Origin of the sequence: Oceanobacillus damuensis, assembly GCF_001618145.1 — a bacterium.
In the GTDB taxonomy this organism is placed as follows: Bacteria; Bacillota; Bacilli; order Bacillales; family Amphibacillaceae; genus Oceanobacillus; species Oceanobacillus damuensis.
Genome location: NZ_LQNF01000013.1, coordinates 1 through 57,671 on the forward strand (window position 1 = coordinate 1; position 57,671 = coordinate 57,671).

Here is a 57,671-nt window from a genome sequence, read left to right on the forward strand (position 1 = left end):
TCTACTGGATCTTCTTCTACAGGTTCTTCAGCTGGTTCTTCCTCTACCGGCTCTTCTTCTACTGGCGCTTCTGGAACTTCTACCTCAGGTACTTCAGGTACTATGTTCGTTGTATTGAGCAATACTTGCGCTACAATTATATTGTTAACTGTTACTTCAATATCACTTTCCACTTCCGCTACTTCTGGTGCACTATCGTCTACTTTTTTCGTAACAGCGTTTAGTTGATTGACAGAAGCGTTTAAGCGATTATTTAAAGAATCAAGCTCCCCTTGTAAATATTCATATTGATTCTGCGTTAATTCCTGGGTGTTCATAAGTACGTCGGTTACCATTTGAAGTTCCGAATTTACTGAAGAAACTCGATTATCAACCGGATTTAAGCGTTCCACACTTGCCGCTCCATTTACCTTGACTTTCCCGTTTGCAACCCCATTGACCTGACTGTTGATTTGTCCGTTTAATGAAGCATTTGGACTTGCTGCACTCACTGTAGACTGTGCCGATAAAGCGATTCCGAGTGCGACTGCTGGTGCCGTAACCTTAATCAGTTTTTTGTTCATGTTGCAAATTCCTCCTTTTGTTTTTTAAAAGTTGGTACATACATCTAGTACCACTTATTGGAAAAGATAATCCTCATTTCAGGTATATTTACAAAAGGGAAAGACTAATGTAATATTCACTTGTTTCTGTAATCTTACCGAAATCTATTTGATAATTTACAGGTTATGAAGCTTTTGTTAAGTATCTGTCCTGTTCAACGGTATAACTCAAATGCAGAACCTCCGAGATTTTTACGTTCTACTGGATTGTTTTTCCAGACGCGCACAAAAGGAACAAAGCTTAAATAGCTTTGTTCCTTTTCTCAAGTTTACTTGGTCCTTCTAGGGGGAATAGATTCACTGTACTAATCCAAAAAATGGACCAAGGAACCTGTCCCCGTGGGTCACCTGGCAGTTGCTGGGAAATAGCGGTTTTTTAGGCGGGTTGATATTAGTTCTAATACAATCGCAATGATTAAAATTGCATAGGTGATAAAACCTACTTCACGTAAATCGAAATAGAATCCCGATGCCATAAACAGTTCGAAACCGATACCGCCAGCTCCAGCTGCAGCACCCATTGCAACGGCAACACCGAAGTTAATTTCAAATCGTAAAAAGGTCCACGATAATAGGTAAGTAAATGTTGATGGCAGTACACCATGGGTTACAATATGCCACCAGTTAGAGCCAGTTGCACGCATAGCCTCAATTATCCCTTGGTCCACTTCCTCAAAGGACTCGGAGAAAGCTTTCACCAAATAGGCAACCGAATGAAACAGCATCCCAAGCACTGCAGCTTCACTGCCCAGACCAGATGCAATAGCAAATATAAGGACCCATAATACGGTTGGGACAGCGCGTATAAAAGCAACAATAATTCTCACTGTTTTGGATATGGATGGTTTTGACAGATTTTCTGCAGCCATAAAGGACAAAAACAGTGCAATCACCGCTCCAAATATTGTCGCCAAAAATCCAAGGCCGATCGTAACCCCTACCTGATAGAATGCTTCTCCCCATCCAAAATGACTTAAAGCCGGTTCCAGAAACATGACTTTCAGATTATGTGCGGTTTCTGTAATCGCACGGCCCAGCTGCAAACCCGTATAATCAAAAAAGAAAAATGCCATAACTGTCAATAACGTTAGAATCAGTATCGTCAACTTGATGACAAGATCGACTTTATTGCCGGATTTTATATTAATCCGACCTTTTTTCGTCCTTTTTATGTACATAGCTTTATTTGTATTTATTACTTCCATTATAATATCACCTTCCGTATACGGTTTGATATCATCTCAATAATGATTACAGCGATGATAATGGTAAGTGTGACAAGTGCTACGGCATTATAGTTTAGCGTTTTATAATACAGATCAAATGTAAATCCGATACCTGTACCAGTTAAAATACCTACTAATGTTGCACTTCTGATATTTGTTTCAATCATGAAGAGTATCCAGCTCAGCATTTGCGGCAAGGTCTGAGGAATTACGGCTTTATTTACAATATGGAAATAGGTTGCTCCTGTAGCTCTCAGTGCTTCCACAGCGCTTTGGCTTGCCTCATCAATTGATTCGATAAACGCTCTGGTTAAAAATCCAAGTGTACCTACAAATAAGGCTAAAAAACCGGTAACAGAATTTTGCCCGAAGGAAATGAGCAAAATCAATGACCATGCTACGACTGGAATATTTCTGGAAAAAGATGCAACACCGCGGGAAATTACGCTTAATACGCCATTTACCTTCGTCGTTTTTGAACCCATTAAGCCCAGAAAGATGGAAACAACAGCAGCAAGGGTTGTTGCGGCAATGGACATGAAGATGGTTTCAAATAATTTATCCAGAATCGAAGGCAATCTTTCCCATGTTTCCGGCGTAATAATAAGATTTGCACCTATCCAGCCTAGCGCTTTTGGTATTGTTGCCAGACCCTCAGCAAGATTAAAATTTGTTATCACCGCTGACAGGTAGGTCATCATGATAATGACAATGAGAAATATGGTCGCTATTCCCCTGCTTTTTCGTATCGTTTTTTCATTCACTGTAATTGCTCCTTATACCGTTATTAATTCTCTAATTTCGGAACCGTAAATATTGTTAATTTGATCTTCATACAGCGATTTGCTTGGTCCATCAAATACAATCTCACCTTTTTTCAAGCCAATGATCCGATCTGAGTAATCCTGCGCAACCTCAACTTGATGGAGATTTACTAAACATGTTATTCCAAGTTCATTTGTAATTGATTTTAAATGGTCCATGATGACTTTAGATGAATTCGGGTCTAGTGAGGCAATAGGCTCGTCACAGAGAACTAATTTAGGCTCCTGAATAAGAGACCTGCAAATTCCGACACGTTGCTGCTGCCCGCCACTTAGCTGATCACAGCGCTTATATGCGTGTTCTTCTATACCCAGTTTTTCAAGGAGAAAAAATGCATGTTCTTTCTCTTCTTCTGTAAACCTTCCTAAAATTCCTTGCAGCGTTGTTTTATAGCCGAACCTTCCATGCAGGACATTTTCAATAACTGTTAAACGTGGAACAAGATTATAATGTTGAAAAATCATTCCGATATTTGTACGCAATTTACGTAATTCCTTTTTCTTCAAAGACCTAACATCCATGCCATCAAAAATAACATTTCCCTCGTTAATTTCTACCATTCGATTAATGCAGCGTAATAAAGTAGATTTCCCTGCACCAGATGGACCGATAATGGATACAAATTCTCCAGCGCCAACTTCAAAGTTAACGTTCTTTAATACCTTCGTTTCCAGGTTATATGATTTACCGAGACCTTCAACTTGTAATAATGACATGGTAATAGGCTCCTTTTAGAGGTTGTTCAAAAAGTTAGATAGAAAAGGATCATCGAATTTTTTCATTGCAACAGATCCTTTCGGTGGGGAAAGTGCACCAGTCCAGGACGTTGCGAGTCTAGCGGAATTCGGTCCTTTTGATTCACTTTTTTGAACACACCTTTTTAATAACTTATTTAATAGATTAGAGTATGCACTGGACGTACATGCATACTCTAATTCTTGGCACTTTTGCAATCATCCGCTAAGCTTTATTAATTTGACAGTTCACGGATCGGATCAAACCATGCATCTTCCACTTCAACAAATCTTTCTTTATCTGTTTTGAAAAACAAACCAGGCTCACCAGAATCTTCCGGCACGAATATTTTTTCGTTATTTGCAATTTCATCTGATGTGAATAATTCCTTTAACGTATCATAATCCTCTTGACCTAAAACATCCATATTTGCCGCAAATGGTGCATTTAATACCGGTGTAACACTCATCAATGTAAATTCACTGCCAGTAACCGTGTTGAATGGTTCTGCTGCATCGTCTTTAACCTTATAAACAGCACCCACCGTATTTTCTTCACCTTCCGCAACCTCTACATAGTTATCAACGCATGTATCACAAAATGCTGCAACATCTGCACTGCCATTTAATAAATTAACAGCTGAACCTTGATGGGATCCTCCAAATAGTACTTGAGAGAACAAAGGTCCGCCCTCCATTAAATCTTCTTCCGTCAGATCAGCATAGTCATCCTGTTGTGTGAAATAATCCAGAATACTTGATGATGGAACTTTAAATCCTGATGTGGAACTGTTTGATACAAATGAAAATTTCTTATCGGCAATCGTATCAAGTGAAAATTCACCATCCACTTTATAATTTTCCTGCTCGTCAACATTTACTGCCAGCCAACTATGATATACCGCATCATCCAATGTACCTGATGCACCAGAACGCACTGCTAAAGGTACGATTGCATCATTGCCGTTTTTCGCTTCAATATATCCTTGTGCACCCATGAATGCCAAATCAGCATTATTGTTGACCAACGTTTCAATTGCAATGGAATAATCAGTTGTCAAGTGATGCTCAACTTCTTTTCCTGTAGCTTCTGCAATCACATTCCCAATTTCATCCCTTGATGATTTCATATCTGATCCGGATTCATTTGGATACCAGACAATATCTATAACCTCGTCCACTTCCGTTTCTCCAGCTCCAGCACTTCCCTCTGAACATGCTGCCAATACCAAACTAAATAAAAGCATCATTGTAAATAAAGACCATTTTTTACTCATCATTGACTCTCCTTTTTGAATACTTATTTGTAAGTGATTTTTCAAATTACTAATCTTATTGAAGCATATAATCTGTTTACAAAAAGCATAATTACAGTCTTTTAACGATTTTTTAAAGTGATTTACATTACCTACACAAATGATTTAAAGGACTTTCAATTTCTCCGATATCTGCTGGTGGCCCAAATTCTCCATGGTAATCCGTACCACCTGTCATGATGAGATTATACCGCCGAGCTAGAGCTTCCACCCTATGGTGATCTTCTGCTGTATGATCCATGTGATTTCGCTCAATCCCCCCTAAACCAGCCTCGACTAGCTCTGGAATAAGATCATAGGAATCGAGTTGACCTGGATGGGCAACTACAGCAACTCCACCATCCTTGACAATTGCCTGTACAGCATCAAAGGCATTCAAGTATTCTATATCACCGGATGCAACACCACCCCCCTTGAACAGCTTTCTGTAAAGCTGCTTGTATTCGATTGATGAAAAGGGTTCATCAGTCAAATGGGCCATAATATGTTGCTTATACACTGTTTGACCAGGTTTTGCCGTTTCTAGAACAGCTTCCATATTGAGTGAATATCCCGCTGATTCAATCTGTTTCATTTGCCAGAGGGAATGCAAGTGACGTCTTTCAAGTAAGGGCTGGCAAATTGACTTAATGTGCACGGGGTTTGAATTATAGTTATATCCAAGCACATGGACTTTGAGCTTTCTTTTGAAGTCATACGCTGAAATCTCAATTCCGGGAATAACCTTTATTCCGAATTCCTCTCCCAATTGGAGCATTTCCGGTAATCCTTCCACCGTGTCATGATCGACAATGCTCAGATATTTCACCCCATTGTTACGAGCTGATTGCATAATCTCATTGACTGAGCTTGAGCCATCTGAATAATTGCTGTGAACATGGAAATCAGCTTTCACTGACAACACCTGCTTGCATGACTAACTGTCTCGTTTTCATATCGTAAACCTTGTCGCACAGTCCTTCCATAAACTCGATATCATGGAAAACCCCCACTAAGGTCGTTCCATTTGCCTTCAATTTCTCAATAATCTCACGTACCTTTATTTTTGACTGGTGATCCAGACTTGCTGTCGGTTCATCCAGCAATAGTAATCGGGGTTTTTTAACTGTTGCGATTGCAATATTCAAACGCAGCTTTTCTCCACCGGAAAATGTATTCGGATAGGTATCCCATAACTTAGGATCAAGCTCAAAATGGATTAATGCTTTTTCAGCTTCTGCTTTTGCAACCTCTTCCGATTCACCCATTTCCAATAATGCCTGTTCAACAAGTTGTCTTGATGTCGTTCTCGGCATCACATTCAGAAACTGAGATACATAGCCAATTTCATATTTACGCAAATAGATGATTTGTCTTTCGGCAGCTGTGGACAAATCAATATCCCCAAAGCGCTCCGAATTATAAATGATTTTACCTTCATCAGGTAAGTATGTGCGATAGATGCTTTTTAATATGGTAGATTTTCCGCTACCGCTTTTACCTACAATGCCAATGAATTCCCCTTTATCCAGTGAGAAATCGATATGTTCCACTGCATGCATTGTTTGACCTAGATGGTGAATCGTAAATCGCTTGCCGAAGTCACCTATTTCCAACATCCTCATTGGGTTACCTCCTTTTTTACCTCATTCGGTAATTCGTCCTCGTAATGACGGCGCCATTTACCATGGTTGTTGTCAGCATGGGATACCCATCATCCATTCTTTCTATCACGATGATGTCTGCTTTTTTACCTGGTTTTATGGAACCTATTTCTTCATCCATTCTTACTGCTTTGGCTGGATTGAGGGTGACCATCATAAACATTTGGTGCAAGTCATTGCCGTATTTTTCATTTAACTCAAATATTGCGTGTAACAATGCTGCCGGATAATAATCACTGCAAAGAATGTCAATGGAATTCTGCTCAATCGCTTCAGCTGCGGACAAATTTCCAGAGTGGGAACCGCCTAAAAGGACATTTGGAGCCCCGGCAATCGTGAGCAATCCCATTTCCTTGGCTTTCTTGGCAACTTCCAATGTGATTGGAAACTCGCTAATCGTTGTTCCGTAAGCTTTTACTAAATCTAACTTTTTAATATCATCATCATCATGGGACGCTATCGCGATTCCTTTTGACAAGGCGATGTCTGCTACTTCTTTAATTTTCTCTATTGTCATGGATGTGCTGCTTTGGCGCTCCGCTATGATTGTTTGGACATCCGATTCCGTCAAATCACGATAACCCTGTAACGTTTGACGATATACTTCAAGATCACGGTACTGGCCTTGACCCGGTGTGTGATCCATAAAGGATAACAAATGCACTTTGTGGCTTTGGATATTATCAACGAGACGATCGATTTCATCGATGTTGTCAATTTCAAACCTTGCGTGTAAACGGTGACGGATAAGATGCAGTTCATGATGCGTCTGATCAATCGCATCCACCAATCTCTGAACGTTTTTGGGATAGCGCATAGGCTTATGTGTGAAAACATCTTCACGATAAAAAGAAAGTGAATGGAACATTGTTGTAATTCCATGACTGATTAATATTTTCTCGGCTTCTCTTAAGCTTATATGGACATCCATCATACTTGTCGGTCTGGGTGACACGATTCCTTCTATATAATCAGAATGAATATCTATAAATCCCGGCGAAATATAGCCACCTCTTGCATCAATTTTCTGTGCATCAGGATAGTCTGAAATCGCATCCTCCTGTATGATTTCCTGGATCACTTCCCCTTCTACGATCACTGCGCTTCCTTCCAGAATCTTTTCTTCTGTTATAATTTTTCCATTATGAATGATATACACCGCGTGAGTTCCTCCTATAACAATGAATAAACCAATTGTTGCGTGTACGCATGTTGCGGGTCTTCCAATATTTGATCTGTCAACCCTTCTTCAATTATCCTGCCATTCAGCATGACGATTGTTCGATCGGCAAGCATTCGGATAACTGCTAGGTCATGTGAAACGACAATCATACTGATCCCCAATTCCCGTTGAATCTTCTTAATCAGGTCCAGAACATTTGCCTGTACGGACAAATCAAGACCTGTTGTCACTTCGTCAAGAAACAGAATTGGCGGGTTATTCGATAATGCTTTAGCAATTTGAACCCGCTGCTGCATTCCCCCGGAAAAATTCTTTGGTGCCTCTTTCATACGAAATAACGGGATATGCACGCTTTCCAGCAATGTTTTGCTAGTTGATTCCATGTCAGCAACATTCCGGTTACCAGCTGCTATCAGCTTCTCGGCGATATTACCGACTGAGGAAAAATTCATCTTCAGTCCATGGACTGGATTTTGATACACCATTCCATATTTATGATTGCGAATAAAGCGTTGCTGTTGGGAGGATAATTCAAAAACATTCTCGTATGCTGTTTCATGGCCGTCAGCGATATATGCTTCACCAGAGGTTACCTCGGCGTCAAAGTATAAGCATTGCATCATGGTTGATTTCCCACTGCCGCTTTCCCCTACGATTCCGAGGATTTCTCCAGGATATAAATCAAATGATAGATTCTGACAGGCGTAGACAGTGCCACAATTTGGGCAATAGTTTTTTTCTAAATGCCTGTCTGAACTGCTGCTGCATTGTACGCATCCCGGTCCAAATTGCTTATGTAAATTTCTCACCTGTAATATTGGTTCCTCATACATAGTTGCCTTTCACCTCAGCTTCCTCATTCTCGTTTAATCGATCCATGCAATAACTTGTATCATTACATTGGTAAATTGTTTCACTTGTTTCCGTATCGATCAATTCGTCCATAAAGACTTCCGTTGCTCCGCATAAATGACAATGCTTACCTGCAAACGATTCGACCGAAAATGGATAGTCATCAAATGCCAATGACTTCACATCTGTATATGGTGGTACCGCATATATTTTCTTTTCTCTTCCGGCTCCAAGCAATATCAACGCATCCGATTGGTGCATTTTGGGATTGTCGAATCTTGGAATTGGACTTGGTGCCATAACATAGCGATTATTCACATATACAGGGTGATCCGCACCAGTAGATGTTTTGCCATATTTCATAATCTGTTCAAACAGCATCAGCCATGCACCACTATAATCATCCTCAGAATGAAGTATCTTCGTTATATATTCCCTGGCCTCCACCTTTCGAAGAGGTTCCGGCTGAGGCACCTGTAATACCAGAATTTGATCTTCCGTCAATGGAACTTCCGGAATACGGTGTCTTGACTGGATAATCGACGCATCCTGGGTACGCTCGACAAGCTTTACACCTGTAGTAGAGTTCACTAATTTTTTGATGCTTACTGCGTTTACTGATTCATCCGCTCCCTGGTCAATCACCTTCAATACATCGGTCTTCCCGATAATGGAGAGTGTAATTTGCAGTCCGCCTGTTCCCCAGCCGCGTGCTATCGGCATTTCCCTCGAAGCGAATGGCACTTGGTAACCTGGGATAGCCACAGCCTTCAAGATTGCACGGCGAATTTCCTTTTTGGAGCCTTCGTCAAAAAATGCAAAGTGGGATTCAGTTTTCATCTTGCTGGACCTCCTTCTTTACTTGGCGAATACTGTCCAAGATCGATTGAAATGTCACATAATGCGGTAATTTCAAATGAGAGATGAATCCAGTTGATTCAACCGAGTCAACATGTAGTAAAACGAACTCCTCATCATGTGTCGGGAAATTCGAATCGGGATGCTCTAGACATTGATCCAAAATGCTCATGGCAATTGCCTTCGTCTCATTTTGGCCATAGCAAACACCATAACCGATCTCAAATTCCAGTTCGTCTTCATTGCTTTCATTCTTTACTGTGACAGGAACAAAAGATTCAACTTCAGTTATTTTTATTTCACCAATATAAAAATTGTCTGCTTCATCTTTTTCCACTTCATTCGGATGCTCTACATAAATTGGAATAGATCCCACGCGCAATTCTCCGACTGTTGGGTGTACTTGTCCATAACCCCTTAAGGAAGCATATCCCAGCGATGTGACGGTGCCTGTCTGACCCCGTGTCAACACTTGCAATCTGGCACTGCGGGAAGACGGGAACTGCAAACTCTTCTTTGTTACATCTGCCGGTGGTGTGTTATCCGGCTCGTATTTTTTGAATAGCCCTTCGTCACGCAAATAATCCACTACCTTTGGAAAATAAGCCAGATCATCTGCCGTTTCGATACGTTCGAAATCTTTTTTATATTCCTCTATCCACCGCTGATTCTCTACTACACTTTCAAAAAGCAAATCAAAATCAAGCAGCCGATGTGTATAATCACGTGAAGCACCTAATAGCTGTCCACCAGGAATATCTTTAAAACTTGCCGAAATACGTCGTTCGACAAGCATCGATTCCGATTCTGCTATTTGACTGTAATAAAGACGGGGCAATGTGGAGCGATGCGCACGCATTAGGAATACTGCTTCTTCCATATTCCCTTCTGCTTGCTTAATGGCAAGGGCCGCCAAAAAAGGGGAATATAGGCTGCTTTCTGACATTACTCGGTCGACCATCCCCCTCATACTGGAAAGGATGGTACGGACTTCCAGCATCTCGTTATCCTTTAAACGTTCATATTTCAAACGTTTGATGGAAGCATCAATAGCCTTCGTCCCGCCCTTAACTGCAACATAACCCATTATTTCACCTCCGTAATTTCTACTGTAGTTGTACGAGGCACACAAACTAATTGTCCATCATTATCCGTAAAAATCAGATCTATCCCCAATGGATATTCCTTCGTACGCTCATTTCTTGAATACCAGAGCACTGACGGAAAGCCAGTTTCCAGATGTGCATGACTTTTAATACCGGGACCTGTTAATTTAAGTACCCCGTCATTTGATAACCGTGTATTCTCTATAATCCATGTCGAGGATTGCTGAGGATTAATCAGGTTGCCAATCTTACATTGATCCATGGCATTTAAAATGTCTGATTCCTTATCATCCTGCAAAACAATAACGAAGTCCGCCTCCTGGATTGGGGCATATTTTGCCAATGTATATTCTGCTATTTTTCCAATCAGATTTTGATTATCCTTTGAAAGAATGTGAAATGTAACCTCTGCATCCAGTAATGCCATTGCACAGAGTAAGGTTGTATCCGAACAAGAAAGGTCAAAATCTACTCGATCTGCCATTTCTGGAAAGGATGAAATTGACCCTGGATGTGACATACTGTGCAGTAACTTACGAAATACCAGTTGCAGATCATGTACTTGATCAATAGCCATAATACCTCTCCTTAAAAATCTGTTTATGTATCCATCGTTTCGAAGTTTACCTTCGTTTCAAACAGTTCCCCTTGTTCTTTTGCTTTAGCTTTCCTAATCTGTTGTTCGGCTTCTATTAACCGGGGATACCATTCCGATGTTTCCGGCAGATTGGCTTTATAGGCTGCGTCAATGATTGCTAAATATTTGGCTAGCTGTTCCTGCATTCCAGTTACAATACCAATACCGACACAACCATTTATTTCGACTTTTGCTTCTGTTATCAGGACTTCTCCTAGATAGAATAGTGAATTTTTAGCGGACTCACGCATTTTAATCATTGTCAGTCCATATTGAGGTGCAATAATTTCCTTACATTCATATCTGTCTATTATCATTTCCGCAAAATGTTTGGCTAACTCTGGGTCTCCTTGAACAAGGATTTCTGTTCTTCTACGTCTTTTCATTTTCGATGCCCCCTTTCTCACAAACCCATCGTAACTTGTCGCCAAGTTTACGTGTTTTAAGTTATGGTAAATTATTTGTAAATTTAAATAACAAAAGAAGAAGCGACGGGGGCGGTTGGGGAACGCGTGCTCCAGAAAGGGACTGGAAAGCATGGGGGTTTCACATGTGGATGGTTCAATGCTTACATTGGGAGTTCCAAGGCACCAGAGCTGGACGCAGCCTATTATCTGGAGTGAATGAGTTGTCGGGAGAGGTTTATGCTCGGTTCCCATAAAGCTTTTCGGTGACAGCCTAAGTTACACCTATAATGGTAGTCTTTATAGTTTCCTTCCAGCAAAAAAAGATAAGAAACCTTGGTTCGGTTCCTTACCTTTTTTAGTCAGTCCATCGTGATATCATACTTAAACTTATCACTCCGATATAGTATTTTTGTGTGTTCCAATACATTTTTTGTTTTCAGATCCATACAATCGCTCTCTACAACAATAAGGGGTACCATACTTTTACACGAAAGTAGATTCTGCTCAGCTGCCGTGGGAAAAGAGATGCTTAATAATGTTTTATTGCTGGAAAATTCCTGAAATCCGTGCTTACGGTAATAGGCAAACATCGATTTGATTGATGGACCATCTTCTTTGATCCTTGGAAAGCTTGCTTCTTTTATAAAAGAATTATGAATTGCGATCGGCTCTTCATTTATGTAGCGCATCCTCCCAATTTTATAGACTGCATCACTTGGTTCCGCTTCTAATATCCGATATACTTTTTTATCATAGCTAATCTTTTCACAACAGATATTCCGTGTTTCCAAATTATAGCCCAGCTGTTCCATCTTTTCTGTAAAGCTGACTTTTCCCGTCAGATGCAATTGAATTGGAATGGATTCCTCTTTTAAATAACGACCTTTACCCTGCTTAGAGTAGATATATCCTCGTTCATCCAATTTATTCAGCGCATTCCTGACTGTCATTCTGGGTACTTGATACCGTTCAGCAAGTTCATTTTCTGAAGGAAGCTTCGTACCAGATTTTAACGTCCCTTCAACAAAACTACGCATGAGATCATCAATGATAATAGTTTCTTTTTCTGCCAAAATAAGAATCAACTCCCATACTTAATCTTACCAACTTCTCCATCATGTTTATTATACCACCTCATCTTATTACCTTTTGTTTTAATTACGTGAACAAACTAAATTTACCCCCAATACATTTTACCTAGCCAGATAGATCAAACTACTTGTTTTATCTCTACATTACATTTAAATTAGTTCCTTAGTATCACGAATAATTAGATTCTTTTCAATATTGTAACATTAAATTTATATTAACTTAAAAAAACTATTTTATAATGAGGGAGTACCAAATTTGTTAGAAGAGGTGATTATGTTGAACATGAAAAAATTAACATTATCCATGATGATCGCTATCCTTTCTGCTGGATTATTGGTCGGATGTGGAGCTGAGGGAGAAGAAAGCCCAGAGGAACCAACAACTGGAGATTCAACAGAACAACCTGCAGAGCCAGATTTAGAGGAAGAGGAAGAAGAAGAGCAAGAATAAACATAGTGAGTGGACCAAGGGGACAGGTTTACTGGACCAAACCAGGGGTTACACAGCTCCTTTCCCTGGTCCCCTCTCCACTAAGCACCCTGCATGACACTAGTTGATATTCCCGATATTCTTGATCACTGTCTTTGTGATACATCGTTTGACTTTTAAAGATTTCGGCAGCGAGAATTCACCACAAAAACCCTCTGCTAACCAACAGTGGCACCTCTACGTTTTTAAAAACCTATTTGCCATCAAAAACAGAAAATTGCTCTATAATAAAGAAAATCCACCAAGTATCCGTATAAACTACTTATACGCTAACTTGGTATTTTTTTATTTGATAACATGTTCACTCCACTGATCCCTTTCATTAACCTCTAATCCCCTTAATACACTCATCTGATAAGGCGGAGAAACGATAGCATATTCGGAATTAATCAGGGAACAGTTAATAAAAGTGGACCAAGGAACCTGTCCCCGTGGGCCGGGGCTGCGTGTACCCCACTTGGGTCGTTAAAATTGACAAAGGGGATAATCTATATAATAATAAGTGTTGGATTAGAATTATTATAGTTAACCGACAAAATAAATAATCGTCGCTATATATGGTTACTATATAGTTCTAAAGAATAAATTATAACAGCAGGAGGAAGATTATATGTCTTTGATCGGAAAAGAAATACAACCATTTACAGCATCAGCTTACAACAGCGGAAACGGTGATTTCATCGATATTACCGATGAGAATCTAAAAGGTCAGTGGAGTGTTGTTTGCTTCTATCCAGCAGACTTTACATTCGTTTGCCCAACAGAGCTGGAAGACCTTCAAAACCATTACGCAGAATTAAAAAAATTAGGTGTTGAAGTATATTCTGTATCAACAGACACACATTTCACACATAAAGCATGGCACGATCATTCAGATGCGATCAGCAAACTTGAATACATTATGATCGGTGATCCTTCTCAAAAAATCTCTCGCAGTTTTGATGTATTAGATGAAGAAGCAGGTCTCGCACAACGTGGTACGTTTATCATCGATCCAGATGGCATTGTACAAGCAGCTGAAATTAACGCAGACGGTATTGGCCGTGACGCAAGCACGCTTGTTGGCAAAATCAAAGCAGCACAATACGTTCGTAACAACCCTGGTGAAGTTTGCCCAGCTAAATGGGAAGAAGGCTCTGAAACACTTAAACCAAGCCTTGATCTTGTAGGGAAAATATAAGGAGTAGAGCCAATGTTATTAGATGCCGATATTAAAGCACAATTAGCACAATATCTCCAAATGATGGAGGGCGACGTACTGCTTAAGGTCAGCACAGGTTCCGATGATATCTCTCGTGACATGCTGGCATTGGCAGAAGAGTTAGCCGCGATGTCATCAAAAATTAAAATCGAGCACACGGTGTTAGAAAGAACGCCGAGCTTTAGTATCAACCGTATTGATGAAGATACGGGTATCACATTTGCTGGCATTCCGCTCGGACATGAGTTCACTTCCCTAGTTTTGGCATTACTTCAAGTAAGTGGAAGAGCTCCAAAAATCGACGAAAAAGCAATTGAACAAATCAAAAACATCAAAGAAGAATATCACTTTGAATCATACATCAGCCTTAGCTGTCAAAACTGTCCAGATGTCGTCCAAGCCTTGAACGTGATGAGCGTTCTCAACCCCGGTATATCGCACACAATGATTGATGGTGCAGCATATAAAGAGGAAGCAGAAGCGAAAAACATCATGGCAGTACCGACTGTTTTCCTAAATGGTGAATCCTTTGGAAACGGCCGTATGACATTAGAAGAAATTCTTGCAAAATTAGGCAATACTCCAGATGCATCTGAGTTTGCTGATAAAGACCCATATGATGTACTTGTTGTCGGTGGCGGACCAGGTGGCGCAAGTGCGGCTATTTATGCAGCACGTAAAGGAATTCGCACAGGTATTGTTGCAGAACGCTTCGGTGGACAAATTTTGGACACGGCAAGCATCGAAAACTTTATCAGTGTGAACCATACAGAAGGTCCAAAGCTTGCAGCAAATCTGGAAGAGCATGTTAAAGATTATAATATTGATATTATGAACTTGCAGCGTGCGACTCGTTTAGAAAAGAAAGACATGATTGAAATCGAGCTGGAAAACGGTGCTGTTCTAAAGAGTAAATCCGTTATCCTCGCAACAGGAGCCCGCTGGCGTAATATTGGCGTTCCTGGCGAAGCTGAATTCAAGAACAAAGGGGTAGCATACTGCCCGCATTGTGATGGTCCATTATTTGAAGGAAAAGATGTAGCTGTTATCGGTGGCGGTAACTCCGGTGTGGAAGCAGCCATTGACCTTGCCGGGATTGTTAATCACGTAACAGTACTTGAATATGCGTCAGAACTGAAGGCTGATTCTGTGCTGCAGGATCGTCTCAACAGCCTGCCGAATGTCACTGTGATTAAAAACGCTCAAACAAAAGAAATTACCGGAACAGATAACGTAAACGGTATTTCCTATGTTGAACGTGAGACAGGTGAAGAAAAGCATATAAAACTATCCGGTGTATTCATTCAAATCGGTCTTGTACCAAACACAGACTGGCTAGGCGATACCATTGAACGTAATAAGTTCGGTGAAATCATCATCGACGATCGAGGTTCTACAAACGTCCCAGGTGTATTTGCTGCCGGAGACTGTACAACAGAACCATTTAAGCAAATCATCATTTCAATGGGATCAGCTGCAACAGCTTCTTTAAGTGCTTTTGATTATCTTGTGAGAAACTAATCTGGGTGGACCGTGGGGACAGGTTTACTGGACCAAACCAGGGGGACACAGCTTCTTTCCCTGGTTCCCTCTCCACTTAGCACACTCTAATAATAATGAAAACCCACCAAATATCCGTATAGATACTTATACGATAACCTGGTGGGTTTTCTCTATTAATAGGGTAACCTGTTCATCTCTACTAATCCCTTTCACTAGCTCCAATCCCCTTTAACACACCACTCAATCAGACGCAGAAACTTAAATCAGGATCCCAAGGGAAAGTTAATAAATCTAAGGGAATGGACCAGGGAACCTGTCCCTCTGGGTCTGGTTAAAATTTACCATTCATTCCCAAATAAATGTTATGATTTAATTGAAACGAAATAGAAAGGTGGGTAGTGAATATTTAGCTTTACAGAAGATATTGAAGAAGCATTTATACACATATTCATATTTAAGGGAGGAAACGTGCATGTTTAAAGAATTTGTCAGCTTTGATAAAATGTTAACACCGACACTCATTAAAGTCTTATTTTGGATAGGTGTTGCATTTTCTGTTTTAACAGGATTAATTATGATGTTTGACGGTGGATTTGCGGTAATATTAGGACTCATTACGATTATTGTTGGACCGATCATTGCACGTGTTTATTGTGAATTATTAATTATCTTCTTTAAAATTCATGAATCATTGACCGATTTAAATAAAAAAGTGGATCACTTGAAACAAGATTAAACAATAGGACCAGCGTAAAATGTGCCCGCTGGTCCTATTGTTCTCTGGAGGAGCTGCCTTTTGACAACTCCTTGTTGTGCTCTATGTTCGCTTTGAGTCAGGATGATATGGCATCGCTTTATTGCTTGTCCAAAGAAGGATCAGACTCAGGCTAATTTCAATACATTCTGATCTTCATCGACTTGTTGAAAATCATTTCTATAGCTTTTCCTGCTCGTTTTGATCTTCATAACCTTAATGAAGTTCATTTCTACAGTTTTCCCTGCTCTCTTTGATCTTCATCGCCTTGATGAAGTTCATTTCTATAGATTTTCCAGCTCGTTTTGATCTTCATAACCTTGATGAAATTCATTTCTACAGTTTTCCCTGCTCTCTTTGATCTTCATCACCTTGATGAAGTTCATTTCTACAGTTTTTCCTGCCCACTTTGATCTTCATCACCTTGATGAAGTTCATTTCTACAGATTTTCCTGCCCACTTTGATCTTCATCGACTTGATGAAGTTCATTTCTACAGCTTTTCCTTCTCACTTTGATCTTCATCGCCTTGATGAAGTTCATTTCTATAGCTTTTCCAGCTCGTTTTGATCTTCATAACCTTGATGAAATTCATTTCTACTGCTTTTCCTTCTCACTTTGATCTTCATAACCTTAATGAAGATCACTTCTACAGTTTTTCCTTCACACTTTGAATTTCATCACCTTGATAAACGTCTTTTCTATTGTAACCGGGTGCCTTTCCTTCTGCCTCACCTCTTTTTCAATTCTCTCCTCAATATCTTCCCGCTTATTTTCGTTTTCGGCAGTTCATCGAGTATTTCAATTTCCCTTGGTGCTACATGGGCTGCCAGGTTATTTTTTACGAATACACGAAGCTCTTCCAATAATTCTTCAGACTCCACATACCCGCTGCGGAGAGTAATATATGCTTTTACAATTTCTCCCCGAATAGGGTCTGGTTTGCCGATGACACCCGCCTCACCAACAGCCGGATGTTCAATTAACTTACTCTCCACTTCAAATGGGCTGATTCTTTCTCCAGAGGAATTAATGATATCATCACTCCTGCTTTGAAAAAATACATAATCATCCTCATCTTGTATCGCTAAATCACCTGATAGATACCAGCCTTCATATTTAAAATAATCGGCAAACTTTTCTTTGTTGCCCCATATCTCCTTCATCAATCCCGGCCATGGGGTTCGAACAGCAAGCTGACCGACGGAGCCGCGTGGTAATTCGTTTCCTTCCTCATCTAAAATACCGACCTGGATTCCCGGAAATGGTCTGCCCATCGAACCAGGCTTGATGTCCTCGGATGGAAAATTCACAACTAAATGTCCTCCGGTCTCTGTCATCCACCACGTATCATGAATCCGAACACCTAATTTTTCCCATGCCCAATAAATAACTTCAGGATTCAATGGTTCCCCGACACTTAATACATGCCTGACAGAAGATAAATCATATTTTTCCACTAAATGCTTTTGAGATAAAAGCATACGAAAAGCAGTTGGAGCACTGTACCATATCGTTATTTTCAAATCCTCTATTAATTGATACCAACTTTCTGCGTTAAAACGTCCTCCTTGGATCACAATGGTAGCTCTATTTAACCATGGTGCAAATAATCCATAGATGCTGCCGGTTATCCATCCTGGATGAGAGGTACACCAATACACATCATTATCCTTTATATCCAGCACCCATTTCCCTGAAATATAATGATGAACGACAGCCCGATGTGCATGTAACACTCCTTTTGGTGTACCTGTAGAACCGCTTGTATAATGAATAATCAGACCATCTTCTGGATCGACCCATTCCACGACATTCTCAGTCTTAGTGTCAACTGACAGATTTTCAATTTCTTCCACGAATAATATCGTTTTCAGAGAGGGAATTTCGTCTTGCGGCACTCTTTTCACCATCTCTTTATCTGTAATAAGTACCGTGCCCCCACAGTCGTTGATCCGATCTTTCACCGCTTCACGCATAAATGCCTCAAACAATGGACCGGCAATTGCCCCGATTTTAATGATGGCTAATATGGAAATATAGCACTCCGGCGTTTTTGGCAAGAAGACAAACACTCTATCTCCTTTTTTGACACCAGATTTCTTTAGCAGCCTTGCATAATGATCCGTTTTTTCTTTTACCTCTTTAAATGTACAGGTTTGCTTTTCATCCCCATTTACATAGTGAAGCGCTATTTTATCGCCATATCCTTCCTCAACATGGCGGTCAATCGTTTCGTATGCGGCATTGACTTTTCCGTTTTCCCTGATAAAATTCCTCCCGATTTCCTCCCACGAAAATTCACCTTTTATCTGATTATAGTCCGGTAAATTGTATATATGATTTTTTAAGGGGGAAATCCGTTTAGTTGCTTGTAGAATTTCTGACATTCGTATCTCTCCTTAAGAAGTTTTTAAATTCAAATCAAGACTTTCTAAAATCTCTGCTTTATGAGCTGCCAGCTGCTTGCTCGCCCGGTCACGCGGACGGGGTTCCTCAATCTTAATTTCTTTATGCAATTCCCCGGGCTGCCCGCGTAAAATAATGATCCTATCACATAAATACAATGCTTCATCAATGTCATGCGTCACTAAAATTATTGTTGATTGATAAGCTCTCCAAACATCTAACAGCAAGTCCTGTAGCTGCATTTTCGTAAAGGCATCCAGGGCACTGAATGGTTCATCCAATAAGAGGATTTCCGGAGAAGTAACCAATGCTCTTGCAATCGCTACACGCTGAGCCATCCCACCGGATAATTGCCTTGGATAAAGCCCCCCGCTTTCTTCTAGGCCAACATTCTTTAAATACGCTTTGGCACTGGTGATTTTGTCGTCTTTATCCCCCTTCAACCCAAAGGTGACATTATCCAGTACTGTTAACCACGGAAATAGTCGAGGTTCTTGAAATATAAATCCGGTTGTATCCTGTATTTCTTTTTCCACATTTCCGTTAATGGCGATGTCGCCGTCATAGCCACTATCTAGCCCGGAAATCGCTCGCAATATGGTACTTTTCCCACAACCGCTCGTTCCAAGGATTCCAATAATTTCACCAGGCTCTGCAAAAAAAGAGATGTTGTTCACTGCTTTCTTGCCATCGAATGACCGACTGACATTTCTTACTTCCAAACTCATCTAATCTGCCTCCTATCCCTATGATTGAACAAGATTGTCCTGCCATCTCAATGCTCGTTTTTCAATTAATTTCAAAATCCAATCCGATAGCTTTCCGATAATCGCAAACAAAATAATACTCGCAATGATGGTTTCAGGTGAAAGTGTATTTTGACCAAGCACAAGCAAGTAGCCTAATCCTTTACTCGCACCCATCAGTTCAGCTGCAACAACAAACATCCATCCTAAGCCAAGTCCGCTGCGCAAACCAACGAGAAAAGAAGGTAAAGCAGCTGGAAGGATAACTCTTTTAATTAACTGAAATGTATTTAAGCCATACATTTTACCAACTTCAATTAATTTACGATCCACCCCAGTAATCCCGCTCACCAGATTCAAATAAACCGGGAAAAATACACCGACTGCAATCATCGTTACTTTTGACGGCTCACCAATCCCCATCCACAGAATAAATAATGGTACCCAGGCAAGAGACGGGATCGACCGGAACGCCTGGATCATCGGGTCAAATAGCTGTTCGGCCTTTTTGTAAAATCCAACAAGGGAACCTAAAATAACTGCAGCTATGGTACCAAACACAAACCCTACAAACACCCGATATGTCGTTATCCCAATATGATTCCACAAGCTTCCGTCCTGTGCCATTTGCCGGATCGTTTCCAAAATCGTCGACGGTGCCGGGAGCTGGTAGGCAGGAAACACTCCAATCCTGCTTAAAATCTCCCATACCAGGACAAGTGCAATCGGAATGATACTTCCTAAAAGCAGCGCCTCTCCCCCTCTAAAATTCCGGTTTGTTCGACCACCCTTCTTTTCACTGATTCGGTTGGAAACCACAACAGTTGATGTCAGTTCTCCTTTATGTTTCATGAATTTCTCTCCTCCAACATGTATTATTCACTCCCAATTACCTCTTCTGCAAAGGACGGCTCAATGAGTTCACCAGTAAGTGTTTCAATATCCAGCGCCCCATCAATCACGTCCGTTTCCTGCAGAATCCGGCCCGCTTCCACTAATGCTTCATGATGAATGTCACCAGGTACAGGTTCAGAAAAATCATTCCGTTCCAATTGTTTCTTGGCTACATCAATCTCAATACTTGCCTCTTCCGCCAAAATTTCTGCCGCTTCCTCAGGGTTTTCCACTATCCATTTTCTGGCACGCTCGTAAACTCCAATTACCCGATTGACATAGTCGGGATATTGCTTTGAAAAATCCTCTCTTACATTCAAAAACCCGTATGTATTAAAATCCGGATTACGGTAAAATAATCGAGAATCAGATTCTAGTTCCAGCCTTGCCATATGCGGATCAAGCCCTGCCCATGCATCAACAGATCCAGTTGTTAATGCAGATGCCCCGTCTCCATGCTGAAGGTTCACAATCTCTACTTCATCGGCTGATATCCCTTCTTCATTTAAGGAACGAAGCAAAAAGATATAAGGATCTGTTCCTAGCGTGGCAGCCACCTGTTTACCTTTCAAGTCCTGAACGGAATTTACGTCAGAATCCGGGTTCGTTACCAATGCAGTCCATTCCGGCTTTGAAAAAATATACACATTTTTGATTGGCGCACCATTTCCTTTTGACATTAATGAAGCAGCACCAGCAGCTGACCCAAAGTCAACACTATTGCTATTTAAAAATTCCAAAGCCTTATTACTTCCCTGGCTTAAAACCCACTCAATCCCGATACCTTCCTCACTAAACTCCTCTTCCAGCCAACCGAATTCCTTTAAAACTAAACTCGTTGGAGAATAATACGCATAATCCAGCCTAATTGTCTCCGGCTTCCCTCCCGAGCTCGCCTCCGTACATCCTGTAAGCAGTACAAATGCTATAATTCCAGTAACCAAATACATAAAGTTTTTCACTTTCCATAACCTCCTTTAGTTTTTAAACAGGGAACAGATCGTTCCCATCCCAATACAATAACACTTTAGATATGCGGACGAACCCTGGTAAATCAAGGATTCCAACTCTTCCCACACACCAGATCTTCGCTTTTTTATACCAATAAAAAACCCCCTTCCAATAAGAAGAGGGTTACCATCTATGTATCACTCCTCTTATCTGCCAGGATCTTCTCCTGCAGGAATTAGCACCTTACTTGGCATATAAGCCTAGTAGGTTGCCGGGCATCGTCGGGCCAGTCCCTCCGCCACTCTTGATAAGAAACAACTAAATAATCTATTAATTTTTAATCTTGAGATACACAATAACATGAAGATTTTCCAATGTCAAGAGTGGACCGAGGGGATGGACCGAGGGGACAGGTTTACTGGTCCAAATCAGCAGGGAAACAGTGCCTTTCCTCGTCCTCTATCCACTTTAGTATGCTAAATGAGACCGACAGCTCGCTAGTGCCCGAGCTTTTCCCCATTTTCCTCAATTTATTACATATTGAACAATTTATCCAATTATTATTCTTTATCTTTCATACCATAGTAATGAATAATCACTTTTAAAAAAAAGGATGGTATTCAAATGAAATTATATTTAGATCCAGGTCATGGTGGTTCAGATCCAGGTGGAACAGGCAATGGGATATATGAAAAGGATATCGTTTTAGATATTGCTCTAAGGATTCGGAACATTTTATTAAATGATTATGAAAACGTTGAAGTGCAAATGAGCCGTACAAGTGATAGCAGCAAAAGCCTGGATCAGCGAACAGATGAGGCGAATTCTTGGGGAGCGGATTATTACTTGTCCATTCATTGTAATGCCTTTAATGGTTCTGCTCAGGGATATGAGGATTATATTCACAGTAGCTTATCCGACTCTTCACAGACTGCAGCATATCGGGATATTTTGCATGCTGAGATAAGTAGAGTAAACGAACTGACGAATCGTGGAAAGAAAAAAGCAAATTTCCATGTTCTCCGCGAAACATCAATGCCAGCACTTTTAACTGAAAACGGTTTTATCGATAACACACACGATGCAAATCTAATAAAACAATCTTCATGGCGTGAAAAAGTTGCACAAGGTCATGTAAATGGTTTAGAAAAAGCATTTGATCTCGATAGAAAGGAACACGATTCTGAAACGATTTATAAGGTAATAGCTGGTTCCTTCCAATCACAGGAAAATGCAGATGAAAGAGTAGCTTACTTGGATTCACAAGGTATCGATTCATTTGTTACCACGATTACAATTTCTGGTGAGCAATGGTACCGTGTTCAAGCTGGTGCTTTTTTAAACCGGGAAAACGCGGAGAGACGGTTAAACGAGGTCAAAAATATAGGAATTGAAGATGCTTTCATTGTTACTGAAAACGGAAACCAAGAAGATACTGCTGGGTATTCCATTTTAGGTCAGACTTTTCTATCACCAGAACTGATGAATCAGTATGTTAAAGGGATAAATCCGGATGCTATCGAAATAGGAAACTATTATTTAACCTTTGGAAACTATTATGGAATTAGGGGAGATATCGCATTTGCACAGGCAATGCATGAAACAGACTTTTTACGATTTACTGGTGTTGTACAGCCTGAACAAAACAATTTTTGCGGCTTAGGTGCTACCGGACCAGATAATCCTGGTGCAAGTTTCGATACACCTGAAGAAGGAGTGCTCGCTCATATGCAGCATTTATTTGCTTACGCATCTACGGATTCATTACCTGATAAATATCCACTCGTTGACCCCCGCTTTGACATGGTAACCAGAGGATCCGCGGAGAGCTGGGTTGCGTTAAACGGAAAATGGGCGGTGCCCGGGGATAATTATGGTCAAAACATTTTAAATATATATGAAAGAATGATTCAATCTACAATTCAAAAATTAGAAGAAATACTGCAAGCTATACAAGAATAACATAGTTATCTACCTCTTTTTATATTTACTATACTATTTAACTACTCTCCTTTCCGACAATTTACGTACTATAACGTAAATCTAAGAAAGGTGGAGTTTTATGTTAAATTTTTCAATGATTGGATTGGTCCGACGTAACGGAAAGAAAATGGACAAAAAAATAAGGCAAGAAATGATTCACTTTTATCGGCCATTTCGTAATATCCCTTGTTTTCTGCAAAGTCCAATCGAGCGAGTCAGGAAGAAGACGAAGAAGCTTCCTGTCGTAATAAAGTTTGAGCCAGGTTCCTTTGTATCTGGTTTAAATGATGTAAAGAAAACAAAATGCAAATCCCTTCACGAATATCCTTCCATTTCATGTTGTTCAGCCAAACTATCCGTAGAAAATATTGAGCATCTAGTCAAAAACTGCAGCCACATCAAAAAGGTCTACTATGACAGAAAGATGACAACCCTACTTGATACTGCATCTCCAGCAATAAACTCAGGTCTATTAAAAGATAATGGATTAACAGGAGAAGGTGTCACGATCGCTGTTATCGATACAGGAATACACCCACACGAGGATCTAAAAGGTCGTATCATTGGGTTTGCAGATTTCATTAACGGGAGAAATAATCCATATGATGATAATGGACATGGTACCCATTGTGCCGGGGATGCAGCTGGTAATGGCTCATTATCTGACGGAAAATACCAAGGACCGGCACCAGATGCCAACTTAGTTGGAGTTAAGGTTCTGGATAAGATGGGGACCGGTTCATTATCAACTGTTATTGAAGGTATCGATTGGTGTATCCAAAATCAGGCCGAATATAATATTAATATCCTTTCCCTCTCACTTGGTTCCGATGCTATGGAGTCTGCAGAAGATGATCCTGTAGTAAATGCTGTTGAAACAGCGTGGGATAACGGGATGGTTGTTTGTGTAGCTGCCGGTAACTCAGGCCCCGCCGAACAAACCATTGCAAGTCCAGGCATAAGTCCAAAAGTGATTACAGTTGGTGCAGCTGACGATACCAATACTGTCGAGCGTTCTGATGATTCAGTTGCTGATTTTTCAAGCAGGGGACCGACCATTGATGGCCTGACCAAGCCAGATCTGTTAACGCCAGGTGTCGAGATTATTTCCTTACGCGCACCCAACTCTTTCCTCGACAAAACAAACAAAAAGGCACGCGTAGATGGAAACTATATGTCCTTATCCGGAACTTCAATGGCTACACCGATATGTGCAGGAGTAGTTGCACAGCTACTTCAAAGCGCTTCTGATTTTACTCCGGATCAAGTAAAAGAACAGCTTATGAACGCGTGCGAAGATTTGGGACAATCCCCCAATGTACAGGGAGCAGGCTATTTAAATGCCGCTATTTTGATTAGAGATGAAGCAACAAAAGTATAAAGCTAGTTTAAGAGCATGTATTAGGCTGATTTATAGAGTTTCATCACTATGTCAAAATCCACTTAGAATTTCACCTTTATTGGTGATAAGCCATGTTTAGCTAGAGGGGAAAGATAGGAAGTTTGGAGAGTGCTTAATTTTTAAACACAAAGATGTATCAGCCTGCCCACTTGCCTTGGGGTTTGGCGGATGGGCTGATTATAATACTTTGGCCATACTTTAGAACAGACCGTTTTGAATCTGCATTGCAAATTGTCGTGAAGTTTAAGACTAAGGCCGCAAATAGCGGAGGACAACCACCCTTTTAACGGCATCTGCCCTCTCACCCTTATTTAAATATACCAAATGGTTTTCCCACTTGCATGCTGAATCCAACATTTTGATATTCCTGTTATGCTCGGTAACTGTCTTTATGATGCTCCGTGTGTCGCTTTGATCCTAGCAAATATAGCGTCCCTTTTTTGTATGTCCGGTAAAAGCTTTTTCTCCGGATTTCCCTTCGCTTTTAAAGTTTATCCCATGATGAAGGTCTTTTCTGGATTTCTCTGCTCGTTTTGTTCATCACCTTAATGAAGGTCTTTTCTGCTGATTCTCCTGCTCACTCTGATCTTCATCACCTTGATGAAGATCATTTCTTCTGCTTTTCTTACTCATTTTGATCTTCATTACCTTGATGAATGTCATTTCTTCTGCTTTTCCTGCTCATTTTGATCTTCATCGCCTTGATGAAGATCATTTCTTCCGCTTTTCCTGCTCATTTTGATCTTCATAGCCTTGATGAAGATCATTTCTTCCGCTTTTCCTGCTCATTTTGAGCTTCATCGCCTTGATGATGATCATTTCTTCCGCTTTTCCTGCTCATTTTGAGCTTCATCGCCTTGATGATGATCATTTCTTCCGCTTTTCCTGCTCATTTTGAGCTTCATCGCCTTGATGAAGATCATTTCTTCTGCTTTTCTTGCTCTCTTTGAGCTTCATCACCTTGATGAAGATCATTTCTTCCGCTTTTCCTGCTCATTTTGAGCTTCATCTACTTGATGAGAGTCATTTTAACCTTAAGGTATTAATACCATAAATCTTTTAAACTACCAATAAACATTATAAATAAAAACGAAGCCTACCATTACTAGATAATAGTATACTCCGCTATATCTTATAAGAATATTACACCCACTTCGTCGTAATAACCTTCTTACGCGTATAGAAGTGCAATCCATCTTTTCCATTTGCATGAAGGTCACCATAGAAGGAATCTTTCCATCCAGAAAATGGGAAGAATGCCATTGGTGCAGGTACTCCGATATTGACACCAAGCATCCCTGCATCAATGGTTTCCCGGAATCGGCGAACACTACCACCATCCTTGGTGAAAATACAAGCTCCATTAGCAAAGCGAGATTGGTTGGATAAATCAATGGCGTCATCCAAATTCTTTACACGTGCAATCGATAGCACTGGCGCAAAGATTTCATCTTGCCAGATTTTCATTTCGGATGTGACGTTATCGAAAATCGTCGGTCCAACAAAATATCCCTTTTGTTTAACTGCTTCATCTGTTCTGCCATCACGAACGAGTTTTGCCCCTTCTGCTTCTCCAGTTGCAATATAGTTCAGTGTTTTCTCTTTATGCTGATCGCGAATAACTGGTCCCAGGAAAATTCCTTCATCCAAGCCATTTCCGATTTGTATTTCATTGGCTTTTTCGGTTAGCAAGGAAATAAACTCATCAGCAACCGATTCCTCCACCGCTACGACCGATGCTGCCATACAGCGTTCCCCTGCGGAACCGAATGCAGCATTCATGATTTGGGTAGTCGCATTATCCAGATTTGCATCACTTAATACAATCGAATGGTTTTTGGCACCTGCTAGTGCTTGCACACGTTTCAAGTTGTCTGTTCCACGTTTATATACATATTCCGCAACTGGCTGTGAACCGACAAACGAAATCGCAGCGACTTTTTTATGATCCAATAAGCCGTTTACGACGTCATGTGCCCCATGGACGATATTAAACACACCTTCTGGTAAGCCTGCTTCCTCCAGCAATTCTGCTAAACGATTTGCTAGAAGTGGTGTACGTTCGGATGGTTTTAATACAAATGTATTTCCTGTTGCGATTGCCATCGGGAACATCCAGCAAGGCACCATCATTGGAAAGTTAAATGGAGTTATACCACCAATGACACCGATTGGATAACGGTAAACACCTGATTCAAGATCTGTTGCAATCGATGGAAGCTGTTCTCCCATCATTAAGGATGGTGCTCCTGCAGCAAATTCTACATTTTCAATTCCACGTTGCACTTCACCATATGCTTCCGCAAAGTTTTTCCCATTTTCAATCGTAATTATTTTCGCCAGTTCTTCCCAATGATCTACCAATAATTGCTGGTATTTAAATAGAATGCGGGCACGTCTTGGGACAGCTACTTCCTTCCACGATTCGAACACCTCTGCAGCAACCTGTACGGCATGGTCAACATCCTCTTGGGTTGAGACAGGTACTTGTGCAATGACCTCACCTGTTGCCGGATTATATACTGGTTTCGTTTTATCTGTCTTCGCTTCTATCCATTTACCACCTACATAGTTTTTTACATCTTTTACTGCTGTTTGTGTCAATTGAAATCCTCCTTGTATTTATGTTATCTATTAATAAACCTATTCTTTTGCATAAAATAGTTAACTAGCTTCCAGATACTGCCTCGCAGTTAACTTAACCGGATTGGCTATTCATCTACATGTTCTCATTAAAAACTTTCTTCAGGACAGCAATCATAAAATCAACATCATCATCCGTACTGGACAGCGGCGGGCTAAGTGTCAAAATATTATTATAACCTGCAACGGTATCTCCGTTTTGCCAATAATGAGTCCCCGATCTTTACAATCCGCAATCAGCTTGCCAACGCGTTCCTTTGACCCTGGCTGCTTGGTCTGTTTTATCCTCCACAATCTCGATTCCGACGATTAAGCCAATGCGCGTAAATCACCAACGTAGGCATAACTTTTCAGTTCATCTAATTCTTTTAGAAGACGATCACCTAATTCAACAAAAGATTTATTCCCCATTGTGACTGAGTTGTTTCCGGAGGTTTGACGGGAATGAAGGTCTTTTCTATGGATTTTAATCTTCATCTCCTGGATGAAAATCATTTCTATAACTTTTTCATCTCACTTTGATCTTCATCGCTTTGATGAAAATCATTTCTATAGCTTTTTCTGCTCACTTTGATCTTCATCACCTGGATGAAGATCATTTCTATAGCTTTTTCTGCTCACTTTGATCTTCATCACCTGGATGAAAATCATTTCTATAGCTTTTTCTTCTCACTTTGATCTTCATCACCTGGATGAAAATCATTTCTATAGCTTTTTCTGCTCACTTTGATCTTCATCTCCTGGATGAAAATCATTTCTATAGCTTTTTCTGCTCACTGTGATCTTCATCGTCTGGATGATCGTCTTTTCTACTGATTTTTCATCAGTGGCGTGGATAGGAACAAGTTATTCAAAACCTAAAGCTATTATAAAACCCCAATATCTAAAAATAGAATGAATTTATGTCAGCACTTTTCAGTTTTATACAGATGAAAGTTGTTTTAAAGAGACGGTATATTAAAAATCAAAAAAGACCAAGTGGCTCTACCACTCAGCCTCAGCTATGGAAATTATTTTGTGCCGCTGCACCTGTTCCACTGGCTCCTCCGTCTAAAGCCTTCCACATCCACTATTCAATAATAAATTCATTAATTAAATCATACGTTTTCAATAACAGTTCATTCATATTCTTATCCTTCATAAACTTTAATTCGATAGTTAAGCCTCCAGACAGCGTAAGTTTGATTTCTGAATCTAAATCCAGTCTACCTGCCGTCTCGATTGAGTAGGTAACAATACTTTTAAAAGGTATGGAATAATATTCTACCTTTTTGCCTGTAATCCCTTGTTTATCTGCAATCAAAATTCTTTTATCCGTGAAAACCGCTATGTCCCGCATTGTTTTTACACAAAATTCTACAGTTTCTTTTTCAGATATAAATTTTTTCACCGAATCTGATAAGGGGACTTCATTATAAAAAGTAAATACCTTGTTCGGACTCACATTTGCCATTCAATCACTCCTTTTGTAATGTAAAAGAATTGCTCAGCTTAGCATGAAGAATAACTCTAGTTTTGTTTTTCCACACTTCTATTATACCAAATTTTGGTATGTCTTTTAATTTATTTCATATAACCTATCAGTTAATAGATTAAAACTGCGCACCATAACTTCTATGTCACATTTCCTTCATCATATGAATAACATTTTTTCGACACCCCTGTTATACCAGCTTTTATCGGATATAATGAATATATAGGAGATCTTCTTTCATATGAGTTAGAAATGTTGCGTTTCTTATGTGTTGTTATTCTAATATTTTATATCTATCACTGTTAAAAAAGGAACTACCAGAAATGGTCCTCATCAACTGAATACCTTCTCATAACCAGGGAGAGGGAGGTCTGACCTATCTCAAAATAGTGAGAATGCTGAAAAGAAGCCCGGTAAGTGGCGGATAGAAGTCCCATCAACTCTTATAGTTCTATCAAGGAACCACAATACTCATCATCAACATAAAATATATACTAAACACAAACAAACAACTAAATAGAAGAGAAAGAGCAATCGATGCTTTTTTGAAAAACGATAACACAATTAATCCACCAAATAAAATGGAAAAAAGAAAGAAGTATACCGTGTTTATGTTTACAACAAAGTCAATTGTGCTAAGAGAATCGATGATATTAGGATAAAACAGATGGAATAAAGGAGATACTGCATTACTTGCTAGATAATCCCCATGAGGAGGCTGTTGTTTTGAAAAAAAAGCTGTAATAGTAAAAATCGCAAATAAAATAAAGCCTTCTGCACGAACCAAGGGAATGGGATTAAATGTGGGGTCTTTTGATATTTTACTTTTCACAATTAGTCCATTCATCGACGCATAAAATAAAAGTGGCAGGATGAGTATATGTTTTATTAATAACCCTTGTCCATAGGAAACCTGCCACGAAGCAATATATCCATCCACCATCACATCCATTAAGAACATACCACTAACAGCTGCAGCAACAAAACAGACCATTGCAACCTTTGAAAACCAGCTTAAAAATTCAAGCCAATTTTTATGATTAAGCGAACACCAGCCAATGATAAGCAAGATCCCGACCCAAATGCTGACAGCGGTCAAATGCAGAAAGTCGCTGATAATTCCTTTCATTGGATCCATAGCACTCGCATGGCTTGTCCAAGCCTCCGTCAATATCAACCCAAACGTAAGCAATATTCCTATCTTAGCAAACATACTCATTTCATTCGACTTCATCGAAGCAAATAACAGCATTAACATACTAGAACCAAAAAGGGTAAGAATCCATGCAGTTCCAATTGTGTAGGTTGTTAAAACAACCTGTAATGATTCAAACAAACCTATACGTGGGGCAATATAAAATGTTATATCTAATACAGGAATAAATGCAAAAACAGGTACCAGGACGGTGATAATAGATAATAGATGCATTGGAATTTTTATATCTGGACGGTAGTTATTTGGGACAAGCAGGAGAATGAAGATTCCTGCTAAAAACGAAAAGCATAAATATAAAAGCGATTGACTGGAAATTATCAATATATCCATTTTTTATTTCTTTCTTTTAGTAAGTATGAAGGAACCACCTGCTCCAAGAACAACTAGAAGAACAATTAAAATCGTCTCCATCGAAGACGATTCTGTTTCCAATTCCTCCGCTGGTCCTGCTTCCTCCTGGTCTACCGCCGTCGTCTCCACCTCTGATACTGCTTCCTCATCTGTTTCTGACGGTGCCTCTGTTATTTCTTCCTCAAACTCAGAAACCGGGGCATTGACAATAAACGAGAATCCCCCTTCTAATGGATGACCGTCTGCACTAACAATGCTCCAATTTACTTGATATTCATCATTTACGAGTGGCTCATCAATAACTCCTGTTAATGTAGACCCACTAATCATAACTTCTTGCAGTTCGATAGATTTCCCATCTATTGTTTTTACATCTATAAAGCTACCCTGTTCAATTTCCCCCTCAAATTCAAGAACAATTTCATTCAATGTCTCCGTTAAAATGTCACCATCTGCCGGGTTTGATTCTTCAAAACGTGAGTGAGAATAAGCACTCGTAGAAATAGATAATGTTAGTAAAAATACTGACATTGCTATATAAAAACGTTTCAAATAATCCCTCCTCACTTGTACTGGGAAATGCACTTTGCCTTTTCCCTGTCAGGTAATGTAAATCCTCGGTATCTATGCAAGTTAATATTATGGGAAAATAACCCTCACTTCACTAACTATTAGAAAACTTGGCATGACCCAAGCCTTTTCAGTGAATACCTTACTTGCTTAAAAAGAAAGGGCTGCTACATTTTACTTAGCAGCCAGCCCTTCCTATTTTTACTTATGATTATGATGACAACTTGCATCTGTCTGTGCTGATGGACGCGGTAAATCTAATGCTGGGTTGCCGTCAAAGAAACCATGTGGTTTTAATGTGAACCCGATATATTCAGTCGGCATTACTGGCCAATCTTCCGGACGTGTAATATGATGAACCCCCATATTATACCAAACAACAATATCCTCGTTTTCAATATTGCGGTTCGCTTTAACCCAATGATCCAGGGTACCTCCACCTTTATTTTGGTTAGGATATTTCCCGGAAGCGTACTTTTGATCACGGTCAAACTTTGTAACATGCAAATGGTTTTTAATAAATCCTGCACGTTTCATTACACTTGATTCCTCGTGAAGAAATGGAACAGAGTTGTGACCAGGTACAAGAGCATAGCCTACTGGTTCACCAACATAGTTTTTAGAGTTAGGATTAATAATCTTCCAACCCCGTGCTGTTTCAAGATTCATTCTTCGCTGTGCTTCCAATTCTGTTTGTAACGTTGTTGTTTCATGATAGAAAGCATTTAATTTTGGATTGTTTTTTGAATCAGGCTTTGATGCCACTGTGTTCCACTCTACAACGGAATTCTTTTGACCATCGATATGTGTATCGATACGATAGTTAAAAATGTGTTGGTGAATTGGTGCACTAATTTGTGGCGCAACCTCTGATCCATACCTTGGGTTTTGACCTTCTTCAATTGCACCAACGTTCAATATACCTGTTAATTTGGCTTCATGTTCGATTTTGCCATCTGTATAGAAGTACCAGAAGAATCCATAATCATAGTTTGCGACTGTAGTGAAGAATGAAATTACTAAACGACGGGAGCGACGTACTTCTACTTCTTCTGTTCTCCAGTCTGTATGTTTCCAGGCAATTCCATAATCTTCTTCATGAATACAGATCGCATTTGGAATTTTGTGAATCTCACCTTTACTAGTTGCCATAACCGCATCTAAATAGCGAATTTCCCCTAGACAGTCACATCCTAGTGTTAGAGAGTTTGCTAACTGTCCAATTCCATATTCACCTGCATCAAAAGCACATTGCCAATCATGAGCTGGATTTGTATCCCCATAAGGAACAACCATTTCCGATAAAGAAGCACGATATAGTACAGGTCTCTTTTTACCTTTATCATAATAATCGACTGTATTAAGCACTAGCCCTTCTCTAGCTGTATAACCAACCCGGATGTCCCACTTTTGCCATTTAATATTGTGCCCGTCAATCTCAAAGCTTGGCCCTTCTGGTTGCGTAATATTCAATGGTTTTAAGTCTGTACGAACTTCCATTTCCTCATTTTGCTCTGGGACATATGGTGCAGCTGTAGGCGCAATTGGCTTGACACCGTGATCTTCAATTCGTACAATTTCCATCTTTGCTAGATCAACTACAGGTAATAGTCCTGTAAGTGGATATGCATACGCATTATCACCGGGGAATTTTCTTACAAAACATAGTGCCTTAGCTAGTCTTTTTCCATCATCCTCTGGAAAACCAGTGTCACCAACAGACCATGGATCAACCATAACTAGATCCGGGTTATCGATACCGCGTCTTTTTAAAGCGGCAATAAATTGAGGATCTTTTTTTACCGTTTCTTCAAGTTCTGAATATTCTTCAAAAAGAAATGACGGTTGAACACCTGGGATATGTTGATAAGATAATACCTCTTCATTTGTAATAGAGACTACTGCTTCGTACGTCGCACTATTAGAAGTGTCTACGACAATAGCAAAGGCTTCGCGTTGAATCGGATCGCCTTCTTTAAAGTTTAATACAACTTCTTTAGGAGGTTCGTGTAAGCCAACTTGTTCAAATCTTGAAGCTGCCGTTAAATTCTTTTTATCTTTCAAAATAGCAACCGCTTGCAAAATTTCTTCTTCTGTTAATGGCTCAAGTGGGTGGTTTACCTTCGTAACTACTGATTCCTGAACTGACATTAATCAAACTCCCCTTTACTAATAATTTTGTTAAGAACAATACTTGTACCAGTTTAAAGGTATCTTCAAATAACCTTTATCAGCTTGTTCTGGCTTAACAATACGTTGCTATGGCCTGCGATGAGTTATGAAGTATTGTCAATCGTTGTTTGGTGTCAAACTAACATTTTCCATCTTGTCCAGTACGGTAATAGAAATTGTTGTGTTGAAATATCCTTTTTACCCCTATTCAATAAGCCATTAATCACGCTCCTTTTAGTTATGCGCCTACATTGTGAAAGTAAATGCAGGATTATAGCGCTGATCGTTGGGTTTAATCATTTTAGAAAATACACCCAATTAAAACTTTACTCAATATTACGTCAATTAAACCTTAAATTTATATTAACTTAATACTTTTTCATATTATTGTAAAAAACGGAACTATCCCGTAAAAATAACTTTGGAAGGAATGTATAATAATTTCCCCCTCAATTATCGCATTATATCAACCTTCTTACTTTAACAGTATATTTTTATACACTATCTGAATTTAAAGTGCATACTTACAAATTAGAGAATTACACAGTATACTGATGTGTAAATTAAAGGAGGGATAAATATGGATGTTTCAAACTTCGAAGAGAATACTCTCCGTAAAATGAAAGCAATTAACTTCACGATACATTATGATGATGGAAAAGATTCAAAAGGTATTTTTGAAGCAGATATTGTTCTTATAGGCATTTCAAGAACATCAAAAACTCCTTTATCACAATATCTGGCTTATCGGGGACTCAAGGTGGTAAATGTGCCTGTTTTACCAGAAGTAGACCCGCCTAAAGAACTTTTTTTAGTGCCAGCAGAGAAGTGCTTTGGTTTAGCCTCTACGCGTGAAACACTGATTAAGTTTCGAAGAGAAAGACTGAAGTCAATGGGTCTTAGCCCGGATGGAACTTATGCAAGTGTGGATAGGATTGAAAAGGAATTACGGCATTTCCAAAGAATTATAAAACGTATAGGATGTCGTGTAGTAGATGTTTCCAATCAAGCAATTGAAGAATCAGGGGATCTGATTTTTGATATATATCATGGGAAGACACGATAAATAAATAGAGGAATTAGTTAACAATCAGATTCAGTTTTTAAATCCTTTCAGTTAAAAGCATCCGCAATAAATGGCAGTAATAATTCCCTGATTTCCCCTTTTAGTATACTTTTATATACTATGTAATATTAAAGTCCGTACTTGTCATTAACTTATATATTGATAATAATATGATTATCGGAAGCCCAAACTTGGGTATGATAAGTAATTTTAAAGTTGGAGGAGGATGGTACAGGTGAAAAAACATAATGAGGAGGCAAAGGGCTTAGGTTTAAGTGGTACAGGAAGAATCGGTCGGCTGTTAATCCGAAAATTATTAGCCAATGACAGCAATCAACTGAACCTGAAAGCTATCAACTCTACTTCTACCCCAGAAACAGTCGCTCATTTATTAAAATATGATACTGTTCATGGGAAGTGGGACGCAGATATTTCCATACAGGATGAAGGACTTTTGATAAATGGAAGTTACATCCATATGGTAAATGAACGTGACCCAGAGCATATTCCTTGGGAGCGAATGAATGTAGGTACTGTGATTGATGCTACTGGAAAGTTTAACAATCGTGAAGGTGCAGAAAAACATAAAGCCGCTGGAGCGTCCCATGTTATTATTACAGCTCCCGGGAAAGAGATGGATTTAACAGTGGTAATGGGGGTCAATGATCATCTTTTGGATACTTCCAAACACACTATTTTATCAGCAGCTTCGTGCACTACTAACTGTGTTGCTCCTGTATTAAGTGTTTTGGATCAGGCTTTTAAAGTTCACAGAGGTTGGATGACAACGGTTCACGCTTATACTTCAGACCAAAGACATTTAGATAATCCACATAAAGATTTACGGAGAGCCCGTTCTTGCACCCAATCCATTGTCCCGACCACAACTGGAGTGGGAAAAGCACTTATTGATGTACTTCCACACCTTTCTTCTTCTATTGAAGGGATATCAATTCGTGTTCCTACACAGGACGTTTCATTAATCGATCTCACTGTTCAAGTACAGCAAGAGGTCACGGCCGAAGAAGTTAAATCGACATTTAGAGCAATACAATCGGGTACATTATCGCAATATATCGGTTATACGGAGGAGCCATTAGTATCAGCGGATTATATAGGATCTGAAAAATCAGCAGTTGTAGATGGACTTTCGGTAATGGCAGCAGAAAATCAGATTAAAATATTAGCTTGGTATGATAACGAATGGGCCTATGCATGCAGGGTTGCAGAATTGGCAAAAGCAGTAAATGATAAGATGATCTCTTACGTTTAACTCTAAATGACATGCTCGTAAATCTTTATTTTAGCTGTCATTAAAGTTTTATACCCATCGTATGACTAGAGAAGAATTATTCTACCTTCATATTTCTGAATCTTTCAATTAGGAACTATATTTTCAATTATATATAAACAGGAATAAAGACGAAATGTCTTTAAAATAAAAAATAAAACGAATAAGGAGAGATAATCATGGCATTAGTTTCAATGAAAGAAATGTTAATTCACGCAAAGGATAACGGGTATGCAGTAGGTCAATTCAACATTAACAATCTCGAGTTTACGCAGGCGATTCTGCAAGCTGCCCAAGAAGAAAAATCCCCTGTCATTCTCGGTGTATCTGCTGGAGCTGGCAAGTATATGAGTGGTTTTAAATTTATCGGTAAGATGGTTCGGGCTTTGATCGAAGAACTGGACATAACTGTACCAGTTGCTATTCATCTTGACCATGGCGCTAGCCTAGAAGAATGTGTACAAGCGATTCATGCTGGATTTACATCTGTAATGATCGATGGCTCCCATCTGCCACTTGAAGAAAATATCGCACTGACAAAACGTGTGGTTGAAGTAGCGCATGCTGTAGGTATTTCAGTTGAAGCAGAGCTTGGCCGCGTCGGAGCACAAGACAGTGGTGTCATTACAAATCCAGAAGAAGCCTATGCAATCCCAGCTGAATGTGAACAGCTTGTAAGAGAAACAGGTGTAGATTGTTTTGCTCCTGCACTAGGGTCTGTTCATGGACCATATAAAGGAAAACCAAATCTTGACTTTGATCGGATGTCCGAAGTACTGGAATTAACTGGTGTACCTCTTGTCCTTCACGGTGGTACAGGAATACCGACTGATGATATACAAAAAGCCATTTCATTTGGTTCCGCAAAAATTAATGTCAATACGGAAAATCAGATAGCTACGACAAATGCCGTTCGAGAGGTATTGGAAAGCAAACCTAACTTGTACGACCCTCGCAAATATCTTGGACCAGCTCGTGAGGCAATTAAAGAAACGGTCAGAAGTAAAATGCGTGAGTTCGGATCTTCCAATAAAGCTACAGAAAGTAGAGAAAAGGTGAGCGTATTATGATTGAACAAAAAGTAAACGTTGAACAGCTTTCCATCAATACAATCAGAACATTGTCAATTGATGCTATTGAAAATGTGGGGTCTGGTCATCCAGGCCTTCCAATGGGTGCAGCGCCAATGGCCTATACCCTCTGGACAAAATTAATGAATCACAACCCTAGTAATCCAAATTGGTTTAACCGTGATCGATTTACCTTGTCTGCAGGTCATGGCTCAATGTTATTATACAGCCTGCTGCATTTGACTGGTTATGATCTATCATTAGAAGACCTAAAAAACTTCCGCCAATGGGGCAGCAAAACTCCTGGGCATCCGGAATATGGTCATACACCTGGTGTTGAGGCTACAACAGGTCCATTAGGACAAGGAATTGGTATGGCAGTTGGAATGGCTATGGCTGAAAGGCACTTAGCTGCTACTTATAATCGAGATGATTTTAATATCATTGACCACTACACATATAGTCTTTGTGGTGATGGTGATCTTATGGAAGGTGTGTCGGCAGAAGCTGCTTCACTTGCGGGACACCTCAAACTGGGACGTTTAATTGTACTGTATGATTCGAACGATATTTCACTTGACGGGGATCTTGATAAGTCATTCAGTGACCGAACTGCTAGTCGATTTGAATCGTATGGTTGGCAGGTTTTGCGTGTCGAGGATGGTAATGACATCGGTGCAGTTGAACAGGCCCTGTCAGAAGCAAGGGAAAACAAAAACCAGCCAACATTGATTGAAGTGAAGACAGTAATAGGCTACGGTTCTCCAAACAAAGGTGGTAAATCCGCTTCACATGGTGCACCTCTTGGGAAAGATGAAATAAAACTGGTAAAACAAAACTATGGATGGGAATATGATGAAGCATTTTATATTCCTGATGAAGTAAAAGCACATTTCTCAGTACTGAAGGAAGCGGGAGAACAAAAAGAACGACTCTGGAATGAATTGTTTGAACAATATCAAAAAGCATATCCAACGTCGGCTAAAGAATTAACCCAATCCATCAATGGTGACCTTCCAGAAGGATGGGATGCAGATATCCCACATTATGAAATTGGGAAAGACAACTTAGCTACTCGTGCTTCCAGTGGAAAGGTATTGAATGCTTTTGCAAAAAACATACCAGAGTTATTCGGTGGTTCTGCTGATTTATCCTCTTCTAATAAAACATTCTTAGAAGGAGAAAGCGACTTCACCCCTGAAGATTATGCAGGCCGAAATATTTGGTTTGGAGTACGTGAATTCGGAATGGGAACTGCACTTAACGGGATGGCTCTTCATGGGGGCTTAAGAGTATTTGGAGCAACATTCTTTGTTTTCTCAGACTATTTACGTCCTGCAATTCGTTTATCAGCACTAATGAAAGTACCTGTAACTTATGTTTTCACACATGATAGCATCGCTGTTGGTGAAGATGGTCCAACACATGAACCAGTTGAGCATTTAGCATCGTTGCGTGCAATGCCAGGATTGTCTACAATCCGACCGGCTGATGGGAACGAGACTGCAGCTGCCTGGAAATTGGCATTAGAAAGTAAAGATGAACCAACTGCACTTGTTCTGACACGTCAAAACTTGCCAACACTTATTGATCCAAAAACAGCATATGATGGTGTCAGCAAAGGTGCGTACGTGATTTCTGAGGCAAAAGGTGACATTAGTGGGTTGTTATTAGCTTCCGGATCTGAGGTCGCTTTAGCTGTAGAAGCACAGAAGCAACTTGAAGAAGAGGGTATTTTTGTCTCTGTTGTCAGTATGCCAAGCTGGGATCGATTTGAAAAACAATCCGATGCATATAAAGAAAGTGTACTGCCAAGCAATGTGAAAGTACGTCTTGGGATTGAAATGGGATCTTCATTTGGTTGGGGGAAATACCTTCATGAAAAAGGCCATGTACTGAGCGTCGATCAATTTGGAGCTTCTGCACCTGCGAATAAAATACTTGAAGAATATGGGTTTACCGTTGAAAATGTAGTTTCCCAGTTCAAAAAGCTTATTTAAGATTACTTTTAAATTAAAATAAATCTGTGTATCTAACACACAGATTGCTTGGATCAGGAATGTAGGTAGGTTTCATCCATTGATGAAACTGCCTACATTTATATTGATTTAGAAGGAGGATATAATATGAAAGTTGCAATCGCGTCTGATCATGGAGGTATAAACATTCGTAAAGAAATAACCTCATTGTTGGAAGAAATGAATATTGAATTCATAGATTTAGGGTGTGAATGTACCAATTCTGTTGACTATCCAGATTATGCTTTTCCGGTAGCTAATAAAGTTTCAAGCGGTGAGGTAGATCGCGGCATTCTAATTTGCGGTACAGGTATCGGTATGAGTATTGCGGCAAACAAGGTAAAAGGGGTTCGTTGTGCACTCGTTCATGATACATTTAGCGCTCGGGTAACCAGAGAGCATAATGATACCAATATATTAGCAATGGGAGAAAGAGTGATTGGCCCGGGACTTGCCCGCGATATTGTAAAAGTATGGCTGGACACGAACTTTGAGTACGGAAGGCATGAAAATCGTGTGAATAAAATAAAAGCATATGAAGTTAGCTCTTGACTAATATTTTTAAGATGGCTGCTGCGAAAATTAAAAGGTGATATTTCTTTACCGCAGTTACATTTGTCGAAAATTACAATAGATAGAACAAAAGGATATAAACAGTCTCACTTCCTTTTCTATAGGAATGAGACTATTTATATCCTTCTTTTGATTCCCGAAGCACGCTATTTTTCACCAGGAAAAAATATCCCTTCCTTCTTCCTGACAATTTCTAGGTATTTTACTACTAGGCGGCTTCTTTCCATCAGCTCATCATGGTAAGTCTTATCATTTTCCTCAATCATTCTTACAAATGCCTCAACCTCATATACCATATCCAATTCAGGACTTGTTTGTGTAAGTACCTCTGTTTTTTTGGTTTTCCGGTCATAAAAGCTGATCGTATTGATGGGAGCAAGATGGTCTATCGTTAATGTACCATCTTCTCCATGGATTTCTGATGGGATGGTACCCTGTGCTATTTTTGAGCACATAATGGTAACATGAAAACCATTATACATAACTACCAAAGTTCCACTTCCATCTATCCCATTCGATAGCTTTACTGGAAAGTAGTGAATATCTTGCGGTTCTCCGAATAGATCAATTGCCATGCTCAACGGGTATACACCTAAATCCATTAACGCCCCGCCGGCAAATTCTTTAGAAAAAATATTTGGAACCTCACCTTTTTTATATGCGTCGTAACGTGAGGAGTATTGTATATATTGCAACAATGCACCGCTGACCTGGCCCGTGTTTGGTAATGCCTCTTTTAGAAGGTCATAGTTGGGGGTAAATAAATGACGATGTCCTTCAAAAATAAACACTTCTTGCCTGCTTGCTTCTCTTTCCAATTTTTCCCACTGGTCTTCCGTATACACCAATGGTTTTTCACAAAATACATGCTTTCCCTGAATAACGCTTTTCAGTACATGATCATAGTGTAATGTATTCGGAGAAGCTATATAGATAAAATCAGTTGGTTCCTGCAGCATTTCATCGATATCCGTATACCATTTCGCGCCACCGTTTTCTTCTGCAAACTGTTTTGCCTTTTCTGACGATCTGGAATAGACTGAATGAAGCTTTGCTTTACCTGAAGCATTCGTTGCTTCAATGAATTTCTCTGTAATCCAGCTAGTTCCGATTGTAGAAAAAATCATTTTTATCATCCTTTTCTTTCTACATTTTAAAAGCCAATTATACAACAGAGAAGCGTTAACCGCTATTTTAATTTTTCGACAATAAAAGTCAAAACCTCTCTCTTGTAAACTAAAGATTCCGAATTATGAGGGTAGTACTAAAGTAAATGCAAGAACCAAACGCTGGAAAATTATCTTGATTACCCTTCATGGTAGGATTCAATGAATTGTAGTTTGCTATTATTTCCCCCAATTGCAAGGAAGGATTGTGTTACTATTAAACCATTTTCCTGCTTCCGAACGCCTTTCATAATATGTTCATCGGAAATTGCTGCTGCAGCAAAAAGACATTCATCTGATCTGACAATATCATCTAATGTTAAAACTTTATCAGGATTTGGAATTCCCATCTTTATACAACGATCAATTTCTGCTTTATTTTGAGGAGCTAATTTCCCTTGAAAATCTCCACCTAAACATTTCAAGGCGGTTGCCGCAATTACTCCTTCTGGTGCACCACCAGTACCTACTAATATATCTACGTCTATTCCATCAATTGCTGTAGTTAATGAACTTGTAATATCTCCATCTGTAAACAATCGAACGCTAGCGCCTAACTCAAGAACTTCTTTGACAAAATGATCATGACGGGGTCTATCCTGGATCATGACCGTTAATTCCTTTACATCTTTTCCAAGTGCTTCAGCAACGGAGTACATGTTTTCCGTTAAGGACAGGTTTATATCGATAGCCCCTTTTGCTTTAGGACCAACGGCTAATTTTTTCATATACATGTCTGGAGCATGCAGCAAACTCCCACCGACAGCAGCAGCAATTACAGCAATTGAGTTATTCTTCCCTTTTGATAACGCAGTCGTTCCATCGACAGGATCAACCGCAATATCTATTTCAGGCCCAAAACCTGTTCCAACTCTTTCACCAATATAAAGCATTGGGGCTTCGTCCATCTCCCCTTCTCCAATAACAATCGAAGCTTTCATATCAATACGGTTCAGTCGATTACGCATTGCTTCTGTTCCAGCGTCATCAGCTTGAATTTTATTCCCCTTACCTTTCCATGGATAGGCAGCAATAGCAGCTTGCTGTACCACATCGAGGAAATCCATGGATAACATTCTAACACCCTGTTTACTGATTACATTCGTTTTTAATTCACTCATTCGAATCCTCCTTTTAAGTTAAAATCTTTGTTAATTAATTATAACTCGTACAGTACTGACTTATAAGTATGCACTTTAATAACATATAGTAAGAAGATTGATACCATTAACACTAATCGGAATACTCCTCAGATACCAACTTGTACGGATGTTTGCCAGAAGTTCTTTGCATGTTGTTAAATTGACAGACTTCTAGCCAAATCATAGATGTCCAAATCAATTTTATGTTTTTCTTTGGTAGCCTCTTCAAAAGATAGATGAATAAGCCTTCCATTTTTTAATCCTACCATCATGCCTTTTTCGCCTTCTATTAATAAATCTACTGCTTTTGCCCCCATCTGACTGCTTATCATTCTATCAAAAGCAGTCGGAGAACCACCTCGCTGCAGATGACCGAGAATAGAAACCTTTGTATCAAACCCTGTTTCTTTTTTTATCATCTCTCCGATTTCCATACCTTTACCCACACCTTCAGCAGCCACAATGATACTGTGCATCTTTCCTCGCTCGGCCCCTTGTTTAACACGATTAATTACGTCCATTGGGTCATACCCAACCTCTGGGATAATAATTGACTCGGCACCTGTACACATTCCTGCCCAAAGAGCAATGTCACCTGCATCTCGTCCCATTACTTCAATAACGTAGGTACGTTCATGAGAAACTGCTGTATCACGGATTTTATCTATTGCTTCTACGGCCGTATTTACTGCTGTATCGAAACCGATCGAATATTCCGTTCCAGTAATATCATTGTCAATGGTTGCCGGTATACCGATTGTCGGCAATCCTTGTTCAGTTAATTTCTTTGCCGCCTTAAACGAACCATCTCCACCAATGATAATGAGGCCTTCTATACCCACTTCTTGTAATTGAGCGATTGCCTGCTGCTGTCCTTCATATGTCTTAAACTCCTCACAACGTGTACTCTGTAAGATAGTACCTCCCCGATGAATAATATCACCAACACTTCCAAGATCCATCGAGATAAATTCTCCACGTATCAACCCTTTCAGACCATATTGGACACCATAAACATCCAACTCCTTGAAAAGGGCTCTGCGAACAACCGCACGAATGGCGGTATTCATTCCTGGCGCGTCTCCACCACTAGTCAATACAGCAATCTTCTTCATTCTCTTTTCCTCCATACTATTCGTGTCTTATTTATTTCCACCCCTATCATCCTGCATATCCGGACGTTAAAATGAGAGGTTTCTTCGTGTGTACTTCTAGTAGACCTATTAGAACTCTATGTTTTGCATTACCTTTTGTACATATAATTGTTATAGCAGGTTGGGAATATAGTTATTCTTGTTATTTTTTAGTTGTAAAAGATTTTCCACTGCGTAGGCAAACCCATCTTCATCATTTTTTTTCGTTACTATATCCGCTATATCCTGAATATGTGAGGAGGCATTTCCCATTGCAATTGAAGTGGTAGCTACTTCTAATTGGGAAAGATCGTTATCTCCATCTCCGATCGCATAAATCTCATCAAATGGCCGGTTCATTATTTGTTGATAGCGCAATATCGCCTTCCCCTTTTGTGCTTCATTTGAAGTGATTTCCAAATTATTTGGAAAAGAAGAGGCTACCGAAATATCCAGCTGGGAAGCCAATGCTTTTCTTACTTCTTTAATCTTGTTTAATTGACTATAGTCTACCAAAGCAATGAGTTTGTATATTTTCAGATTATCCATTTGCAAAATAGCATCGTAATTGCATTGTCGGAATATGGCATCTAATTCTTCTTTGCTTTTCTGATGCAAAGGAGGTAAAGATGACGGAAAGTTCCCGTGATTAGTGTATACAAGGATTCCTACTCCCATATTTTTTAATATGGTAAATATGTTTTTATAACTGGAAATAGCAATAGTAGCTTCATAGAGAACCTCATTAGATTTTGAATAAAGAATAGAACCATTGATACAGAATATTGGTACATTCAGATTTTTTATTTCTTCAAATTTTATTACATCCTTATATGCCCTTCCTGTGTTGATGATGACTTCATATCCCTTTTCTTGTAATTCATTTAATGCTGCAATACTTCGCTCGGATATTTCATGTTGCGAATTCAATAAGGTGCCATCTAAATCGATTGAAAAACACTTCATCATTTCACCCCTGATTTTTATTCTTACTGCGATGGGTATCGTATATTTCTTATTCGTATCGCATTCTCTTTAGAAAACTTGGCATGCGCCAAGCCCTTTCGGCGAATGCCTTAGTTGCACTTATGCAAGTAAGAAAGTATAAACTTTCTTACTTGCCAAAAAATTTGGCTTGCATAAATTTATATGACCAATGTCTCCACTTTATAGAAATGATCACTTTTGCATCCAATTTGTATGAAACGTACCTTCCTTGTCCTTGCGCTCGTACGTATGCGCACCAAAATAGTCACGTTGTGCTTGAATTAGGTTTGCTGGAAGGTCAGCTGTACGATAGCTATCATAGTAAGCAATCGCGCTGGAGAATGTCGGCGCAGGGATCCCGTATTGAACTGCTAATGCAACAACCTCTCGTAATGCAGACTGGTAGTTCTCCACAATCTCTTTGAAATAAGGATCCAGCATCAAGTTCGCTAATTGGGCTTCACGATCATAAGCATCTTTTATTTTTTGCAGGAAGTTTGCACGGATAATACAGCCACCACGCCAGATCATCGCAATATCTCCATATTGAAGATCCCAGCCGTTCTCCTCAGAAGCTGCACGCAATTGGGCAAATCCTTGGGCATAGGATACGATCTTACTCATATACAATGCTTTACGGACAGCTTCGATCAGTTCCTCGCGATGGGCTTCCTGTTTTTGTGTCGCTGGACCAGATAATATACTGCTTGCTTTCACACGCTCGTCTTTCAACGAGGAAACGAATCGCGCAAATACAGACTCGGTAATCAACGGGAGTGGCACACCTAGATCCAAAGCGTTTTTGCTGGTCCACTTTCCAGTTCCTTTCTGTCCTGCCTTATCCATGATCACATCTACTAAGGGCTTTCCTGTTTCCTCATCTGTTTTTGTAAAGATTTCTGCACTAATTTCAATTAGGTAACTGTCAAGCTCACCTTTGTTCCACTCTGTGAATACTTCATGCAACTCATTCGCATCCATGCCAAGTACATTTTTCAGAATATCGTAAGCTTCTGCAATCAGCTGCATATCGCCATATTCGATTCCGTTATGCACCATCTTCACGAAATGACCTGCACCATTTGGTCCAATGTATGTCACACATGGTTCACCATCTACTTTCGCAGATATAGCTTCAAAGATTGGTGCTACCAGCTCATAAGCTTCCTTCTGACCACCAGGCATCATGGATGGACCTTTTAATGCACCCTCTTCACCACCGGAAACCCCTGTTCCAATGAAGTGGATACCCGTTTCATCAAGCATTTTGTTACGACGCATCGTATCTTCAAACAACGTGTTTCCGCCATCGATCAGAATATCGCCTTTTTCAAGGTAAGGCTGTAACGATTCGATTGTTGCATCCGTTGCCGCTCCCGCTTTTACCATTAAAAGGATTTTACGGGGCTTTTCAAGTGAATTCACAAATTCCTCAATGGTCTTTGCTCCAGTAAAGTTCTTCCCTTCTGCTTCATTTGCTAGAAAGTCGTCTGTTTTTTCATAGGAGCGGTTAAATACTGCTACAGAATATCCTCTGCTTTCTATATTTAAAGCTAAGTTTTTTCCCATTACCGCCAAACCGATAACACCAATTTCCTGTTTTTTCATATTTGAGTCATCCCTTCTATTTTTTAAAAATGTTAAATCGCTTTTTTACTTTTTCGGTCCAGTTTTAATGAAGAACTTAATCTACCACCATTTAAATCCATCGTCTTTCAATAATTGATTAGCAGCCTCTGGACCCATGGAGCCTGATGGATACATGTGCAATGGCAGATTATCTTCCTTAAACGCTTCCAAAATCGGTTGAATCCATTCCCAGGATAATTCGAGTTCTCTCCAATGAGCAAAGAAAGTCTGATCTCCCTGCAAGGCATCAAATAATAATAGCTCATAGGCCTCCGGAATATCTTTTTGACTTTTGGAAAATTCTACTGTAATCGGCTCAATCTCACCATCTTTTAATGGATTCCTGCTATTCAGTCGAAAGAAAACCCCTTCATTCGGACTTATTTCAATGATCAGGATATTCGGTGGTAAATTCTTATTTTGGGTATTGCAGACATCTTCAAATGGGTTTTTGAATTCAATTACAATACGGGTAGACTTCTCTTTCATTCTTTTGCCTGTACGGATATAGAATGGAACGCCACTCCAGAAAGGATCTTCTAACCGAATACGTGCAGCGATAAATGTATCTGTTTTTGAGGTTTCACTGACTCCTTGTTCTTCCGTATATCCCACAACAGGTTTTCCCAGTACTTCTCCTGCACGATACTGGCCTCGTATGACATCCGAGTGTAATCCTTCTTTCTGTATTGGCTGAAGAGACTCCATAATCTTGCTTTTCTGTTTGCGGATATTTTTTATACTATCGTTTTTGGGCAAATATACAGCTGTCATCATCAACATTTGCAGCATATGATTTTGAACCATATCGCGAATTGCACCAGACTTTTCATAAAAATCCGCCCTGTTTTCTATGCCAACTGTTTCACTTGCAGTAATTTGTACATTGGCAATATGTTCATTCGTCCATAATGTTTTGATAACAGGATTAGCAAATTTAAGAGCTTCGAGGTTTTGTACCATAGATTTGCCGAGGTAGTGGTCTATACGGTAAATTTCGTCTTCATCAAAGGCTATACTTAGTTTCTTGTTTAGCTGCTGGGCTGTTTTCAAGTCTTCCCCAAACGGTTTTTCGATAATTAGACGCTTCCAGCCTTTTGTAGAGCTTAGCCCGCTTTTTTTGATGTTCATAGTAATGGCATCGAAAAGTTGTGGTGCAACAGATAAATAAAACAAACGATTTTCCGGGATATTTAATTCCTCTTCATTTCGTTGAATAAGCTCTAATAATTTAATATATTCCTTATCATTGTTTACATCTAAAGTACTGTATTGAAATGCTTGAATGAATTCTTCCATCCTTGAATGATCCGCTGGCAGACGTCTGGAAAAGGTAGTTAGTGATTCCTTTATATGGGTTTGGAAGGATTCATTCGACCAATCTCTTCTGCCCAGACCTATAACAGAAAATGAATCAGGGATTTTTCCATCTAGGAATAGATTATAAAGTGCTGGGAATACTTTCCTTTTAGCTAAATCACCTGTTGCCCCAAATAAGACCATCGTTGCAGAATCTAATTCTAATGACTTCACGTTACTTATGCTGTTATCTTCCAGGTCAATATTACGTTTGACAGCTATACCGTCCATCTAAACTCCTCCTTTTTATAGTTATGGGTTTAATTGTGTGACTTGTTAAATTATTCTTTCTCTAATTATAATCTTAAGAACTCATACTTGTAAGTACGCACTTTTTTGTTATATAGTATAAAAAATAACACCGTTTTTAAAATAGTGTTATTTTTACCACTATTAAAATAACGAAAAGGGGAGATTACATTGAGAGAACTAAGCAATAAGACGTTTAATTGTGGAAAAGAACTTACACTTGCCATTATCGGTGGCAAATGGAAAATGCTTATTATGTGGCACCTTGGAAAAGAAGGAACGAAGCGATTTGGTGAACTCAAAGCTTTAATCCCCGGAATTACGCAACGAATGCTCGTTAGTCAGTTAAGGGAACTGGAGGAAGATCTTATTATTCACCGTGAAGTCTACCCGGTTGTTCCGCCAAAGGTAGAGTATTCATTGACTGAAAAGGGAGAAAGCCTGATGCCGATTCTCGAAGCTATGTATGAATGGGGTAATGATTATATAGAAAATGTAATGAATGCAGATTCTGTTTTAATTGACTAATCTAATATATGTAAAAATCTATTCATCTATCATGAGTTTTACGTAACAGTATATTTTTATACACTATATGAATTTAAAGTGCGTACTTTTATTCCAGAATGTTCTATCATATAATCTGAATAAGCACCAAAACAAATCTATTAAATTTACTAAAGGAGTGGAGCGTTCATGGAATTACAATTAGCTTTGGATTTAGTTAATATTCCAGAAGCAAAAAAAATAGTAGAGGAGGTACAGGATCATATTGACATCGTGGAAATTGGTACACCGGTTGTCAAAATCGAAGGATTAAAAGCAGTAAAAGAAATCAAAGATGCCTTTCCTCATTTACAAGTATTGGCAGATTTAAAAACAATGGATGCTGCAGGTTATGAAGTTTTGAAGGCATCTGAAGCTGGCGCCGATATCATCACTATTCTTGGGGTAGCCGAAGATGCATCTATCAAAGGTGCTGTAGAAGAAGCGAAAAAACAAGGGAAAAAAATCCTGGTTGATCTGATTGCAGTAAAAGACATTAAGAAAAGAGCTAAAGAACTGGATGCACTTGGTGTAGATTATATCTGTGTCCACACTGGTTATGACTTGCAGGCAGAGGGTAAAAACTCATTTAAAGACCTTGAAGCGATTAAAGGTGTCGTGAAAAACGCAAAAACTGCTATCGCTGGCGGGATTAAGTTAGAAACGTTGCCAGAAGTATTGAAGTCACAGCCTGATCTTGTCATCGTTGGCGGCGGTATTGCCAATCAAGAAGACAAAAAGGATGCAGCTTCCAAAATACAGAACTTAATGAAACAAGCTGCACTAGCTTAATTTCCTGCAATTTATTTAAAAAGAGCAATTTGCACAAAAAATTATCTGAATATTACTATAAGAAATATTAGTTAAAATGTTTTGCATGTAAGCGTTGTATAAAATAAACGATGTATAAATTAAACTATAGGAGTGAAGAAAATGAGTGAAAATACAGCAGCAACAAAAAAATATAATTATTTAAGCACAAAGCCAGGTGTACAACTAATAAAAAATGGTACGTATCAGCCAAAACCATTAACAAATAAGAGTCAGATTATTGATGTTCCTGTCAGTTCAAATGAGAATCAAATCCAACTTGGTTATTTTAATATGCAACCGGGTGAAGAATTTGAATTCACTTATGAGTTTTTGGAAATTAAAACAGTTATCGAAGGAAAAATTGTTGTGCGTGACGATCAAGGGGAAAAATATGTAGCTGAAGTAGGAGACGTATTTATTTTCACACCAACTACAAATGTTGTTTTTGATGCAGAAAGTGATGGTAAAGCCATCTATTCTGCACACCGTGTACCAGAAGATTCTATGTTGTAAAGATAAGCTGTTGAGAACAAATTGAATTACATGGGTAAACATTTTATAAAGGGCTTATATCCCTTAAAAATGTTTACCCACACTTTTCACAACATTCGTAGACTAAAACAGCAGCATTTCAGTAAAGGACAAGTCATGTACACAGCACATCGCACACCTGATGTTTCTGTATTGTAAAAAATTACAGTACAGAACAAATTGACTTACGGGTAAACATTTTATAGGGAGGGCTTATATATTCTATAAAATGTTTACTCGCAACTCATATATTCTAAATATAATTTGAGGATCTTCTTATGTAAGCGAACACAAAGGATAATAAAGTGGAGGACAACCAAGTCAAATAGTAAACATCTATTGATGTAATATACACCCATAGATGTCTATTTACACCTGCTATATTCTGAATATTGTGATTTAATGAGTGGATAGTCTGGTATGCAATTGATCTGTACAGGCCATGTAGACCATAAAACTAACAATAACAGTCAGTTTATTAATTCCTCTTACTTCAAGATAACAGAGGAAATTAGATTGCAGGGTTAATTACGGTCATAAATTTTTGAATATTTTAAAGTTAGATAAAACTTAAATTTCTTGGTTTACAACCAAATTTGAACCTTTGTCAGTTTATCAGCTACTTGCTAGATTCCACTTATTATATCAAAGGGTTAGGTAAGAATTCTGTAAATATCTGATTGTTTATTCGGATTGTTTGAAAGGGATTACATTCTCTTAAATAACATATTAGTGTTGGAGCCGATTCATCTGGTCACAACCATTGCACTAAAAATTAAATGAAAAGGGAGTTTTTGTATATGCATACAGTACATTCTATGAGCTATAAGGATTATGAATTCGAAGTGGATGGTCAAAAGGCAGACATAGAGGATATTTTTCCTGGTTTTAAACCCAGCGATCGTATCGGTGTCGTTACACGTACACCTGGAGGCAGCATGGGTGCAGGAAACTTAATTATGTCAGCATTGACCCGCTTCTATGATTTTTATCGTCCAGAACTGGGAGACGAACCAGGGAAATTACGGATATATCCTGAGTACTTCGTCTTTCATGTCGGAAAACGCCATATGAATCATACAATGATGGATGTTTGGCCACCACACAAGGATGTCATTGTTGAAGAAGATGATCCAGAAGAAATATTGGCGAGTATTAATGACCGTGGAATCACACGCTTAGTCGTTGAAGATATTGAACCAACCGTACCGGTATTTTTAAGAGAAACAATCAGCAGTGCCAAAAGCCGAATTGTCAGCGCTTTAGCGTATGACCCTTCTGGAAGAGTAGATCAGGGAGACATTACAATCAAGGGTTGTGCATCTTCAGAGGAAAACATAATTGCAACAATGAATATGTCCGATGAGATAAATGAAGAATTAAGAGAGCAATTAAAAATTAACCGTGAGAAAATCACTGTCGATAACCGTGTCGTCGAGACCTATCGCAGAATTGCACCAAGTGAAGCTATTCATAAGCTGACCAAGTTTACCAAAATTGGAAGCAAAACAGCTAGCTATTTGGAAGTATTGCAAAATGATAAAAAGTTTTTAGTTGAACATTGGTAGGATAAAGTCTTTAGAGTTCTGCTGGGTAAATCCTGGCATCTTATTTCCAGAATCATTACCAACGTTTAATTTTTATAACAACAATCTACAAAACTCTAAATAAATGAAGGCAACGCTACTGCTTTTTAGGTAAGCAAACCTAAAATAGCGGTGCCTTCATTATACCAATACTAGTTCAATCAGATAGTAGACGATAACTGATGCAGCAATTGTCTATAGAAACGGAGGGTTTTTTATGATGAAATCGAACACACTTATCTTTATTGGTCTTCCTATGATTGCCGTAACATACGGTTTGGCCAGGTTTAGTTATGGTTTAGTGCTTCCTTATTTGCGTGAGTCTTTGGATATCAGTCAGGCTATGGCAGGACTAATCGCGTCGTCTGCTTACTTATCCTACATTTTCGCGATTATCCTGGCGATGATCTATATGCAAAAAGTGGGACCACGTATGATAATCTTAATAGCAGGTGGAACTGCTGTTGTGGGAATGGCCATTATATCTATGGCCAATAGTGGTATTACCCTTGCCATCGGTTTATTTATTGCCGGCCTAAGTTCGGGATTTGCCTCCCCTCCATATGCAGATGGCGTAAAAAAATGGATCGAAGAGAATAAGCAATCTCAAACCAATACATGGGTAAATTCAGGTACAAGTTTGGGAACAGCAATAACAGGGATCGTTGTTATCTTCTTGGTCAGCGATTGGAGAATGACGTATATTTTATTTACAGTCTTAGCTGCTATTGTACTGATGCTTAATTATAAATACATTCCTAAGGAAAAGAATACCAACGTAAATAAAGCTCAAAAAATCCGTGTGAAGAAAAGTGAGCTCTTGGAAGCAACTCCCTTAATCCTAGCTTCTACACTATTAGGTGTTGCAATGGCTGGTTATTGGACTTTTTCAAGGGATTTGGTAAGCGGAATGGCAGGAGTTCCCGAAGTTATCGTTCAAGGGTTTTGGGTCATTATTGGATTAGCAGGGATATTTGGGGGCTTCGCTGGGAGGATAAGTACTAAAATCGGGTTAACTCCCTCCTATTGGTTAGGTGTCATTGTTATAGGAGCAGCCTCTTTATTACTTGGACTATTTTCAAGCGCCATCCCTATTGTCTTATCAGCAATGGCCTTTGGAAGCTCGTATATATTTGTATGTGGTATTCTAATCCTTTGGGGAATCCATATTTTTAAAGAAGACCCTTCCATCGGGGTTGGCATATCCTATTTACTATTAACCGTAGGACAATTAATCGGGGCAGCATTAGGTGGAATGATTGCTGAAGCTCAAAGTTATGAAACCATGTTTGTCATATTTGGCTTACTTACTTTGGCATCGCTAATTTTCAAACCTAAAAAGCTGGTTAAACCGATTGAAGTGACGGAAGACCAACCGGAAGCGCTTTAAAAATTTATATAGGAAATCCTGGTGACATTCAGCGATGTACCAGTGGTTTTAATAAGATATTACCCTATATAATACACTAGCAAGAGCTTCAGATTAATTTTGTTCGGACATCCCTTCCCAGATCACCCGGTGGGGGGATGTCTGAACCCATATTCAATTTTGTGAACCCATTTAATTCATACAGCATACTTATCAAAATATCATCTAGTTATTAAAATTCAGTTACACTGAGTAAGTTTTATAATAATCCAGTTTGCTAACACAAAAATCATAAATGTAAGTAGCTTCATCTTCTGTGGTTTAGTTAAACCACTCTTTTTTTACCAAAAGAGATATTTTATAATTTAGTTTGATATAATCAAGGTAACCCTCAAATATCCAGAACCTCTAGTTTAAATATCTTATGCTAGTTATACCTGCATTATTCATAAAAACTCTATTATATAGTATGAATACTTGTTCAAATTGCGGCTTCACCAGATAAATGAACAAAGAACCCACTTCTGCTAGAGTTAGATTACCACAAAATACAACAGAAAGGATTCTTATAATGGCTGCTCATAGTTTAGAAGTATAGATTATTGTTTATTTCGAATATCTTGGATTGCTTTGTTACGATCTTCTTGGTTATATATGGCTGATCCTGCAACAAGAACATTAGCCCCTGCTTCGACACAAAGTACTGCTGTTTCAGGATTTACTCCGCCATCTACTTCAATTTCAACCTGCAGATTTCTCTCTTGTACAAGGTCAGCAACTTCTTTTATTTTTGGTAGGACAGAATGAATAAAAGATTGCCCCCCAAAACCTGGATTAACTGTCATAAGCAGGACAAGATCAACGTCATCTATTACATGCTTTATCATTGAGATAGGTGTATGAGGATTCAGTACAACTCCAGCTTTCATGCCCTCAGATTTTATTTGTTGAACGGTCCTATGAAGATGGGTGCAAGCCTCAACATGGACAGATAAGATATCAGCACCTGCTTTCGCAAATGTTTCAATGTATTGATCGGGATTCTCTATCATTAAATGTACATCTAATGGTATATTTGTAATAGGTTTAACAGCTTCAACAATTAATGGACCAATTGTTATGTTTGGTACAAAATGACCGTCCATAACATCAATATGAATATAGTCAGCTCCACCTTGTTCAACATCTTTTATTTCCTCTTCTAAGCGAGCAAAGTTCGCTGATAGAATTGAGGGTGCAATTTTAATCATGCTATCCATTCCTTTCGCTCTGTTCTAAGCGCAAGACGTTACATGTACTTACGCTAAGCATTTTATCTATCACTAACTAGTTACTTCTGAATAATAACTAAGTAGACCTTATAAAGTATAAAATGTACTTTATAAAAGGACTACTTTTAGTTATTTATTCTCTGTTCAGCAGTTATAAAATCGTATGTGAATGATTTACAACGTATTTTTATCTTTCATCCTTAGAAAACTTGGCATGCACCAAGCCTTTTCGGCGTATGCCTTCGTTGCACTTATGCAAGTAAGAAAGTATATACTTTTTTACTTGCCAAATCAGCTTGTTAACTAATATAGAGTGTTTCTATTTTGCAACTGTTGCTTCTTTAATTAAATTTTGAATTGCAGCAGCTGCACCTTTTTTATCGTCTTTGTTAGCAATACCGCCGCCAACAATAACAAGATCAGGCTGTGACTTTAATACTTCCGGCAACGTTTCCAGTTTGATTCCACCAGCGATAGCGGTTTTGGCATTTTTTACAACACTTTTTATTATTTCCAGATCTTTAAATGAGTTTTTGCCTTCTGCCTGCAAGTCATATCCAGTGTGTACACAGATATAGTCTACGCCAAAAGCATCTAATTCTTTTGCTCTTGTTTTAATATCCTTTACCGCAATCAGGTCAACAAGAATTTTCTTACCTTGCTTTTTCGCTTCTTCGACAGCACCCTTAATGGATGCATCTTCAGCAACCCCAAGAATAGTGACGATATCAGCGCCTGCCTCAGATGCCTTCAATACCTCGTAGCCTGCTGCATCCATTGTCTTTGTGTCTGCTAGTACTTGTAAATGAGGGAAGGCTTCTTTAATTTCTTTTACTGCTCTTAATCCCTCAATCTTGACAACCGGTGTACCAATTTCGACGATATCGATATGTTCCTGTACCTCTGCAACTATTTCTTTCGCTTCTGGGATATTGACTAAGTCTAATGCTAATTGTAATTCCATCAACGCTCCACTCCTTTTAGTAAGTTTATTTGATACTGTTTTGTGCCTACGTCAATTATATGTTGGAACATTCAATAATAAAAGTACGCACTTTAAATACATATAGTGTATAAAAATATACTGTTACAAAGAATGGTTTAGAAAAAAGTAACAGCACATTTAAATATATTTTGTAACAGTCATTGACGTATCTAATGTATTTGTGTCCCTTTCTCTCAGACTCCTTATCCAACTCATTGCGGATTTATATAACTGAGTAAGGATATTTTCCTTCTTCTATCATTTGAATAATTCCTTGCTATACTCTTTTAAATATAGATTAGCACTACTATACCTTTTCTCAACAATACCTGCTGACCCTTTCCTTTATGTCTTTCAACTCCGATTAAGTCAAAGTTTTAAGTAAATCACATTCTACGATTTGCTAACGGGAGTTGAATAATCCTCACCTTGTTCCCTCTTTGTCAAGATTGCACAAACGCAACTACTCAATGCCACATCCTGCTTTTGACTACAGTCTCTGTTCTATTGTAAATATCCCGAGAAATGGATAACTGTATTATTTTATAGAGTACCCGTTCTGATCACTGGTTAATCCTACAGTATAATTTGATACACTATATGAATTTAAAGTGCGTACTTTTAATACTGAATGTTCTAACATATAATCGAAGTAAGCACCAAATCAAATCTATTAATTTTACTAAGGGAGTGGCATGTTCATGGAATTACAATTGGCATTGGATTTAGTTAATATCCCGGAAGCAAAGAAAATAGTAGAGGAGGTACAGGATCATATCGACATCGTCGAAATTGGTACACCGGTCGTCAAAATTGAGGGGTTAAAAGCGGTAAAAGAAATCAAAGAAGCCTTCCCCCATTTACAAGTGCTTGCAGATTTAAAAACAATGGATGCTGCAGGGTACGAAGTCTTAAAAGCATCTGAGGCAGGTGCCGATATCGTCACTATTCTTGGGGTTGCTGAAGATGCATCTATCAAAGGTGCTGTCGAAGAAGCGAGAAAGCAAGGCAAGAAAATTCTTGTTGATCTGATCGCAGTAAAGGATATTAAGAAAAGAGCTAAAGAACTTGATGCACTTGGTGTAGACTACATCTGTGTACACACTGGTTATGACTTGCAGGCAGAAGGCAAGAACTCATTTAAAGACCTTGAGACGATTAAAAAGGTTGTAAAGAACGCAAAAACTGCTATCGCTGGTGGAATCAAGTTGGAAACGTTGCCAGAAGTGTTGAAGTCACAGCCTGATCTTGTTATTGTTGGTGGCGGTATTGCTAACCAGGAAGATAAAAAAGCTGCAGCTGCCGAAATTCAAAGTTTAATTAAAGAAGCAGCTCTTGCTTAAGGAGGGAACGTTCAATTATGGAAACAAAGGAATTTTTAAACGAAATTATAAAAGAGTTAAATAACACATCTAGTTTAATATCTGAATCAGAAGCGCAAAACCTGATCAATAATATCCTTGAATCGAAAAAGGTTTTTGTAGCTGGAGCTGGTCGTTCAGGATTGATGGCTAAGTCTTTTGCAATGCGCATGATGCACATGGGTATAAACGCATATGTAGTAGGTGAAACCGTTACACCGGGATTGGATAAGGATGACATATTAATTATTTCATCTGGATCAGGTGGAACTAAGAGTTTAGTATCAATGGCAGAAAAGGCTAAAAGCATTGGTGCAAGAGTTGCACTTGTTACAATATCACCTGATTCTCCGATCGGAAATTTAAGCGACCTTTCTGTTAAAATACCGGCCAAACCTAAAGAGGCTGGTAATGATAGCCAACATAAAACAATACAGCCAATGGGGTCGCTGTTCGAACAAAGTCTCCTTTTATTCTACGATGCTTTAATATTAAGAATGATGGATAGAAACGAACTGGATTCGGAAACTATGTTTGGAAAACATGCGAATCTGGAGTAGAAACTTTTCAATCCCATTTTTTCTATTATAAGTATTATATAGAAGGTGAATGAAACTGATGAAAATATGGGCATATTGTCCAAAATGTTGTTCACTGCAAAGTAAAGATAATCAATTATGTTATTGTAAAAAATGTAATTTAGCTTTAAGCGAAATTTTAATAGATGTGCAGAATAAAACAATTAAAGTATGATTTTCTCCCCCCATGCTTTATAGTTACGTTAAAATAAGACTTGCATACTTGAAAAGAAATTTATTGAAAAAGCCCAATTTAGCAATATTTGCTAAAAATTGGGCTCATTTCAATAAATTTTTATTATGACACGTTTGATATTTGACTGGTAATGATGATAATTACGATTGCTGCAGCAACCGCAACATATGGTAAAATACCTGCTCTCTTCTTAAATCCTTTTTCATCCTGTTCGTTTTGCGTTTGTTCAGGAAATTGCCCTTTGTCAGTAATGTAGTGTCTGTACACAAACAAAGGAATAGCGATCAGGGAAACTAACAAGCCCGATAGGAGTGTGCCTTTTCCCCAAACCAGTGCACCCAAACCTAAGAAAGCAATATTGACAAAGGCTAATACTATGTTAATTGACAAAAGCCATGTCGGTACTTTAAATGGTCGCGCCCAGTTTGGACGATCGAGCCTGTGAATCCATCCAGCATTCAAATTGAAAAAGTTAAATATAATATAATTCACATTTGAAATAGCTAGGATAAATGTATAGTCTGACAAAGAAAGCAAAATAACATTAAATCCTAAATTTGTCCACATAGCTCCAGTGGGAGCCCCATTACGATTTACACGGGAGATGAACTTTGGAAACCATCCATCTACAGATCCTTGGTATATTGTACGAGACGACCCGCCCATAGAAGTCATGATGGATAATACGGTAGAGAGAATCAGCAACAGAACAAGAACCGTTTCTATCAGAAGGCCTCCGCCTACCATCACGGCCATTGCTGAACCTACACCCATTCCACTTTCAATGCCGGGATCCAGTAAGCCTTCCGGTCCGAAAAAGTTTTGAAAGGAAAATGGAACAAGTGTGAACACTAGTAAACATAAAAGCCCTGAAAATATGATCGCTTTATAGGTGTCCTTTTTAGGATTTTTAAATTCACTAGTATAACAGATAGCGGTTTCAAAAGCATACGTAGACCAAGCAGCTAAAAATAATCCACCGAACAGTAACGTCCATCCTGCTGAATCCCAAGAGACTCCAGTTGGAAGACTAGGGGTTATGTTTTCTATACTAATTCCTTGGGTAATCAGTGGTACGATCCCTACAATAAGCAGTGGGATAAGAGCCACGACAGCAAGTATTCTTTGAATACGCGCAGCATTTACGGCACCCAAATTTTGGATTAAAAACACCGCTGCAAGAAAAGTAAGTGCAAGCACGAAGCTAAAGTCGAAACGTACGGTAAGACCTGGGCGTATAAAACCTAATTCCAGCAGTGTAATACCCCAAGTAGTAATAGCTGCAGTTGGAAAAAATGTCGTCAAGACGAAACCTGAAGCCAGTTTAGTTCCTAATGCCAATACTGGAGTCCAAGCTATCCAATTGCTCCATATGGACATTGCAGATAAAAACTTCGAATATTTCACCCATGCCATAGCGCCATATACAGATGCTCCACCAGACTTATTAGGATATAAACCAGCAATTTCAGCGTATAAAAAAGACTGAATGAACCCAATTGTGATGGATAGTG

At 39.1% G+C, this 57,671-nt stretch carries 52 protein-coding genes and 1 riboswitch (1 of these 53 running past the window's edge); of the genes, 18 read left to right on the plus strand and 34 right to left on the minus strand.

All coding sequences use genetic code 11. The features are described from left to right. The 14 genes from A4245_RS09815 to A4245_RS09880 all read right to left on the minus strand — a co-directional run. The coding region (locus A4245_RS09815) for a hypothetical protein (RefSeq protein ID WP_157087698.1) at window positions 1-563 on the minus strand (563 nt) is incomplete at its 3' end. A 383-nt stretch (window positions 564-946) separates the two neighbouring features. Continuing rightward, window positions 947-1,807: an ABC transporter permease subunit gene (locus tag A4245_RS09820; protein ID WP_067727560.1), complete on the minus strand. Its 861-nt coding sequence runs from the start codon at window positions 1,805-1,807 to the stop codon at window positions 947-949. Further along, window positions 1,807-2,592 (minus strand): phosphonate ABC transporter, permease protein PhnE, encoded by a 786-nt coding sequence (gene phnE, locus A4245_RS09825; RefSeq protein ID WP_067727561.1) that lies wholly within the window; start codon window positions 2,590-2,592, stop codon window positions 1,807-1,809. The genes A4245_RS09820 and phnE overlap by 1 nt, the downstream gene beginning before the upstream one ends. Window positions 2,593-2,604: 12 nt before the next feature. Further along, a complete protein-coding gene (gene phnC / locus A4245_RS09830) occupies window positions 2,605-3,369 on the minus strand; it encodes a phosphonate ABC transporter ATP-binding protein (RefSeq protein WP_067727562.1) in 765 nt (254 codons plus the stop codon). A 254-nt stretch (window positions 3,370-3,623) separates the two neighbouring features. Next, complete coding sequence (locus tag A4245_RS09835) at window positions 3,624-4,664, minus strand: PhnD/SsuA/transferrin family substrate-binding protein (RefSeq protein ID WP_067727563.1); 1,041 nt, start codon at window positions 4,662-4,664, stop codon at window positions 3,624-3,626. A gap of 127 nt (window positions 4,665-4,791) precedes the next feature. After that, on the minus strand, window positions 4,792-5,598 hold the full coding sequence (locus A4245_RS09840) for a PHP domain-containing protein (RefSeq protein WP_067727564.1): 807 nt from the start codon (window positions 5,596-5,598) through the stop codon (window positions 4,792-4,794). Continuing rightward, window positions 5,588-6,307, minus strand: a complete 720-nt coding sequence (locus tag A4245_RS09845; RefSeq protein ID WP_067727565.1) for a phosphonate C-P lyase system protein PhnL — start codon at window positions 6,305-6,307, stop codon at window positions 5,588-5,590. The genes A4245_RS09840 and A4245_RS09845 overlap by 11 nt, the downstream gene beginning before the upstream one ends. 16 nt (window positions 6,308-6,323) lie before the next feature. Next, complete coding sequence (gene phnM, locus A4245_RS09850) at window positions 6,324-7,505, minus strand: phosphonate metabolism protein PhnM (protein ID WP_067727566.1); 1,182 nt, start codon at window positions 7,503-7,505, stop codon at window positions 6,324-6,326. A 14-nt stretch (window positions 7,506-7,519) separates the two neighbouring features. Then, window positions 7,520-8,362 carry an ATP-binding cassette domain-containing protein gene (locus A4245_RS09855; RefSeq protein WP_067727567.1) on the minus strand — a complete coding sequence of 281 codons (843 nt, stop codon included), beginning with the start codon at window positions 8,360-8,362 and terminating at the stop codon, window positions 7,520-7,522. Next, on the minus strand, window positions 8,355-9,221 hold the full coding sequence (locus A4245_RS09860) for an alpha-D-ribose 1-methylphosphonate 5-phosphate C-P-lyase PhnJ (protein ID WP_067727568.1): 867 nt from the start codon (window positions 9,219-9,221) through the stop codon (window positions 8,355-8,357). Before A4245_RS09860 ends, A4245_RS09855 begins: the two co-directional genes overlap by 8 nt. After that, a complete protein-coding gene (locus tag A4245_RS09865) occupies window positions 9,211-10,326 on the minus strand; it encodes a carbon-phosphorus lyase complex subunit PhnI (protein ID WP_067727569.1) in 1,116 nt (371 codons plus the stop codon). Before A4245_RS09865 ends, A4245_RS09860 begins: the two co-directional genes overlap by 11 nt. Beyond that, a complete protein-coding gene (gene phnH, locus A4245_RS09870; RefSeq protein WP_067727570.1) occupies window positions 10,326-10,922 on the minus strand; it encodes a phosphonate C-P lyase system protein PhnH in 597 nt (198 codons plus the stop codon). Before phnH ends, A4245_RS09865 begins: the two co-directional genes overlap by 1 nt. A 23-nt stretch (window positions 10,923-10,945) precedes the next feature. Further along, complete coding sequence (gene phnG, locus A4245_RS09875; RefSeq protein WP_067727571.1) at window positions 10,946-11,368, minus strand: phosphonate C-P lyase system protein PhnG; 423 nt, start codon at window positions 11,366-11,368, stop codon at window positions 10,946-10,948. 380 nt (window positions 11,369-11,748) lie between these two features. After that, window positions 11,749-12,462 carry a GntR family transcriptional regulator gene (locus A4245_RS09880; protein ID WP_324609856.1) on the minus strand — a complete coding sequence of 238 codons (714 nt, stop codon included), beginning with the start codon at window positions 12,460-12,462 and terminating at the stop codon, window positions 11,749-11,751. Between the two features lie 295 nt (window positions 12,463-12,757). On the opposite strand from A4245_RS09880, the gene A4245_RS20370 reads away from it, so the two are divergent. The 4 genes from A4245_RS20370 (at window position 12,758) to A4245_RS09900 (ending at window position 16,410) form a co-directional block, all read left to right on the plus strand. Next, on the plus strand, window positions 12,758-12,931 hold the full coding sequence (locus A4245_RS20370) for a hypothetical protein (RefSeq protein WP_199860673.1): 174 nt from the start codon (window positions 12,758-12,760) through the stop codon (window positions 12,929-12,931). Between the two features lie 649 nt (window positions 12,932-13,580). Further along, complete coding sequence (gene ahpC, locus A4245_RS09890) at window positions 13,581-14,150, plus strand: alkyl hydroperoxide reductase subunit C (protein WP_067727573.1); 570 nt, start codon at window positions 13,581-13,583, stop codon at window positions 14,148-14,150. A gap of 12 nt (window positions 14,151-14,162) precedes the next feature. Then, entirely contained in the window at window positions 14,163-15,692 is a 1,530-nt protein-coding gene (gene ahpF / locus A4245_RS09895; RefSeq protein WP_067727574.1) for an alkyl hydroperoxide reductase subunit F, read from the plus strand. Between the two features lie 454 nt (window positions 15,693-16,146). Then, window positions 16,147-16,410: a DUF4282 domain-containing protein gene (locus A4245_RS09900; RefSeq protein ID WP_067727575.1), complete on the plus strand. Its 264-nt coding sequence runs from the start codon at window positions 16,147-16,149 to the stop codon at window positions 16,408-16,410. Between the two features lie 748 nt (window positions 16,411-17,158). On the opposite strand, the gene acsA is transcribed toward A4245_RS09900, so the two are convergent. The 4 genes from acsA to A4245_RS09920 are packed head-to-tail and all read right to left on the minus strand — an operon-like array spanning window position 17,159 to window position 21,438. Then, complete coding sequence (gene acsA, locus A4245_RS09905; RefSeq protein ID WP_067727576.1) at window positions 17,159-18,817, minus strand: acetate--CoA ligase; 1,659 nt, start codon at window positions 18,815-18,817, stop codon at window positions 17,159-17,161. Between the two features lie 12 nt (window positions 18,818-18,829). After that, complete coding sequence (locus A4245_RS09910; protein ID WP_067727577.1) at window positions 18,830-19,564, minus strand: ABC transporter ATP-binding protein; 735 nt, start codon at window positions 19,562-19,564, stop codon at window positions 18,830-18,832. Window positions 19,565-19,582: 18 nt separating this feature from the next. Continuing rightward, entirely contained in the window at window positions 19,583-20,434 is an 852-nt protein-coding gene (locus tag A4245_RS09915; RefSeq protein ID WP_084268752.1) for an ABC transporter permease, read from the minus strand. Window positions 20,435-20,457: 23 nt separating this feature from the next. Continuing rightward, complete coding sequence (locus A4245_RS09920) at window positions 20,458-21,438, minus strand: aliphatic sulfonate ABC transporter substrate-binding protein (protein ID WP_067727578.1); 981 nt, start codon at window positions 21,436-21,438, stop codon at window positions 20,458-20,460. Window positions 21,439-21,630: 192 nt separating this feature from the next. After that, a riboswitch (SAM riboswitch) is annotated at window positions 21,631-21,741 on the minus strand. 310 nt (window positions 21,742-22,051) lie between these two features. Here A4245_RS09920 and A4245_RS09925 point away from each other — a divergent pair. Both A4245_RS09925 and A4245_RS09930 read left to right on the plus strand, forming a co-directional pair. Then, complete coding sequence (locus A4245_RS09925; RefSeq protein WP_067727579.1) at window positions 22,052-23,389, plus strand: N-acetylmuramoyl-L-alanine amidase; 1,338 nt, start codon at window positions 22,052-22,054, stop codon at window positions 23,387-23,389. 100 nt (window positions 23,390-23,489) lie between these two features. Next, on the plus strand, window positions 23,490-24,791 hold the full coding sequence (locus A4245_RS09930) for a S8 family peptidase (protein ID WP_067727580.1): 1,302 nt from the start codon (window positions 23,490-23,492) through the stop codon (window positions 24,789-24,791). A 561-nt stretch (window positions 24,792-25,352) separates the two neighbouring features. Here A4245_RS09930 and A4245_RS20785 read toward each other — a convergent pair. The 7 genes from A4245_RS20785 to A4245_RS09960 form a co-directional block, all read right to left on the minus strand. After that, window positions 25,353-25,475, minus strand: a complete 123-nt coding sequence (locus A4245_RS20785; protein ID WP_267886911.1) for a hypothetical protein — start codon at window positions 25,473-25,475, stop codon at window positions 25,353-25,355. Between the two features lie 480 nt (window positions 25,476-25,955). Next, window positions 25,956-27,416: a CoA-acylating methylmalonate-semialdehyde dehydrogenase gene (locus A4245_RS09935; protein WP_067727581.1), complete on the minus strand. Its 1,461-nt coding sequence runs from the start codon at window positions 27,414-27,416 to the stop codon at window positions 25,956-25,958. Window positions 27,417-27,764: 348 nt separating this feature from the next. Then, window positions 27,765-27,950: a hypothetical protein gene (locus A4245_RS20375; protein WP_067727582.1), complete on the minus strand. Its 186-nt coding sequence runs from the start codon at window positions 27,948-27,950 to the stop codon at window positions 27,765-27,767. A gap of 574 nt (window positions 27,951-28,524) precedes the next feature. Beyond that, window positions 28,525-28,908, minus strand: coding sequence for a PH domain-containing protein (locus tag A4245_RS09945; protein WP_067727583.1), 384 nt, complete (start codon window positions 28,906-28,908; stop codon window positions 28,525-28,527). Window positions 28,909-29,383: 475 nt separating this feature from the next. After that, complete coding sequence (locus tag A4245_RS09950; protein ID WP_067727584.1) at window positions 29,384-30,475, minus strand: copper resistance D family protein; 1,092 nt, start codon at window positions 30,473-30,475, stop codon at window positions 29,384-29,386. Between the two features lie 3 nt (window positions 30,476-30,478). Beyond that, window positions 30,479-31,048, minus strand: a complete 570-nt coding sequence (locus A4245_RS09955) for a copper resistance CopC family protein (RefSeq protein ID WP_067727585.1) — start codon at window positions 31,046-31,048, stop codon at window positions 30,479-30,481. 219 nt (window positions 31,049-31,267) lie between these two features. Continuing rightward, the gene (locus A4245_RS09960; protein ID WP_067727586.1) at window positions 31,268-33,217 is read right to left on the minus strand and encodes a primary-amine oxidase; all 1,950 of its coding nucleotides are present in this window, start codon (window positions 33,215-33,217) and stop codon (window positions 31,268-31,270) included. 601 nt (window positions 33,218-33,818) lie between these two features. On the opposite strand from A4245_RS09960, the gene A4245_RS09965 reads away from it, so the two are divergent. The 5 genes from A4245_RS09965 (at window position 33,819) to rpiB (ending at window position 39,235) form a co-directional block, all read left to right on the plus strand. Further along, the gene (locus tag A4245_RS09965) at window positions 33,819-34,304 is read left to right on the plus strand and encodes a kinase/pyrophosphorylase (RefSeq protein ID WP_067727587.1); all 486 of its coding nucleotides are present in this window, start codon (window positions 33,819-33,821) and stop codon (window positions 34,302-34,304) included. Window positions 34,305-34,539: 235 nt separating this feature from the next. Beyond that, entirely contained in the window at window positions 34,540-35,577 is a 1,038-nt protein-coding gene (gene gap, locus A4245_RS09970) for a type I glyceraldehyde-3-phosphate dehydrogenase (RefSeq protein WP_234402389.1), read from the plus strand. Window positions 35,578-35,774: 197 nt separating this feature from the next. Further along, window positions 35,775-36,665, plus strand: a complete 891-nt coding sequence (fba, locus tag A4245_RS09975) for a class II fructose-1,6-bisphosphate aldolase (RefSeq protein WP_067727589.1) — start codon at window positions 35,775-35,777, stop codon at window positions 36,663-36,665. Further along, window positions 36,662-38,665, plus strand: coding sequence for a transketolase (tkt, locus tag A4245_RS09980; protein ID WP_067727590.1), 2,004 nt, complete (start codon window positions 36,662-36,664; stop codon window positions 38,663-38,665). The genes fba and tkt overlap by 4 nt, the downstream gene beginning before the upstream one ends. A 126-nt stretch (window positions 38,666-38,791) precedes the next feature. Next, window positions 38,792-39,235 (plus strand): ribose 5-phosphate isomerase B, encoded by a 444-nt coding sequence (gene rpiB / locus A4245_RS09985; RefSeq protein ID WP_067727591.1) that lies wholly within the window; start codon window positions 38,792-38,794, stop codon window positions 39,233-39,235. Window positions 39,236-39,402: 167 nt separating this feature from the next. On the opposite strand, the gene A4245_RS09990 is transcribed toward rpiB, so the two are convergent. The 6 genes from A4245_RS09990 to zwf form a co-directional block, all read right to left on the minus strand. Beyond that, a complete protein-coding gene (locus A4245_RS09990) occupies window positions 39,403-40,383 on the minus strand; it encodes a Gfo/Idh/MocA family protein (protein WP_067727592.1) in 981 nt (326 codons plus the stop codon). 179 nt (window positions 40,384-40,562) lie between these two features. Further along, window positions 40,563-41,543 carry a class II fructose-bisphosphatase gene (gene glpX, locus A4245_RS09995; protein ID WP_067727593.1) on the minus strand — a complete coding sequence of 327 codons (981 nt, stop codon included), beginning with the start codon at window positions 41,541-41,543 and terminating at the stop codon, window positions 40,563-40,565. 176 nt (window positions 41,544-41,719) lie between these two features. Beyond that, window positions 41,720-42,679, minus strand: coding sequence for a 6-phosphofructokinase (pfkA, locus tag A4245_RS10000; protein WP_067727594.1), 960 nt, complete (start codon window positions 42,677-42,679; stop codon window positions 41,720-41,722). Window positions 42,680-42,829: 150 nt separating this feature from the next. After that, window positions 42,830-43,663 carry a Cof-type HAD-IIB family hydrolase gene (locus A4245_RS10005; protein ID WP_067727595.1) on the minus strand — a complete coding sequence of 278 codons (834 nt, stop codon included), beginning with the start codon at window positions 43,661-43,663 and terminating at the stop codon, window positions 42,830-42,832. A gap of 213 nt (window positions 43,664-43,876) precedes the next feature. After that, window positions 43,877-45,292, minus strand: a complete 1,416-nt coding sequence (gndA, locus tag A4245_RS10010) for an NADP-dependent phosphogluconate dehydrogenase (RefSeq protein ID WP_067727596.1) — start codon at window positions 45,290-45,292, stop codon at window positions 43,877-43,879. Between the two features lie 81 nt (window positions 45,293-45,373). Beyond that, entirely contained in the window at window positions 45,374-46,903 is a 1,530-nt protein-coding gene (zwf, locus tag A4245_RS10015; RefSeq protein ID WP_084268754.1) for a glucose-6-phosphate dehydrogenase, read from the minus strand. 189 nt (window positions 46,904-47,092) lie between these two features. Between zwf and A4245_RS10020 the strand changes: the two genes are divergently transcribed. The 5 genes from A4245_RS10020 to A4245_RS10040 all read left to right on the plus strand — a co-directional run bounded on the left by A4245_RS10020 (window position 47,093) and on the right by A4245_RS10040 (window position 51,787). Further along, complete coding sequence (locus A4245_RS10020) at window positions 47,093-47,449, plus strand: winged helix-turn-helix transcriptional regulator (RefSeq protein ID WP_067727597.1); 357 nt, start codon at window positions 47,093-47,095, stop codon at window positions 47,447-47,449. Between the two features lie 168 nt (window positions 47,450-47,617). Beyond that, the gene (gene hxlA, locus A4245_RS10025) at window positions 47,618-48,259 is read left to right on the plus strand and encodes a 3-hexulose-6-phosphate synthase (protein WP_067727598.1); all 642 of its coding nucleotides are present in this window, start codon (window positions 47,618-47,620) and stop codon (window positions 48,257-48,259) included. Window positions 48,260-48,400: 141 nt separating this feature from the next. Beyond that, complete coding sequence (locus tag A4245_RS10030) at window positions 48,401-48,793, plus strand: cupin domain-containing protein (protein WP_067727599.1); 393 nt, start codon at window positions 48,401-48,403, stop codon at window positions 48,791-48,793. Between the two features lie 818 nt (window positions 48,794-49,611). Continuing rightward, entirely contained in the window at window positions 49,612-50,379 is a 768-nt protein-coding gene (locus A4245_RS10035) for a hypothetical protein (RefSeq protein WP_067727600.1), read from the plus strand. Window positions 50,380-50,614: 235 nt separating this feature from the next. Continuing rightward, window positions 50,615-51,787, plus strand: coding sequence for an MFS transporter (locus A4245_RS10040; RefSeq protein WP_084268755.1), 1,173 nt, complete (start codon window positions 50,615-50,617; stop codon window positions 51,785-51,787). A 578-nt stretch (window positions 51,788-52,365) separates the two neighbouring features. On the opposite strand, the gene rpe is transcribed toward A4245_RS10040, so the two are convergent. Together rpe and hxlA (A4245_RS10050) are read right to left on the minus strand one after the other, a co-directional pair. Next, window positions 52,366-53,016, minus strand: a complete 651-nt coding sequence (gene rpe / locus A4245_RS10045) for a ribulose-phosphate 3-epimerase (protein ID WP_067727601.1) — start codon at window positions 53,014-53,016, stop codon at window positions 52,366-52,368. Between the two features lie 340 nt (window positions 53,017-53,356). After that, window positions 53,357-54,001: a 3-hexulose-6-phosphate synthase gene (hxlA, locus tag A4245_RS10050; protein WP_067727602.1), complete on the minus strand. Its 645-nt coding sequence runs from the start codon at window positions 53,999-54,001 to the stop codon at window positions 53,357-53,359. A 722-nt stretch (window positions 54,002-54,723) separates the two neighbouring features. Here hxlA (A4245_RS10050) and hxlA (A4245_RS10055) point away from each other — a divergent pair. Both hxlA (A4245_RS10055) and hxlB read left to right on the plus strand, forming a co-directional pair. Further along, on the plus strand, window positions 54,724-55,365 hold the full coding sequence (gene hxlA / locus A4245_RS10055; protein WP_067727603.1) for a 3-hexulose-6-phosphate synthase: 642 nt from the start codon (window positions 54,724-54,726) through the stop codon (window positions 55,363-55,365). A 17-nt stretch (window positions 55,366-55,382) separates the two neighbouring features. Continuing rightward, on the plus strand, window positions 55,383-55,943 hold the full coding sequence (hxlB, locus tag A4245_RS10060) for a 6-phospho-3-hexuloisomerase (protein ID WP_067727604.1): 561 nt from the start codon (window positions 55,383-55,385) through the stop codon (window positions 55,941-55,943). A 316-nt stretch (window positions 55,944-56,259) separates the two neighbouring features. On the opposite strand, the gene A4245_RS10065 is transcribed toward hxlB, so the two are convergent. Further along, on the minus strand, window positions 56,260-57,671 hold the 3' portion of the coding sequence (locus A4245_RS10065) for a trimethylamine N-oxide permease (RefSeq protein WP_234402390.1). The gene runs 190 nt beyond the window's last position; 1,412 of the gene's 1,602 nt are visible here — the last part of the coding sequence; its start codon lies beyond the right edge, outside the window; its stop codon occupies window positions 56,260-56,262.

Coding starts and splice junctions, on each gene's coding strand:
- A4245_RS09820 (WP_067727560.1), bottom strand. CDS start 1,807: ATGGAAGTAATAAATACAAATAAAGCTATGTACATAAAAAGGACGAAA.
- phnC (WP_067727562.1), bottom strand. CDS start 3,369: ATGTCATTATTACAAGTTGAAGGTCTCGGTAAATCATATAACCTGGAA.
- A4245_RS09835 (WP_067727563.1), bottom strand. CDS start 4,664: ATGAGTAAAAAATGGTCTTTATTTACAATGATGCTTTTATTTAGTTTG.
- A4245_RS09845 (WP_067727565.1), bottom strand. CDS start 6,307: ATGAGGATGTTGGAAATAGGTGACTTCGGCAAGCGATTTACGATTCAC.
- A4245_RS09855 (WP_067727567.1), bottom strand. CDS start 8,362: ATGTATGAGGAACCAATATTACAGGTGAGAAATTTACATAAGCAATTT.
- A4245_RS09860 (WP_067727568.1), bottom strand. CDS start 9,221: ATGAAAACTGAATCCCACTTTGCATTTTTTGACGAAGGCTCCAAAAAG.
- A4245_RS09865 (WP_067727569.1), bottom strand. CDS start 10,326: ATGGGTTATGTTGCAGTTAAGGGCGGGACGAAGGCTATTGATGCTTCC.
- phnH (WP_067727570.1), bottom strand. CDS start 10,922: ATGGCTATTGATCAAGTACATGATCTGCAACTGGTATTTCGTAAGTTA.
- phnG (WP_067727571.1), bottom strand. CDS start 11,368: ATGAAAAGACGTAGAAGAACAGAAATCCTTGTTCAAGGAGACCCAGAG.
- ahpC (WP_067727573.1), top strand. CDS start 13,581: ATGTCTTTGATCGGAAAAGAAATACAACCATTTACAGCATCAGCTTAC.
- ahpF (WP_067727574.1), top strand. CDS start 14,163: ATGTTATTAGATGCCGATATTAAAGCACAATTAGCACAATATCTCCAA.
- A4245_RS09900 (WP_067727575.1), top strand. CDS start 16,147: ATGTTTAAAGAATTTGTCAGCTTTGATAAAATGTTAACACCGACACTC.
- acsA (WP_067727576.1), bottom strand. CDS start 18,817: ATGTCAGAAATTCTACAAGCAACTAAACGGATTTCCCCCTTAAAAAAT.
- A4245_RS09910 (WP_067727577.1), bottom strand. CDS start 19,564: ATGAGTTTGGAAGTAAGAAATGTCAGTCGGTCATTCGATGGCAAGAAA.
- A4245_RS09915 (WP_084268752.1), bottom strand. CDS start 20,434: ATGAAACATAAAGGAGAACTGACATCAACTGTTGTGGTTTCCAACCGA.
- A4245_RS09925 (WP_067727579.1), top strand. CDS start 22,052: ATGAAATTATATTTAGATCCAGGTCATGGTGGTTCAGATCCAGGTGGA.
- A4245_RS09930 (WP_067727580.1), top strand. CDS start 23,490: ATGTTAAATTTTTCAATGATTGGATTGGTCCGACGTAACGGAAAGAAA.
- A4245_RS20785 (WP_267886911.1), bottom strand. CDS start 25,475: ATGACATTCATCAAGGTAATGAAGATCAAAATGAGTAAGAAAAGCAGA.
- A4245_RS20375 (WP_067727582.1), bottom strand. CDS start 27,950: ATGATTTTCATCCAGGAGATGAAGATTAAAATCCATAGAAAAGACCTT.
- A4245_RS09945 (WP_067727583.1), bottom strand. CDS start 28,908: ATGGCAAATGTGAGTCCGAACAAGGTATTTACTTTTTATAATGAAGTC.
- A4245_RS09950 (WP_067727584.1), bottom strand. CDS start 30,475: ATGGATATATTGATAATTTCCAGTCAATCGCTTTTATATTTATGCTTT.
- A4245_RS09960 (WP_067727586.1), bottom strand. CDS start 33,217: ATGTCAGTTCAGGAATCAGTAGTTACGAAGGTAAACCACCCACTTGAG.
- A4245_RS09965 (WP_067727587.1), top strand. CDS start 33,819: ATGGATGTTTCAAACTTCGAAGAGAATACTCTCCGTAAAATGAAAGCA.
- fba (WP_067727589.1), top strand. CDS start 35,775: ATGGCATTAGTTTCAATGAAAGAAATGTTAATTCACGCAAAGGATAAC.
- tkt (WP_067727590.1), top strand. CDS start 36,662: ATGATTGAACAAAAAGTAAACGTTGAACAGCTTTCCATCAATACAATC.
- rpiB (WP_067727591.1), top strand. CDS start 38,792: ATGAAAGTTGCAATCGCGTCTGATCATGGAGGTATAAACATTCGTAAA.
- A4245_RS09990 (WP_067727592.1), bottom strand. CDS start 40,383: ATGATTTTTTCTACAATCGGAACTAGCTGGATTACAGAGAAATTCATT.
- glpX (WP_067727593.1), bottom strand. CDS start 41,543: ATGAGTGAATTAAAAACGAATGTAATCAGTAAACAGGGTGTTAGAATG.
- pfkA (WP_067727594.1), bottom strand. CDS start 42,679: ATGAAGAAGATTGCTGTATTGACTAGTGGTGGAGACGCGCCAGGAATG.
- A4245_RS10005 (WP_067727595.1), bottom strand. CDS start 43,663: ATGAAGTGTTTTTCAATCGATTTAGATGGCACCTTATTGAATTCGCAA.
- gndA (WP_067727596.1), bottom strand. CDS start 45,292: ATGAAAAAACAGGAAATTGGTGTTATCGGTTTGGCGGTAATGGGAAAA.
- zwf (WP_084268754.1), bottom strand. CDS start 46,903: ATGGACGGTATAGCTGTCAAACGTAATATTGACCTGGAAGATAACAGC.
- hxlA (WP_067727598.1), top strand. CDS start 47,618: ATGGAATTACAATTAGCTTTGGATTTAGTTAATATTCCAGAAGCAAAA.
- A4245_RS10030 (WP_067727599.1), top strand. CDS start 48,401: ATGAGTGAAAATACAGCAGCAACAAAAAAATATAATTATTTAAGCACA.
- A4245_RS10035 (WP_067727600.1), top strand. CDS start 49,612: ATGCATACAGTACATTCTATGAGCTATAAGGATTATGAATTCGAAGTG.
- A4245_RS10040 (WP_084268755.1), top strand. CDS start 50,615: ATGATGAAATCGAACACACTTATCTTTATTGGTCTTCCTATGATTGCC.
- rpe (WP_067727601.1), bottom strand. CDS start 53,016: ATGATTAAAATTGCACCCTCAATTCTATCAGCGAACTTTGCTCGCTTA.
- hxlA (WP_067727602.1), bottom strand. CDS start 54,001: ATGGAATTACAATTAGCATTAGACTTAGTCAATATCCCAGAAGCGAAA.
- hxlA (WP_067727603.1), top strand. CDS start 54,724: ATGGAATTACAATTGGCATTGGATTTAGTTAATATCCCGGAAGCAAAG.
- hxlB (WP_067727604.1), top strand. CDS start 55,383: ATGGAAACAAAGGAATTTTTAAACGAAATTATAAAAGAGTTAAATAAC.